Origin of the sequence: Methylobacterium sp. yr668 (genome assembly GCF_900116245.1) — a bacterium.
Lineage (GTDB): Bacteria > Pseudomonadota > Alphaproteobacteria > Rhizobiales > Beijerinckiaceae > Methylobacterium.
This window is the reverse complement of sequence record NZ_FOZY01000029.1, coordinates 1-56737: the sequence shown is the minus strand read 5'-3', so window position 1 is coordinate 56737 and position 56737 is coordinate 1. Positions and strand designations below refer to the sequence as shown.

Annotated in this window: 49 protein-coding genes (1 of these 49 cut by a window edge); 26 read left to right on the top strand and 23 right to left on the bottom strand. The window is 73.0% G+C overall.

What is annotated here, in order from left to right; translation table 11 throughout:
* Together BM419_RS25595 and BM419_RS25590 are read right to left on the bottom strand one after the other, a co-directional pair.
* Nucleotides 1-191, bottom strand: the 5' portion of a protein-coding gene (locus BM419_RS25595; protein ID WP_091928083.1) for a GNAT family N-acetyltransferase. It extends 361 nt beyond the left edge of the window; only the first 191 of its 552 coding nucleotides appear in the window; it begins with the start codon at nt 189-191; the stop codon falls past the left edge of the window.
* A gap of 253 nt (nt 192-444) precedes the next feature.
* Nucleotides 445-1611 (bottom strand): type III PLP-dependent enzyme, encoded by a 1167-nt coding sequence (locus tag BM419_RS25590; protein ID WP_091928082.1) that lies wholly within the window; start codon nt 1609-1611, stop codon nt 445-447.
* 758 nt (nt 1612-2369) lie between these two features.
* Between BM419_RS25590 and BM419_RS25585 the strand changes: the two genes are divergently transcribed.
* From BM419_RS25585 to BM419_RS25555, 7 genes are all read left to right on the top strand, one after another.
* Nucleotides 2370-2876, top strand: coding sequence for a GNAT family N-acetyltransferase (locus BM419_RS25585; RefSeq protein ID WP_091928081.1), 507 nt, complete (start codon nt 2370-2372; stop codon nt 2874-2876).
* A 427-nt stretch (nt 2877-3303) separates the two neighbouring features.
* Nucleotides 3304-5403, top strand: coding sequence for a methyl-accepting chemotaxis protein (locus BM419_RS25580; RefSeq protein ID WP_091928080.1), 2100 nt, complete (start codon nt 3304-3306; stop codon nt 5401-5403).
* Between the two features lie 126 nt (nt 5404-5529).
* Nucleotides 5530-6972 carry a polysaccharide biosynthesis C-terminal domain-containing protein gene (locus tag BM419_RS25575; protein ID WP_091928079.1) on the top strand — a complete coding sequence of 481 codons (1443 nt, stop codon included), beginning with the start codon at nt 5530-5532 and terminating at the stop codon, nt 6970-6972.
* A gap of 129 nt (nt 6973-7101) precedes the next feature.
* Nucleotides 7102-8289 carry an FAD-binding protein gene (locus tag BM419_RS25570; RefSeq protein ID WP_091928078.1) on the top strand — a complete coding sequence of 396 codons (1188 nt, stop codon included), beginning with the start codon at nt 7102-7104 and terminating at the stop codon, nt 8287-8289.
* Between the two features lie 58 nt (nt 8290-8347).
* On the top strand, nt 8348-9688 hold the full coding sequence (glcF, locus tag BM419_RS25565; RefSeq protein WP_020091151.1) for a glycolate oxidase subunit GlcF: 1341 nt from the start codon (nt 8348-8350) through the stop codon (nt 9686-9688).
* Between the two features lie 592 nt (nt 9689-10280).
* Nucleotides 10281-13433: an Rne/Rng family ribonuclease gene (locus BM419_RS25560; RefSeq protein WP_091928077.1), complete on the top strand. Its 3153-nt coding sequence runs from the start codon at nt 10281-10283 to the stop codon at nt 13431-13433.
* 170 nt (nt 13434-13603) lie between these two features.
* Nucleotides 13604-14848, top strand: a complete 1245-nt coding sequence (locus tag BM419_RS25555) for a methyl-accepting chemotaxis protein (protein ID WP_091928076.1) — start codon at nt 13604-13606, stop codon at nt 14846-14848.
* A gap of 61 nt (nt 14849-14909) precedes the next feature.
* Here BM419_RS25555 and BM419_RS33395 read toward each other — a convergent pair whose 3' ends face one another.
* The 3 genes from BM419_RS33395 to BM419_RS25540 all read right to left on the bottom strand — a co-directional run bounded on the left by BM419_RS33395 (nt 14910) and on the right by BM419_RS25540 (nt 16559).
* On the bottom strand, nt 14910-15209 hold the full coding sequence (locus tag BM419_RS33395) for a DUF2934 domain-containing protein (protein ID WP_091928075.1): 300 nt from the start codon (nt 15207-15209) through the stop codon (nt 14910-14912).
* 52 nt (nt 15210-15261) lie between these two features.
* On the bottom strand, nt 15262-15432 hold the full coding sequence (locus BM419_RS25545; RefSeq protein ID WP_020091155.1) for a DUF3606 domain-containing protein: 171 nt from the start codon (nt 15430-15432) through the stop codon (nt 15262-15264).
* A gap of 122 nt (nt 15433-15554) precedes the next feature.
* Complete coding sequence (locus BM419_RS25540; protein WP_091928074.1) at nt 15555-16559, bottom strand: 2-keto-3-deoxygluconate permease; 1005 nt, start codon at nt 16557-16559, stop codon at nt 15555-15557.
* Nucleotides 16560-16940: 381 nt separating this feature from the next.
* On the opposite strand from BM419_RS25540, the gene BM419_RS25535 reads away from it, so the two are divergent.
* Nucleotides 16941-18044: a four-carbon acid sugar kinase family protein gene (locus tag BM419_RS25535; RefSeq protein ID WP_091928073.1), complete on the top strand. Its 1104-nt coding sequence runs from the start codon at nt 16941-16943 to the stop codon at nt 18042-18044.
* Nucleotides 18041-19069 (top strand): 4-hydroxythreonine-4-phosphate dehydrogenase PdxA, encoded by a 1029-nt coding sequence (gene pdxA, locus BM419_RS25530; protein WP_170855060.1) that lies wholly within the window; start codon nt 18041-18043, stop codon nt 19067-19069. Before BM419_RS25535 ends, pdxA begins: the two co-directional genes overlap by 4 nt.
* Nucleotides 19070-19165: 96 nt before the next feature.
* On the opposite strand, the gene yidD is transcribed toward pdxA, so the two are convergent.
* Both yidD and BM419_RS25520 read right to left on the bottom strand, forming a co-directional pair.
* Nucleotides 19166-19498 (bottom strand): membrane protein insertion efficiency factor YidD, encoded by a 333-nt coding sequence (gene yidD, locus BM419_RS25525; RefSeq protein ID WP_091928072.1) that lies wholly within the window; start codon nt 19496-19498, stop codon nt 19166-19168.
* Nucleotides 19499-19502: 4 nt separating this feature from the next.
* On the bottom strand, nt 19503-19946 hold the full coding sequence (locus BM419_RS25520) for an iron-sulfur cluster assembly scaffold protein (RefSeq protein ID WP_020091160.1): 444 nt from the start codon (nt 19944-19946) through the stop codon (nt 19503-19505).
* 240 nt (nt 19947-20186) lie between these two features.
* Between BM419_RS25520 and folE the strand changes: the two genes are divergently transcribed.
* The 4 genes from folE to BM419_RS25500 all read left to right on the top strand — a co-directional run bounded on the left by folE (nt 20187) and on the right by BM419_RS25500 (nt 24093).
* The gene (folE, locus tag BM419_RS25515; protein WP_020091161.1) at nt 20187-21005 is read left to right on the top strand and encodes a GTP cyclohydrolase I FolE; all 819 of its coding nucleotides are present in this window, start codon (nt 20187-20189) and stop codon (nt 21003-21005) included.
* Nucleotides 21006-21025: 20 nt separating this feature from the next.
* Entirely contained in the window at nt 21026-21448 is a 423-nt protein-coding gene (gene hisI, locus BM419_RS25510) for a phosphoribosyl-AMP cyclohydrolase (RefSeq protein ID WP_020091162.1), read from the top strand.
* Entirely contained in the window at nt 21445-22431 is a 987-nt protein-coding gene (locus BM419_RS25505; protein ID WP_091928071.1) for a patatin-like phospholipase family protein, read from the top strand. The genes hisI and BM419_RS25505 overlap by 4 nt, the downstream gene beginning before the upstream one ends.
* 90 nt (nt 22432-22521) lie before the next feature.
* A complete protein-coding gene (locus BM419_RS25500) occupies nt 22522-24093 on the top strand; it encodes an alkaline phosphatase D family protein (RefSeq protein ID WP_091928070.1) in 1572 nt (523 codons plus the stop codon).
* A gap of 171 nt (nt 24094-24264) precedes the next feature.
* On the opposite strand, the gene BM419_RS25495 is transcribed toward BM419_RS25500, so the two are convergent.
* Entirely contained in the window at nt 24265-24696 is a 432-nt protein-coding gene (locus BM419_RS25495; RefSeq protein ID WP_020091165.1) for a CBS domain-containing protein, read from the bottom strand.
* A 151-nt stretch (nt 24697-24847) separates the two neighbouring features.
* Nucleotides 24848-25669, bottom strand: a complete 822-nt coding sequence (locus BM419_RS25490; RefSeq protein ID WP_056526486.1) for a rhomboid family intramembrane serine protease — start codon at nt 25667-25669, stop codon at nt 24848-24850.
* Between the two features lie 348 nt (nt 25670-26017).
* On the opposite strand from BM419_RS25490, the gene BM419_RS25485 reads away from it, so the two are divergent.
* Entirely contained in the window at nt 26018-26617 is a 600-nt protein-coding gene (locus tag BM419_RS25485; RefSeq protein ID WP_020091168.1) for a PAS domain-containing protein, read from the top strand.
* A gap of 229 nt (nt 26618-26846) precedes the next feature.
* Nucleotides 26847-27488: a PilZ domain-containing protein gene (locus BM419_RS25480; RefSeq protein WP_091928069.1), complete on the top strand. Its 642-nt coding sequence runs from the start codon at nt 26847-26849 to the stop codon at nt 27486-27488.
* A gap of 27 nt (nt 27489-27515) precedes the next feature.
* Here BM419_RS25480 and BM419_RS25475 read toward each other — a convergent pair whose 3' ends face one another.
* Nucleotides 27516-28097, bottom strand: a complete 582-nt coding sequence (locus BM419_RS25475; protein WP_020091170.1) for an SCO family protein — start codon at nt 28095-28097, stop codon at nt 27516-27518.
* A gap of 108 nt (nt 28098-28205) precedes the next feature.
* The gene (locus tag BM419_RS25470; RefSeq protein WP_020091171.1) at nt 28206-28724 is read right to left on the bottom strand and encodes a PRC-barrel domain-containing protein; all 519 of its coding nucleotides are present in this window, start codon (nt 28722-28724) and stop codon (nt 28206-28208) included.
* Between the two features lie 180 nt (nt 28725-28904).
* Between BM419_RS25470 and BM419_RS25465 the strand changes: the two genes are divergently transcribed.
* The 4 genes from BM419_RS25465 to BM419_RS25450 all read left to right on the top strand — a co-directional run bounded on the left by BM419_RS25465 (nt 28905) and on the right by BM419_RS25450 (nt 31963).
* Nucleotides 28905-29375 carry a tRNA (cytidine(34)-2'-O)-methyltransferase gene (locus tag BM419_RS25465; protein WP_091928068.1) on the top strand — a complete coding sequence of 157 codons (471 nt, stop codon included), beginning with the start codon at nt 28905-28907 and terminating at the stop codon, nt 29373-29375.
* Between the two features lie 193 nt (nt 29376-29568).
* Nucleotides 29569-30996, top strand: a complete 1428-nt coding sequence (locus BM419_RS25460) for a protein adenylyltransferase SelO (protein ID WP_091928067.1) — start codon at nt 29569-29571, stop codon at nt 30994-30996.
* A gap of 364 nt (nt 30997-31360) precedes the next feature.
* Complete coding sequence (locus BM419_RS25455) at nt 31361-31588, top strand: hypothetical protein (RefSeq protein ID WP_020091174.1); 228 nt, start codon at nt 31361-31363, stop codon at nt 31586-31588.
* A gap of 18 nt (nt 31589-31606) precedes the next feature.
* The gene (locus BM419_RS25450) at nt 31607-31963 is read left to right on the top strand and encodes a hypothetical protein (protein ID WP_056526493.1); all 357 of its coding nucleotides are present in this window, start codon (nt 31607-31609) and stop codon (nt 31961-31963) included.
* Here BM419_RS25450 and BM419_RS25445 read toward each other — a convergent pair.
* The 4 genes from BM419_RS25445 to BM419_RS25430 form a co-directional block, all read right to left on the bottom strand.
* The gene (locus BM419_RS25445) at nt 31899-33152 is read right to left on the bottom strand and encodes a GNAT family N-acetyltransferase (protein WP_091928066.1); all 1254 of its coding nucleotides are present in this window, start codon (nt 33150-33152) and stop codon (nt 31899-31901) included. The genes BM419_RS25450 and BM419_RS25445 overlap by 65 nt on opposite strands.
* A gap of 10 nt (nt 33153-33162) precedes the next feature.
* Nucleotides 33163-34578, bottom strand: coding sequence for a lipopolysaccharide biosynthesis protein (locus tag BM419_RS25440; RefSeq protein WP_091675739.1), 1416 nt, complete (start codon nt 34576-34578; stop codon nt 33163-33165).
* A gap of 132 nt (nt 34579-34710) precedes the next feature.
* Nucleotides 34711-36222: a 2,3-bisphosphoglycerate-independent phosphoglycerate mutase gene (gene gpmI / locus BM419_RS25435; RefSeq protein WP_020091178.1), complete on the bottom strand. Its 1512-nt coding sequence runs from the start codon at nt 36220-36222 to the stop codon at nt 34711-34713.
* 270 nt (nt 36223-36492) lie between these two features.
* Nucleotides 36493-37560, bottom strand: coding sequence for a glycosyltransferase family 2 protein (locus tag BM419_RS25430; RefSeq protein WP_020091179.1), 1068 nt, complete (start codon nt 37558-37560; stop codon nt 36493-36495).
* A gap of 305 nt (nt 37561-37865) precedes the next feature.
* Between BM419_RS25430 and BM419_RS25425 the strand changes: the two genes are divergently transcribed.
* Genes BM419_RS25425 through BM419_RS25415 form a run of 3 tightly spaced genes read left to right on the top strand, consistent with a single transcriptional unit; the run spans nt 37866 to nt 41698 of the window.
* Nucleotides 37866-38759 (top strand): ABC transporter permease, encoded by an 894-nt coding sequence (locus tag BM419_RS25425; protein ID WP_244534881.1) that lies wholly within the window; start codon nt 37866-37868, stop codon nt 38757-38759.
* A complete protein-coding gene (locus BM419_RS25420; RefSeq protein WP_091675731.1) occupies nt 38759-39994 on the top strand; it encodes an ABC transporter ATP-binding protein in 1236 nt (411 codons plus the stop codon). The genes BM419_RS25425 and BM419_RS25420 overlap by 1 nt, the downstream gene beginning before the upstream one ends.
* Before the next feature lie 15 nt (nt 39995-40009).
* Nucleotides 40010-41698, top strand: a complete 1689-nt coding sequence (locus BM419_RS25415; protein WP_091928064.1) for a glycosyltransferase — start codon at nt 40010-40012, stop codon at nt 41696-41698.
* A gap of 285 nt (nt 41699-41983) precedes the next feature.
* Here the strand turns inward: BM419_RS25415 and BM419_RS25410 are convergent, their stop codons facing one another.
* Genes BM419_RS25410 through BM419_RS25380 form a run of 7 tightly spaced genes read right to left on the bottom strand, consistent with a single transcriptional unit; the run spans nt 41984 to nt 48596 of the window.
* Nucleotides 41984-42952 carry a glycosyltransferase family 2 protein gene (locus BM419_RS25410; protein ID WP_091928063.1) on the bottom strand — a complete coding sequence of 323 codons (969 nt, stop codon included), beginning with the start codon at nt 42950-42952 and terminating at the stop codon, nt 41984-41986.
* Nucleotides 42949-43749 (bottom strand): polysaccharide deacetylase family protein, encoded by an 801-nt coding sequence (locus BM419_RS25405; protein WP_091928062.1) that lies wholly within the window; start codon nt 43747-43749, stop codon nt 42949-42951. The genes BM419_RS25410 and BM419_RS25405 overlap by 4 nt, the downstream gene beginning before the upstream one ends.
* Nucleotides 43746-44882 (bottom strand): DegT/DnrJ/EryC1/StrS family aminotransferase, encoded by a 1137-nt coding sequence (locus BM419_RS25400; RefSeq protein ID WP_020091185.1) that lies wholly within the window; start codon nt 44880-44882, stop codon nt 43746-43748. Before BM419_RS25400 ends, BM419_RS25405 begins: the two co-directional genes overlap by 4 nt.
* Nucleotides 44879-45910, bottom strand: a complete 1032-nt coding sequence (locus tag BM419_RS25395) for an NAD-dependent epimerase/dehydratase family protein (RefSeq protein WP_056524962.1) — start codon at nt 45908-45910, stop codon at nt 44879-44881. The genes BM419_RS25400 and BM419_RS25395 overlap by 4 nt, the downstream gene beginning before the upstream one ends.
* Nucleotides 45894-47009: a DegT/DnrJ/EryC1/StrS family aminotransferase gene (locus BM419_RS25390; RefSeq protein WP_091928061.1), complete on the bottom strand. Its 1116-nt coding sequence runs from the start codon at nt 47007-47009 to the stop codon at nt 45894-45896. The genes BM419_RS25395 and BM419_RS25390 overlap by 17 nt, the downstream gene beginning before the upstream one ends.
* On the bottom strand, nt 47006-48034 hold the full coding sequence (locus BM419_RS25385; RefSeq protein ID WP_020091188.1) for a Gfo/Idh/MocA family protein: 1029 nt from the start codon (nt 48032-48034) through the stop codon (nt 47006-47008). Before BM419_RS25385 ends, BM419_RS25390 begins: the two co-directional genes overlap by 4 nt.
* Nucleotides 48035-48047: 13 nt before the next feature.
* Nucleotides 48048-48596 (bottom strand): acyltransferase, encoded by a 549-nt coding sequence (locus BM419_RS25380; protein WP_026604627.1) that lies wholly within the window; start codon nt 48594-48596, stop codon nt 48048-48050.
* 354 nt (nt 48597-48950) lie between these two features.
* On the opposite strand from BM419_RS25380, the gene BM419_RS25375 reads away from it, so the two are divergent.
* From BM419_RS25375 to BM419_RS25360, 4 genes are all read left to right on the top strand, one after another.
* On the top strand, nt 48951-50240 hold the full coding sequence (locus tag BM419_RS25375; protein ID WP_091928060.1) for a polysaccharide biosynthesis/export family protein: 1290 nt from the start codon (nt 48951-48953) through the stop codon (nt 50238-50240).
* Nucleotides 50241-50338: 98 nt separating this feature from the next.
* Nucleotides 50339-52711, top strand: coding sequence for a GumC family protein (locus BM419_RS25370; RefSeq protein ID WP_091928059.1), 2373 nt, complete (start codon nt 50339-50341; stop codon nt 52709-52711).
* Nucleotides 52708-53946 carry a glycosyltransferase gene (locus BM419_RS25365; RefSeq protein WP_091928058.1) on the top strand — a complete coding sequence of 413 codons (1239 nt, stop codon included), beginning with the start codon at nt 52708-52710 and terminating at the stop codon, nt 53944-53946. The genes BM419_RS25370 and BM419_RS25365 overlap by 4 nt, the downstream gene beginning before the upstream one ends.
* Before the next feature lie 785 nt (nt 53947-54731).
* The gene (locus tag BM419_RS25360) at nt 54732-55559 is read left to right on the top strand and encodes a LuxR C-terminal-related transcriptional regulator (protein ID WP_020091193.1); all 828 of its coding nucleotides are present in this window, start codon (nt 54732-54734) and stop codon (nt 55557-55559) included.
* 389 nt (nt 55560-55948) lie between these two features.
* Here the strand turns inward: BM419_RS25360 and BM419_RS25355 are convergent.
* On the bottom strand, nt 55949-56737 hold a 789-nt coding region (locus BM419_RS25355), incomplete at its 5' end, for a UDP-glucose dehydrogenase family protein (RefSeq protein WP_139257111.1).

Here is a 56737-nt window from a genome sequence, read left to right as displayed (position 1 = left end):
ACGTGCCACAGCCGCAGGGTGCCGACGAGCCGTCCCGCCCGGGTCGCCGCGAAGGCGAGGCCGCGGGCCGGCAGGCGGCCCTCGCGCAGGCGCTCCGAGGTCTTGGCGCGTCGATTGCCGGGAAAGCACGCGTCGAGCAGGCGCTCGCGCGCCGGGACGTCGTGGAGATGCTCCGCGCGGATCTCGATCATGGCTGTGCCCTCCCCGGGCCGACGAGCGGGAGAAGCGATTGTCTGTGACCGAGGGCCGGACGCCCTCGGTCGACGCGGTGGTGGACGTCAGCGTCCGGCCGGGTCGCCCTCCCCGTCATCACGAGCGAAGCGACGTGACCCAGGGCAGCGAAACGTCGGAAGGCGTCGCGCGTCCCTGGATCGCGTCGCTCCGCTCGCGAGCACGGAGGAGCCTGCGTCCCTGAGCCGGAACCCGTCCTGATCCTGGGAAGGATCAGATGACGATCTGCTGAAGGGGCGGGAAGCCGTTGAAGGCCACCGCCGCGTAGGTCGTGGTGTAGGCGCCCGCCCCCTCGATCAGCACCTTGTCGCCGATCGAGAGCGAGACCGGCAGCGGGTAGAGCTGCCGCTCGTAGAGCACGTCCACCGAGTCGCAGGTCGGGCCGGCGATGACGCAGGGCTCGGTCGCCTCCCCGTCCCGCGCAGTGCGGATCGGGTAGCGGATCGCCTCGTCCATGGTCTCGGCGAGCCCCCCGAACTTGCCGATGTCGAGGTAGACCCATCGGACCTCGTCGGCCTCGGCGGACTTCTTCGACACGAGCACGACCTCGGCCTCGATCAGGCCGGCATTGCCGACCATGCCGCGGCCCGGCTCGATGATCGTCTCGGGGATCTGGTTGCCGAAATGCTTGGTCAGGCCCCGGAAGATCGCCTCGCCGTAGCTCTCCACGCCCGGCACCGCCTTGAGGTACTTGGTCGGGAAGCCGCCGCCGAGATTGACCATCGACAAGCCGATGCCGCGCTCCGCGCACTCGCGGAAGATCGCCGCCGCGGAGCCGAGCGCCCCGTCCCAGGCCTCGGTGTTGCCCTGCTGCGAGCCGACGTGGAACGAGATGCCGTAGGCCTCGAGCCCCTGGCGGTGGGCGTGCTCCAGCACGTCCGCGGCCATCTCGGGCACGCAGCCGAACTTGCGGGAGAGCGGCCAGTCGGCGCCCGCGCCGTCGCACAGGATGCGGCAGAACACCCGCACCTCGCCCGCCGGCACGCCCAGCGCGTCGGTGGCCCGGGCGATCTTCTCGACCTCGGCCTGGCAATCGACCGCGAACAGGCGGATGCCGAGCTTGAGGGCGCGGCCGATGCAGCGCTCCTTCTTGATGGTGTTGCCGAAGGAGATCCGGTCGGCGGTGGCGCCGGCGGCCAGCACCATCTCCATCTCGGCGACGGAGGCGGTGTCGAAGCAGGAGCCCATCTCGGCGAGCAGGCGCAGCACCTCGGGGGCCGGGTTCGCCTTCACGGCGTAGAACACGCGGGTGTCCGGCAGGGAGCGCGCGAAGGCGGTGTAGTTGTCGCGCACGACGTCGAGGTCGAGGACCATCACGGGGCCCTCGTCCTGACCGAGGTCGCGGCGCACGCGCAGGTAGTCACGGATGCGGTCGGTCATGGTCGTCTCCCGGCACGGGTTCGCGAGCGCCCTACGCGGGGCGCGCTGTCGAAGATGACGGCCCGAACGGGCCGCCGGCGTCAGGGGGCGATGCGTCGCGCGGACCCACGCGCTTTGGAGACGCGTGCGTCGGAGCGGGCGCAGAGCACCCGGAAGCTGCCGTGGATTGGAAGGGAGGACCCCCACCGCACGCCGGGCAAAGAGAAACAAGCCTCTTCGGTGCCGGCCTGTGGAGGGCCGACGAGACCAAAAAAGCCCGTTCGTCGTTGCTTTAAGCTGCGTCCCCCGTGGAGAGCGGGGTTCGCCGGTTTCGCCTCCGGCTGCCGGTTGTTGTCGGGGTCCGGTGTTGCCACCTGGATGCCGGCCGTAGGGATCCACCCTTGCGACCATCGATCCTTTAAGACCCCTGGCGGCTGTCCGGCAGTTGACCGGATGCCCACCAACCGACACGCGGCCACAGGCACGTGCGAAATTGGGCACGGCGCATATACGGAGACGGGACCCGCGCGACAAGGGGAAACCGCCCCGGAACGCCCGCTTTTCCGCCCGCAATCCACACCCCGCGCGCTCCGTTGCAAAAACGACGCATCGACGACGCGTCCCGACCGCGTCGACGGGGCCGTGCGGGCTTCCCAAGCGGGGCGGAAGCGGGCATCTGACCGGACGGGGCAGAGTACTCAGGCGAGCGAGCGATGGCCGGGCCGACCAGATTCACCGCGACGGCGCGGGCGTGAGCGCCTTCCTGTGAGCGCCCGGTCATGAGCGCCCCCTTGCGCAGCCCGGTCGGCGACGGGCTCCCCGAGCCGACGATTCGCACCGCCACGCTCGCCGATCTCGACGCCCTCGTCGCCCTGGAGCACGCCGCCTTCGCCACCGACCGGGCCGAGCGCCGGGCGATCCGCCACGCGATCCGCTCGCCCTCCATGGACGTGCTGGCGGCCCTGATCGACCCGCCGGACCGGGATCCCGTTCCGGTGCTCGTCGGCGCCGCGGTGCTGGAGCGGCGGCGCGGCAGCCGGATCGCCCGGCTGGCCTCGATCGCGGTGGCGCCGAATCGCGGCGGCCTCGGCCTCGGCGGCCGTCTCCTCGACGCCGCGGAGGCCCGCGCCCGCGCCGAGGGCTGCGACCGGCTCCGGCTGGAGGTGCGCGCCGACAACGGCGCCGGCATCCGCCTCTACGAGCGCCGGGGCTACACCCGCTTCGCCGTGCGGCCGGACTATTACGAGGACGGGATGGAGGCGTGGCGCTACGAGCGCGCGCTGTAGGCGCCGCGCGGACTGCCGCGCGGACCACCGCCCAGCCGCCGGCTGGCCCGCACACCGTCCCGGCGATAGCGAGATCCGGCCAGGCGCGTCCTCGCGCCACACTCCGTCATCGCGGGGGCACCGGCAGGCCGACAGCGCTGAACCTGCGGCTCTTCGGGAGTGCGCCCGCAGGATACCTAGTCCCTCCCGCCGCGCCACGGACCGGCACAAGCCCGCCGCGCGGCCGGCGACCGCGCCGATATCGTCACCCGAGAATGCGGTCCAATTCCCGACAATCCTCGCCAATTCCGGTATTTGTCTCATATTACTTCACAATTCGGTCGATCATAGACCTATAAATCCGTATTTCTGTCGAAGAATTTCGGTCGATTGCCTGACAAAACTCTACGTTCTAAGACAGAGCATCGCGGGACATGAGATCTCACCGATGACTCGCTGGCTGGGACGCTTCTCGATCCGGACTTTGCTGTGCCTGGTGATCGTCATCATGGCCTGCATGGCGCTGGGCAACGCGGTGCGGACACTCGTCGACGCGCGGGCGCGGGCGGCGGGCGCCGCGAGAGCCCTGACCCTGACGCAGGCGAGCCAGGGCCTCCTCCGGACGATCCTGCCGCTGCGGCTCGAGCGCGGATCGACGCTCGCCCTCGGGGGTGAGGCGCCGGCGGACGCGAAGACCCTGTCGACCATCGCGGGGAGCCGGCAGGCGCTGACCGAGCATTACGGCCGGTCCCGGCGCAGCCTGGGCGATCTGGCAGAGCCGGCGGTCAGCGCGACGCTCGAGCGCCTGAGCACCGCGCAGGCGGCGATGGCGGACCTGCGTCCCCGCATCGACGCGGCCCTCGGGCTGCCGCTGGCCCGGCGTGACCCGGCGCTGCGGGACGCCGCGATGGCCGCCTTCCAGGACCTGCTCGAGGCGCTGACGGCCACGCTGAAGGCGGTCGACGCGGCCATTCCCCGGTCCGATCCGGTGCTGCAGCGCTATCTCGCCCTCAAGCAGGCGGCCTGGGAGACGCGCGTCGCCAGCGGCAACGTTGCGGTCCGGGTACAGGCCTCGCTGGTCGCCGGCGCGGCGTGGTCCCTGCCCGAGACGGTCGCGGCGGCGGCGGAGCGGACCGAGCTTCTGTCCGCGTGGCGCCGCACCACCGAGGCCGCGGTCGACGTCTCGGAGACGGTGCGGGCCGCGTACGAACGGGCGAAGGCCGCCAATTTCGAGGGCGACACCGAGGCCATCGCGCGGGCGGTCTTCGACGCGCTCAGCACGCACGCGCCCCCGCGCCACACCTTCGCGGAGCTGCGCGACCGCAACACCGCGAACCAGCGCTCCCTCGTCGCCCTCTGCGACGCGGCCCTCGACGCGATGGTGGCGCGCGCCGAGGCCCTCGCCGAGGACGCGCGGGGCGACGTCGCGCGCAGCGGGGCGGCGCTGCTGGCGGTGATCCTGCTGGTGGCCCTCGGCCTGTGGACCCTGTTCGGCGGCGTGCTGCGCCCGCTCCGGGTGCTGACCGCCACGATGGGGGCGCTGGCCGACGGGGACACCTCCGTCACGGTCCCGGCGCGCACCTACCGCAACGAGATCGGCGCCATGGCGCGGGCCGTCCAGGTGTTCAAGGACAACCTCATCCGCGGCCGCCAGCTCGAATCCGAGGCCGCCGAGGCGCGTCAGGCGGCGGAGGCACGGCGCCGGTCCGACCTGCGGGCGATGGCCGAGCGCTTCGAGCGGACGGTCGGCGGCGTCATCGCCCAGGTCTCGGACGCGGCCACCGCGCTCCAGGGCACGGCCCAGACCATGACGGCCACCGCGACCGAGACCGCCAGCCAGTCCAGTACCGTGGCGGCCGCCGCCGAGGAGGCCGCCACCAACGTCGGCACCGTGGCGGCTGCGGCCGAGGAGCTCGGCGCCTCCGTGGAGGAGATCGGCCGGCAGGTCGAGGGATCGACCCGGCTCGCCCAGGGGGCCGTCGCGGAAGCGGGGCAGACCGGCGCGATGGTCCGGGACCTGAGCGACGCGGTCGCGCGGATCGGCGACGTGATCGGGCTGATCGCGGCGATCGCCGGGCAGACCAACTTGCTGGCGCTGAACGCCACGATCGAGGCCGCCCGGGCCGGCGAGGCGGGTCATGGCTTCGCGGTCGTCGCCGGCGAGGTGAAGGCCCTGGCCGCGCAGACCGCCCGGGCGACCGAGGAGATCGCGGGCCAGATCGCCGGCATCCAGGGCGTGACCGGCGGGGCCGTCGCGGCGATCGGCGCGATCACGGGGCGGATCCAGGAGATCAGCGGCGTGGCGAGCGCGATCGCGGCGGCGGTGGAGGAGCAGGGATCCGCCACCCGGGAGATCGTCCGCAACATCGGGGAGGCGGCCGTCGGCACCGGCGCGGTGACCCGCACGATCCTCGGCGTCGCCGGGGCCGCCGAGGAGACCGGCCGGGCGGCCAACGCGGTGCTCGCGGCGGCGTCCGCGCTGTCGCGCCAGTCCGAGACGCTCGCGGCCGAGGTCGCGCGCTTCCTCGACACCGTCCGGGCCGCGTGACCGGACGGTGCCGGGAGCCGCGCGGGTCTCCGCCCCGATCTCGCCCGTTTAGGGGAGTCTTACGGCTCGCGCGCTACAGCGTACGCAACGGGCTGGGGCAATCCCGCCGCGCATGAGTCGCCGTCCATGGCCGTGATCGTCGCCTTCGTCATTAATGCGGGGCTCAACTTCGTCCTCGGCCTGCTGATCGCCAAGCTGCTGGGGCCGGCGGATTTCGGCCGGTTCGCCCTCGCGACCACCGGCGCCATCGTGCTGAACACGGTGCTGTTCGAGTGGCTGCGCCTGTCGGCGACGCGGTTCTACTCGGGGCGCGTGCGCGTCGACGAGCCGTGGATCCGCCACGGGCTCGACCGGGCCTACCTGCGCATCGGCGCGCTGCTCCTGGCCGCCGCGGCCCTGTGCGGGGCCTTCGGCTTCGCCGGCGGCGCCGACGGGCGCGAGGCGGTCCTGTGCGGCACCGGCCTCGCGGCCCTGGGCATCGGCGTGTTCGACTACCACGCGGCCCTCGCCCGGGCGCGGTTCGACGGCAAGCTCTATCTCGGCCTCGTGGCGGTGAAGAACGTCCTGTCCTTCGCCATGATGGCCGCGGCGGCGTGGTGGCTGCCCCAGCCGGCCTGGGTGCTGGCGGCGGCGGGGCTCAGCCAGCTCCTCGCGGTGGCGGTGCTGCGCCACCCCCTGCGCGACCCGCGCACGCCCCTCGAGCGGCCGCGCCTGTCGACGACCTGGCGGGTCTTCGCGCGCTACGGCCTGCCGCTGATCGCCGCCAACACCGCCTACCAGTGCCTCGCCTTCGTCAATCGCGGCGCCATCGCGGGCCATGCCGGCTTCGCCGAGGCCGGCTACTTCGCCCTGGCGGCCGACGTCACCTCGCGCTCGCTGATGACGCTGGGCACCGCCCTCGACCTGCTGCTGTTCCAGTTCGCCGTGCAGGCCGAGGAGCAGAGCGGCCGCGCCGCCGCAGAGGCGCAGGTCGCCGCCAATGCCGGCACCGTGTTCGCCCTGCTGGCGCCCTGCGCGGTCGGCTTCTGGGCGGTGCTGCCGGCCCTCCAGGGCCTGGTGGTGCCGGACGCCTATCGCGGACCGTTCGAGACCTACAGCACCGTGCTGATGCCGGGCCTGTTCTGCCTCGCGATGATGTTCTACGCCCTCAACCCGGTCTTCCAGATCCGCCGCAAGACCCTGCCGGTGGTCGCCGCCGCCCTGGTCGGCCTCGCGGTGAACGGCGCCGGCCTGCTGGTCCTCCCGGACCGGATGGGCGGGCTCGGCGTCGCGGTGGCGCAGACCGCGGGCCTCGCCGCCGCCGGAACGTGGCTCGGCTGGCGCGCCCTCACCGGCCCGGGGCGCATCGCGCTGCCCTGGGGCGAGATCGGCGTCGCCGCGCTCGCCTGCGCGGCGATGGGGCTCGCCCTCGCCCCCTTCCGGCAGCTGCCGCCCGCCACCGCCCTGGCCGTGCTGGTCCCGTCCGGGATGGTTCTCTACGGCGCCCTGGTCTGGATCTTCGACATCGCGGGCCTGCGCCGCCAGGTCCTGGCGCGCCTGCGCCCGGCGCCGCCCGTGGCGGCGGGGTAGGGTCGCGCGGCGCCGCCGCAGTGGAAATCCCGCCGCTGAAACCCCGCGACTCCGCCTGCGCTTGAATCCGCCGCCGGATCCGGCGACACCCGTCCTGGAATGGATACAAACAGGACCGGGACGGGAACGATGGGCGTCTACGAGCCCGGCACCGAGGCGGAGGCCGGGGAGATCGTGCGGGCGGCCGCCGGGCGCGGCGAGGGCCTGCGCCTCGCCGGCGGCGGCACCGCCGCGGGGCTCGGCCGGCCCGCGCAGGACAGCGCGACGCTCTCCGCGCAGGCGCTCATCGGCGTCACGCTCTACGAGCCCGCCGAGATGGTGGTGGCGGCCCGGGCCGGGACGCCGCTCGCCGAGGTCGAGGCGCTGCTCGCCTCCCGCGGCCAGATGCTGCCCTTCGAGCCGATGGACCTGCGCGGCCTGTACGGCACCGCCGGCGAGCCGACCCTCGGGGCCGTGGCAGCGATCAACAATGCCGGCCCCCGGCGGATCAATGCCGGCGCCGCCCGGGACAGCCTGATCGGCGTGCGCTTCGTCAACGGGCGCGGCGAGGCGATCAAGTCGGGCGGCCGGGTGATGAAGAACGTCACCGGCCTCGACCTCGTGAAGCTGATGGCCGGCGCCCACGGCACGCTGGGCCTGCTCACCGAGGTCACCTTCAAGGTGCTGCCCGCCTGCGAGCGGGTGGCGACCCTGGTCTTCTCCGGCCTGGACGACACGCGGGCGGTGACCGCCCTGTCGGAGGCGCTGGGCTCGCCCTTCGAGCTCACGGGCGCCGCGCACCTCCCGGCCGGGATCGGCGCCCCGGAGGCGCGGACCCTGATGCGCCTCGAGGGTTTCTCCGACTCCATCGACTACCGCACGGGCGAGCTGCGGCGCCTGCTGAAGCGCTACGGCCAGCCCGAGATCATCGACGGCGAGGCCGGCGCCGCCCTGTGGCGGACGGTGCGCGACGCGGCGCCGCTCGCCGAGCCGCGGGAGGCCGCCCTGTGGCGGATCTCCACCGCGCCGACCCGCGGGCCGGCCCTGGCGGCGGCGGTCGCGGCCGAGCGCGACGCGCGCTGGTTCTTCGACTGGGGCGGCGGCCTGACCTGGCTCGCCACCGGCGCGGCGGGCGATGCCGGCGCCGCGACGGTGCGCCGGGCGGTGCGGGCTCAGGGCGGCCACGCCACGCTGGTGCGGGCCCCCGACGCCGTGCGCGCCGCCGTGCCGGTGTTCGAGCCGCTGGCCGAGCCGCTGATGCGGCTCACCGCCGGCATCAAGGCGGCGCACGACCCCGCCGGGGTGCTCAACCCCGGCCGGATGTACGCCGGACTCTGAAGCTTCAGATCCCGCCCCTCCCCGAGCGTGGGGAGCCGTGGCGCCGAGGACGCGACCCGTGCAGACCAACTTCGCCCCCGCCCAGCTCGCCGATCCCGCCATGGCGGCGTCGGAGAAGATCCTGCGGACCTGCGTGCATTGCGGCTTCTGCACGGCGACCTGCCCGACCTACCTGCTGCTCGGCGACGAGCTCGATTCCCCGCGCGGGCGGATCTACCTGATCAAGGACATGCTGGAGGGCGGCAAGCCGGCCTCGCAGGAGGTGGTCAAGCACGTCGACCGTTGCCTCTCGTGCCTGTCCTGCATGACCACCTGCCCGTCGGGGGTGCACTACATGCACCTCGTCGACCACGCCCGGGCCCATATCGAGGAGACCTACGCGCGCCCCGCCGGCGACCGGTTCCTGCGGGCGCTCCTCGCCCAGGTCCTGCCCTATCCGGGCCGCTTCCGCCTCGCGCTCACCGCCGCCAAGCTCGGCGCGCCGTTCCGGGGGCTGGTGGCCCGGCTGCCGCGGGTCGGCAACCGCCTCGCGGCCATGCTCGACCTCGCGCCGGCCGGGGCGCCGCCCCGCGAGCCGACGAACCGGCCCGGCCGGTTCCCGCCGGCGGGCGGTCAGGCGGCCGGGACGCCCGCCCGGCGCGTCGCCCTCCTCCGCGGCTGCGCCCAGAGCGTCCTGCGGCCGGACTTCAACGCCGCCGCGATCCGGCTGCTCAACCGGCACGGGATCGAGGTGGTGCACGCGAACGAGGGCTGCTGCGGGGCGCTGACCCACCACATGGGCAAGGAGGAATCGGCCCACGCCCATGCCAGGCAGGCGATCGACGCCTGGGACGCCGAGATCGCCCAGGGCCTCGACGCGATCCTGGTCACGGCCTCGGGCTGCGGCACGACCATCAAGGATTACGGCTTCATGTTCCGCGACGACCCGGCCTACGCCGAGAAGGCGCTGCGGGTCTCGAGCCTGGCCAAGGACGTGACCGAGTACCTCGCCCTGCTCGACCTGGCCCCCGTGGCCGAGACCGACCTCGTCGTGGCCTATCACTCGGCCTGCTCGATGCAGCACGGCCAGGGCATCCGCCTCGAGCCCAAGACGCTGCTGAAGCGCGCGGGCTTCACCGTGAAGGACGTGCCCGAGGGCCATATCTGCTGCGGCTCGGCGGGGACCTACAACATCCTGCAGCCGGAGCTCGCCGCGAAGCTGCGCGCCCGGAAGGTCGCCAACATCGAGCGCGTGCGCCCCGACGTGATCGCCACCGGCAACATCGGCTGCGCCACGCAGATCGGGAAGGGCACCGGCATCCCAATCGTCCACACGGTCGAGCTGCTCGACTGGGCGACCGGCGGCCCGAAGCCCGCGGCGCTCGCCGGGGTGACGCCGCGGCTCGAAGCGGCGGAGTAGGCACACGCCTGTCGCGTGGCGCCCCGCGCGCGCCGTGACAGGCCCGTGACATCTATTCACGTTGACCCTTGCCAAATCCGCGCAGCGGTCTGTAATGATGTCGACCCCTCTCCGGTCCCGCCGGTCGCCGCAACGGCCCGCGGACGTGACCGAATTCCTCGCGAAAGCGGTCGCGGTGTCGCGGCGGGCCCTGTCGGTCCGCTTGGCGGCGGCATGTGCCGCCCGCGATCGGGCAGGTGTCGCACGACGCGGCGGAGATCCTCCGCCGCACCCAGGAATTCACGGCCGGTCCCCCGCCGGCCGAGATTGTTTCGCGAGGTCGGGACCACGATGGACGGACGCACGGCCCAGCATAAGGCTGCGCGTGCCCCGGAGGCGCAAACGGTGCGTCACGCCGGTCCGTCCGTCCGTCCGGCCTGTTTCAACCCCAGGCGCCCAGGGCGCCGAACGGCGGTTGACGGCAATTTCCCCTCGAACCCATCCGCCTCGGCGACGAGGCCGGCATCCCGCCCGACAGCATTGACGTCGGGCGAGGCGCCGCCGGGACCACGGGCACGGAGAACGACGTCGGCCGCCATGCCGAGAGTCCGACATGGCCAACAAAATGCTGATCGACGCGATGCACCCGGAGGAGACCCGGGTCGTCACGGTCCACGGGTCTAGGGTCGAGGAGTTCGACTTCGAAGCCGCCAACCGGCGCCAGCTGCGCGGCAACATCTACCTCGCCAAGGTCACCCGGGTGGAGCCGTCGCTCCAGGCGGCGTTCGTCGAGTACGGCGGGAACCGCCACGGCTTCCTGGCCTTCAACGAGATCCATCCCGACTACTACCAGATCCCGCTGGCCGACCGGCAGGCACTCCTCGAGGAGGAGGCCCGCGACGCCGAGGAGCACCGCGAGCGCGAGGAGCGCCGTCGCCGGTCGTCGTCGCGCCGGTCCCGCGGCCGCCGTGCCGAGGCCCGCGCCCGCGGCGCCGACGAGACCGTGAGCGCCGAGGACACGCACGCGGCGTCCGAGAGCGAGGATCAGGCCGAGATCCGGAACGAGTCGGGGATCGACCCGGCCGTCCAGCCCGACACGCTGTCCGAGAACCCCGAGGCCGTGCAGGAGGCCCTCGCCTCCGAGGCCGCCGCCGGCGACCTCCCGGAGGGTGAGCCGGCGCAGGCCGCCGAGCCCCAGACCGCGCCGGTCGAGGCGCAGGCGGCCCCCGCCGCGTCGGAGCCGGTCGCCGCCGACTCCGCCCCGTCCGAGGACGCCCCCTCCGAGCCGGAGGCCCGCATCGCCGTGGCGGAGGCGCTGACCGTGTCCGACGCGCCGGACGAGACCGCCGCGCACGCGATCGTGACGGAGGAGAGCGAGGCTGGGGCGAGCGAGGCCGAGGAGACCGCGCCGACCGCCGCCGACCCGTCGGCCGAAGCGTCGGACGAGGCCTCCGAGGACGACGACGAGGAATCCGACGACGACGAGGATGAGGACGAGTCGGAGGACGACGAGGACGAGTCCGACGAGGATGACGACTCGGACGAGGAGTCCGATGAGGAGTCCGACGATCCCGACGCCGAGCCCAAGATCGCCCAGGTCGGCGGCAACGGCGACGCGCTGGCCGAGATCCCCGAGCGTCCGCGCCACTACCGCCGCCAGTACAAGATCCAGGAGGTGATCAAGCGCCGCCAGATCATCCTGGTGCAGGTGGTCAAGGAGGAGCGCGGCACGAAGGGCGCGGCGCTCACGACCTATCTGTCGCTCGCCGGCCGCTACTCGGTGCTGATGCCCAACACCGGCCGGGGCGGCGGCATCTCCCGCAAGATCACCTCGGCGGCCGACCGCAAGCGCCTGAAGGAGGTCGTGCAGGACCTGGAGGTGCCCGAGGGGATGGGCGTCATCCTGCGCACCGCCGGCGCCTCGCGGTCCAAGCCCGAGATCGCCCGCGACTTCGAGTACCTGATGCGCCTGTGGGAGTCGGTCCGCGAGCTGACCCTGACGTCGATGGCGCCGGCCCTCGTCTACGAGGAGGGCTCGCTGATCAAGCGCGCCATCCGCGACCTCTACAACAAGGATCTGGACGAGGTTCTGGTCGCCGGCGAGGACGCCTACCGCGAGGCCAAGGACTTCATGCGGATGCTGATGCCCGGCCAGTCCAAGGTCGTGAAGCCCTACCGCGACTCGACGCCGATCTTCGCCCGCTTCGGCGTCGAGCAGCAGCTCGACGCGATGTTCTCCACGCACGTCTCGCTGAAGTCCGGCGGCTACCTCGTGATCAACCCGACCGAGGCCCTGGTCTCGATCGACGTGAACTCCGGCCGCGCCACCCGCGAGCACGACATCGAGGACACCGCCCTCAAGACGAACCTGGAGGCCGCCGAGGAGGTCGCCCGCCAGCTCCGGCTCCGCGACCTCGCGGGCCTGATCGTCATCGACTTCATCGACATGGAGGAGAAGCGGAACAACCGCGCCGTCGAGAAGAAGCTCAACGAGTGCCTGAAGAACGACCGCGCCCGCATCCAGGTCGGCCGGATCTCGCCCTTCGGCCTCCTGGAGATGAGCCGCCAGCGGATCCGCACCGGCGTGCTCGAATCCTCCTCGATCCCCTGCGCCCATTGCGGCGGCTCGGGCTTCGTGCGCGCCACCGCGTCGGTGGCGCTGCACATCCTGCGCTCGATCGAGGAGGTGCTGCTCAAGTCGGCCTCCCACAACCTCGTCCTGCGCACCCGCACCGAGATCGCGCTCTACATCCTCAACCAGAAGCGCGGACACCTGCGCGAGCTCGAGGTGCGCTTCGGCGTGACGATCACGATCGCGGCCGACGAGCGGCTGGCGGCGACCACACCGTTCCAGCTCGACCGCGGTGAGCCGGCCCAGCGGGCGGAGGGCCCGGTCACGGGCGTGCGCGCCCAGGCGATCTCGCCCGCGATGGAGTTCGACGACGAGGACGAGGAGGCCGACGAGGCCGAGATTGAGACCGAGACCGACGCCGAGGGCGAGGCCGACGAGGGCCGCGCCGAGGCCCGCGAGGACGGGTCGCGCGAGGAGGGCGAGGGCCGCCGCCGCCGCCGTCGCCGCCGCCGGCGCGGCGGTCGCCAGGAGGGCCGCGGCGAGGACGGGCGCGCCGAGGACGATCGCGGCGACGACGATCAGGACGACCAGCAGGACGACCAGCAGGACGACGGCCGCGACGACGCCCGTTCGGACGCGGAACGGAGCGATGGGGACTGGGACGGCGCGCAGCCGGCCGGGACCGAGGCTCCCGCTGCGGCCGTCGCCGCGGAGGCCGGCGAGGCCGACGAGGCCGTCGCAGGTTCGGACGAGGCGGCGCGGTCCGAGGACGAGGGCGGCCGTCGCCGCCGCCGCGGGCGCCGGGGCGGCCGCGGTCGCAGCGAGGGCCGCACCCGCGAGGCGTCCGAGACGGACGACGCGCCGGAAGCCGCGGGCGATGTCGTCGCCCTGTCGGCGGAGGAGCCGGTGAGCGCCCAGGCTGTGGCCGAGGCGATCGAGGCGGCGCCGGCCGCGGCCGCCGAGGACCGGACCGAGACCGCGGTGGACCTGCCGGTGGCCCCGGTCGAGTCCGCGGCGCCGGCGGCCGATCGGGCGACCGTCGGCGCGCAGGCCGAGGCCGGCTCGCCCGAGGCCGCTCCCGCCGAGCCGGCGCCCGAGCCCGTGGCGATCGTGCTGACGCCGCCGTCCGATCCGGACCGGCCGAAGCGCGCCGGCTGGTGGTCGCGCACCAAGGCGGCCCTGACCGGCGAATGAAGCATTGCGCCCCCTGATAGAGCGCTATCAGGGGGCGCAACTTCTCGAAGTAGACGTGTTGCGCTGCACCGATGCCCCGCAACGCTTGTCGAGAGACTGGTCTATCCTTCACCATTGGTTGAAGGTTCTGTGTGACCATGCGCCCCGATTAGAGTGTCGGAGAGGCCCGCATGTTCAGTTTGCGCCGGCAGCGTCAGATCCCTGACGCGCTAGCAACCCCGGTGACGACGACCGCCCCGGTCGAGACGGCGGCGGTCTTGCCAGTCGAGACGGCCCCGACGCCCGTCGCGGAGCCGGCCGTCGATCGGGAATGGCTGACTCTCCTGGCGCGCCTGTCCGCCTCCGCGTCCGACGCCGGCACCTCGATCGGCTGGATGACCCACGACGCCTCCGGCACCGCCGAGCAGGCCCGGCTCATCGCGGCCGCCAGCGAGGAGCTCGCCGCGACCACGGGTGAGATCGCCGCCCGCTCCTCGTCGGCGGCCGAGATGGCCGAGACGGCCCGGGCCGGCATCGCCACCTGCGTGGGCGACCTGCATCGCGCCACCGACGGCATGCGCGGGATCGAGGAAGGCACCGAGGAGATCGGCAGCCGGCTCGACAGCTTCTCCACCGCGGCGCTGCGGATCGAGGAGATGGCCGGCACGATCGCGGCGATCTCGGCCCAGACCAACCTGCTGGCGCTCAACGCCACGATCGAGGCGGCGCGGGCCGGCGAGGCCGGCCGCGGCTTCGCGGTGGTCGCCGCCGAAGTGAAGACGCTCTCGGCGCAGACCGCGAAGGCGACGGACGAGATCCGGGCGCGGGTCAGCGGCCTGCGCGAGGAGATGGCGGCGATGCAGGCCGCCGTGACGCGCAGCCGCAACGCCGTCGAGGCCGGCGCGTCCGCGATGGTTCGGGCCAATGCCCGCGTCGAGGCCGAGAGCGGCGCCGTCGCGAACGTCGCGGCGCAGATGCGTGAGGCCTCCGAGATCCTCGGCCAGCAGATGCAGGCCACCGGCGACATCGCCCAGAACGTCGGCCGCATCGCGGAAGGGACTGACAAGGCCCGCCGCGAGATCGGCGACGCCCTCGCGCAGCTCGGACGGATCGAGGATCTCGGCCGCACCCTGCTCGACCGGCAGACCGGCACCGCCGCGGATCAGCGGGTGATCCGCCTGTCGGCGGACTGCGCCGCGTGGCGGCGCGCCATCGCGGCGACCCTGGTCGGCATGCGCTCGACCGACACGCCGCCGGAGGGCATCCCCGCCGACGCGACGCGGCCGGCCGCCATCGAGAAGCCCCTGGCGCAGGCCCGCGAGCAGGCGGCCGCCCTGGTCCGCCACGTGCGCAGCCAGACCTGGGACTCGGCGACCACGGCGTTCGTCGCCTTCGAGGCGGCGGTGAAGGAAGCCCGGGCGGCGATCGAGGCCTGAAGGTCATCCGATCCCGGGTCCGCCGTGACCCGGGATCGTCTCGGATGAAGGTCGGAGACCGTCAGGCCGGCGGCGGATCGGAGCGCGGCGCTGCCGGCGCCGCGTCGGCCTTTCGGCGATCGCGCTCCTTGCGCAGTTCCCGCTCGGCCAGCAGCCAGAACTCGATCTCGAAGCCCTCGGGCCTGTGGTTGCGCTCCCAGAGCTCGTAGGCCCGCTCGCGGATCTGCTCGAACGTGATCGTGTCGGACGACCGCGCCGAAGGGTGCGGTGCCGCCGCGTCGGTCCCGGACGCGGTTCCCGGCGCGGGCTCGGACCCGGACTCGGACCCGAGTGCGGATCCGTGCGCCAGTGTCCCCGCCATCGGATGATCCGGAGGCGGACGGAAATCGGGGGGCACTTCCATGGCGCCGGTCTCAGGCGGCCGGCTTGTCGAGATAGGCGGCGACGCTGGTGATCCGGCTGCCGACCATGGTCACCGCCTTGCGCAGCCTCTCCTCGCTGACGCCGAAACGCTGCGCCCACTCCTCGCGGGTGGCGCGGTCGTAGATGTCGATATGCGTCTTGCCTCTGGATTCGGTCGACATGCAGTGCCCGCTCCGGTTCGCCGTGAGACGCGGCCGTGCCGCGCTTCCTGGAGGGACAACCGGACTCGGAGACTTCGGTTGCCGCCAGTCGCGCGGGACGCGCAGCTAGACCGCGCGAGACGTCAGGGTGCGGTCGGAGCGGGGCTGGGGACCGGCGCCGGATCCTCCTCGGCCGCGTCCGGGCGGACCCGCCCCGCCACGAAGGCGGTCAGCAGCGGCACGAGCAGCGCCGTGACCACCACGCTCGCCGCCACCAGCACGGTGGCGGGGCCGGCGGCCTCCTTGTAGGCCGGATTGGCGGCGGCGATGATCGCCGGCACGGCGGCGGCGTTGCCGGCCGTCGAGGCGGCGGCGACGCCCGCCACGCCGTTGCCGCCGGTGAGGCGGTCGGCGACGAACAGGGCGGCCCCGGTGATCGCCACCACCGCCGCGCCGAGGCCGATGCCGAGGAGGCCCGCCTGCCAGATCTTGGCGAGGTCGAGCCCGAAGCCGAGGGCGAAGGCGAAGAACGGGATCATCACCGGCGCCGCCCCCGACAGGAAGGCGCGCATGTCGCGGTCGAGGTTGCCGAGGATCATCCCGATCAGCAGCGGCAGGATGCTGCCCACCAGGGTCGGCCACGGGAAGGCCGACAGGCCCGCCAGACCGAGCGTCACCATGGTGAGGAACGGCCCGGATTCGAGGCTCATGATCGCGTAGGCGCCCGCATCCTTCGGGCGGCCGAACTGGCCCATCAGGGCGAGGTAGAGCCCGCCGTTGGTGTCGTTCATGGCGGCGACGATCGCCAGCGTCGACAGCCCCGCGAAGGCGCCCCCGACCACCGGCGCCTCGCCGAGGATCTGGCCGAACACCACGCCCATGATCGCCGCGATGCCGACCTTGGCGGCCAGCAGGACGCCGCCCTTGCGGGCGATCGCCGGGGCGGCGCGGAAGTCGATGCCCGCGCCCATGCAGACGAAGAAGACCGCCAGGATCGGCAGGGCGCCGTTGAACAGCGCGCCGGTGAACGAGCCGAAGAAGGTCGCGGTGTCCGGGAAGAGCGTGTGGAGGATCGCGCCGAGGAACAGCGGCACCACCATCAGGCCGCCGGGCACGCGCTCCAGGGAACGCTTGATGGGAATCTGCATGGGTCGCCCTTCCGGTGCCGGCCCGTTCCGGATCCTGGCACCCGCCTTCCCCCCGGGCGGGCTGCTACAACCTTTCGATGAGTCCGCGCAACGCGCGGCCGGACCGGTGCATATGGTGACAACTGCGCGGGCCCATCCCTGCCTGGGCGCGGCCCGGCACGATCTGCGGCGGCCCGGATATTGTCAGCGACGTCCCCGTCCCTGTCCGGCTCCCTGGACCCGGCGGCCTCCCCCGGGCGGCGGTCGATCCGAGGCGCGGGGCTACCCGCTTGACCGCCGCGCCGGCCGGTCGGTATGCCGCGCGACAACCTGACAACGAGCACGCGAGCCGCGCTCGGCCGGGGGCGCGGCCGGCGAGGCTCCCGCCATGATCCGCCCGACATGACCCGCCTGCGCCTCATCGCCGACGATCTCACCGGCACCCTCGACACGGCCGCGGGCTTCACCGGCCTGTGCGGGGCGATCCCGGTGGCGTGGCCGGAGCTCCTGGCGGGGGATGGATCCGGCTGCCTCGCGATCGATTCCGGTACCCGGGAAATCTCGGCCGCGGAGGCCGACCGGATCGTCGGCGCCCTCGCGCCCCGGCTGGACGGGGCCGACATCGCCTTCAAGAAGGTCGACAGCCTGCTGCGCGGCCCCTGGGCGGCCGAACTCGCGGCCGTGCTTCGCACAGGGACCTGGGGGCGCTGCGTGGTGGCGCCGGCCTTCCCGTATCAGGGACGCCGCACGGAGGGCGGGCGGCAGCTCGCCCGGCGCGGCGCGGGCTTCGAGCCGGTCTCGGGCGACATCGCCGAGGCCCTGCGGGCGGTCGGGCTGCCGGCGCGCCGGGCCGACGTGTCCGACGGGCCGGTGGCGGGCGTCGCCGTCTACGACGCGGCGAGCGACGCCGACCTCGCCCGGGTCGCGGATCTCGGCGGCGACGGACCGGTGCTCTGGTGCGGCAGCGGCGGCCTCGCGGCGGCCCTGGCGCGCGGCGTGGCGGCGCCGGGCGACGACCGGCTCGCCGGCCCGGTCCTCGGGCTGTTCGGCTCGGACCGGCCCGAGACCGCGGCGCAGCTCGCGGCCTGCGGCCGCCACCACCTCGTCCTGTCGGCGCGCCACCCGGACCATGCCGGCGCGGCGGCCGCGCGCCTCGACCGGGACGGCGTCGTCCTGGCGAGCCTCGCGCTGCCCGAGGGCACCGCCCGGGAGGACGCCGCGGCGCGGATCGCCCAGACCTTCGCGGGGGTGATCGACCGCATCCCGCGGCCCGGCACGCTGCTGGTGGCCGGCGGCGAGACCCTGAAGGCGCTGTGCCTCGCGCTCTCCGTCGCGCGCCTCGACGTCACCGGGCAGATCACCCCGGGCCTGCCCCGCTCGACCCTGCGGGGCGGACGCTGGGACGGGCTCGCGGTCGTGTCCAAATCCGGCGCCTTCGGAACAGAGGGCGTCTGGCGCGATCTACTTCACGGCAACGGCTTTCCGCGCAGCAGGAGCGACGCGTGACCTCACATCTCGCCATCACCATGGGCGATCCGGCCGGCATCGGCCCGGAGATCATCGTCAAGGCCGCCGCCCGGCTGAAGCACCGGATCGACGCGGGCGACCTCAAGCTCGTCGTCATCGGCAGCGCCCCCTCCCTGCGCCGCGCGGAGCGGGCGCTCGGCCTCCTGCCCGATCCCGTTCCCGAAGTCGCCGAGGACGGCGACTGGCCGGCGCTGTGCTGCCTCCAGGCCGACGCGGAAGGCGCGCCGATCGAGCCGGGCCGGCTCTCGGCCGACGGCGGCCGTTTCGCCTACAAGGCGATCGAGGCCGGCGTTCGCCTCGCCCTGGCCGGCCGGATCGGCGGCATCGTCACCGCGCCCCTCAACAAGGAGGCGCTCAACAGGGCCGGCTACCACTATGCCGGCCACACCGAGATGCTGGCGGAGCTGACCGGCGTGCGCGGCTCGGTGATGATGCTGGCCCACGGCAACATGCGGGTCTCCCACGTCACGACCCACGTCGCCCTGGAGGACGTGCCCAAGCGCCTGACCCCGGAGCGCCTGCGCCTCGTCATCGACCTCACCGACAGGGCGCTGAAGGGGCTGGGTCTCGCCCGGCCGAAGATCGCGGTCGCCGCGCTCAACCCCCACGCCGGCGAGGGCGGCCTGTTCGGGCGCCAGGACATCGACGTCAGCGCGCCGGTGATCGAGACCGCCAACGCCGACGGGCTCGACGTGCACGGCCCGGTGCCGGGCGACACGGTGTTCGTGAAGCTGCGCGCGGGCCAGTACGACGCGGTGGTGGCGATGTACCACGACCAGGGGCACATCCCGGTCAAGCTCCTGGGCTTCGAGATCGACCCGGCCACGGGCAAGTGGATGGACCTGTCGGGGGTGAACATCACCCTGGGGCTGCCGATCATCCGCACCTCGGTCGATCACGGCACCGCCTTCGACATCGCCGGCACCGGCGTCGCCAACGAGCGCAGCCTCATCGAGGCGATCGAGTTCGCCGAGAAGCTGGCGGCGAACCGGCAGGCCGGTTGAGCGCGGGGCGGGCGCACGGGATCTCCGAAACGCGGTCTCCGATCCGCCAGCCCGACCGCCTTACGTGTTTCACGTGAAACAAAGCAGGAACGAAATCTACCGCGCGTCGGCCTCCTGCCCCACGGCCTCGCAGGCGAAGGGCGACGGCGGCGCCTCGACGCCGCGCCAGCGGCCGTAGGCCCAGGGGCGGTACCACGCCGCCCGCGCCGGCACGCGCTCGGGGACGAGGTCGATGCCGTGGGTGCCGAACGGCCCGCAGCGGCAGATCCGGGCGAAGCCCATCCAGCCGCCGGGCCAGAGGCCGTGCCGGGCGATGGCCGTGTCGGTGTACTCGGAGCAGCTCGGCCAGTGGCGGCACTGGCGCCCGATCAGGCCCGACAGCGTGAGCTGGTAGCCGCGGATCGCCCAGTGGGCGGCGCGCCGGACCATCCCGTCAGGCGGCCTGCCGCTTGGCGGCGATCTGGTCGAGGGCGTCCACCACCGCGTCGAAGGTCAGGAGCGTCGAGGCGTGGCGCGCCTTGAAGTCCCGCACCGGCTCGAGCACCGCGAGGTCCGACCACGCGCCGCCGGGCGCCGGGCCGTTCTCCTTGAGCATCGACCGCATGGCCGCGCGGACGCCGCGCAGCTCGTCCGCGCTGGCGCCGACCACGTGCCGGCCCATCAGCGACGAGGAGGCCTGTCCCAGGGCGCAGGCCCGGACCTCCTGGGCGAAATCCGCGACCCGGCCGTCCTCGCCCAGGACGAGGTCGACCGTCACGGTCGAGCCGCACAGGCGCGAATGGGCCGTGGCACTCGCGTCCGGGTTCTCGAGCCGGCCGAGCCGGGGGATGTCGGCGGCGAGTTCCAGGATACGGCGGTTGTAGATGTCGTCGAGCATCGGGTCCTCGGCCGGAGGCACACTTCCCATCGGGACTCTGCCGCGTGCATCGCGCATTGCGCGTTACCCCGCGAACGATGATATAGGCGCCATACGGCCGCTTCGCGAGGAGGCGGGCCGTCGACCAGGGTCGCGCCAACGGCCACGGTGGTTCCCACGGCCTTTCGTCCATCCCGGGGCGCCGGCTTGAAACCTTTTCGAGCCCGGGATCTTCCCTCGAACGCCCGACGCGATCCGACGATGTACGCCAAGCCCGACAGCACCCCGATGAAATCCCGCATCGCGCGGGCCGGAGATGCCATGGATGCCGCGCTCAAATCCTTGTCCTACCAGGGTGACGGCCAGGGTTTCGACCGGAACGGGGGCGACGGGCAAGGGCTGAACGGCATGCGCAATGACAATCGGCCGGTGGATGAGGGCCGTCCCGTCGAGGTGGCGCCCGAGCCGGCCTCCGCGACCCGCGTCCCGGACGGGATCGAGACCGGCCGCCCGAGCCGCGCCGAGGCCGAGGCCGCCGTGCGCACCCTCCTGCGCTGGGCCGGCGACGACCCGACCCGCGAGGGCCTGCTCGACACCCCGGCCCGGGTCACCAAGGCCTACGAGCAGCTGTTCGGCGGCTACGCGGTCGACGCCGAGAAGCTGCTGGAGCGCGTGTTCGAGGAGGTCGAGGGCTACTCGGACATCGTGCTGGTGCGCGACATCCCGTTCCACTCCCACTGCGAGCACCACATGGTGCCGTTCATGGGCCTTGCCCACATCGCCTATTACCCGACCCGGGGCGTGGTCGGCCTGTCGAAGCTCGCCCGCGTGGTCGACACCTTCGCCCGCCGCCTGCAGACGCAGGAGACCATGACCGCCCAGATCGCCGACGTGATCGAGAGCATCCTCAAGCCCCGCGGCGTCGCCGTGATGGTCGAGGCCGAGCATCTCTGCATGGCGATGCGCGGCGTCCAGAAGGCCGGCGTCTCGACCATCACCAGCCAGTTCCGCGGCGTCTTCAAGGACAACGCCAACGAGCAGGTCCGCTTCCTGACCCTGGTGCGCGGCGGCGCCAAGTAGCCCCGGGCGACGCCTCGACCATGACCGCGCGCGACACCGCCTTCGCTCCCCCCGGCACCCGGGCCGAGATCGAGGAGGGCACGGCCCTCACGCCCCGGTTCGACCGCGACGGCCTCGTCGCCTGCATCGCGGTGGACGCGCGGGACGGGCAGGTGCTGATGCTCGCCCACATGAACGCCGAGTCGCTGGCCCGCACCCTCGAGACCGGCGAGGCGTGGTACTGGTCGCGCTCGCGCCGGGAGCTCTGGCACAAGGGCGCGACCAGCGGCCAGATCCAGCGCGTCGTCGAGATGCGGGTCGACTGCGACCAGGACGCCCTGCTGATCCGCGTCGAGGTCGGCGGCGACGGCGGCTGCTGCCACACCGGCCGGCGCGACTGCTTCTACCGCAGCGTCGTCCGGGAGGCGGACGGCCGGGTCGTCCTGAAAGCCGCCGGGCGATGAACCGCCCTCTTGCCACGCGGTGGCAAGACGAGCCCGCCGACCCGCATTTCCCGCCCGGAACCGTCGAGCCGGTCCGGCCGCCGCCGAGCCCCGGCCCGCAGGTCGGGCTCGCCCTCGGGGGCGGCTCGGCACGGGGCTGGGCGCATATCGGGGTGATCCGCGCCCTGGAGGAAGGCGGCATCACGCCGACCGTGGTGGCCGGCTGCTCCATCGGCGCGGTGGTCGGCGCCTGCTACGCGGCCGGGCGCCTCGACCGGCTCGAGGCCTTCGCCCGGGCGCTGACCCGGCGTCGGGTGGTGGGGCTCATCGACCCCCGCCTGCCGGGCTCAGGCCTGATCGCCGGCAACCGCCTGCGCCAGCGCCTCGCCGCGGATCTCGGCGAGCGCCGCATCGAGACGCTGCCGATCCGCTTCGGCTGCGTCGCCACCGAGTACGGGACCGGCCACGAGGTCAGCCTGACCGAGGGCCCGGCGGTGGACGCGGTGCGCGCCTCCTACGCGATCCCCGGCCTGTTCCCGCCGGTGGCCCATGACGGCCGCGTGCTGATGGACGGGACCCTGGTCAACCCGGTGCCGGTGGCGCTCGCCCGGGCGCTCGGGGCCGACCTCGTCATCTGCGTGAACCTCAACGGCGACACCGGCGGACCGGTGGTGCGCGAGGCGCCGCACCCGGCCCCGCCGCGCCGGGGCTTCCTGCAGGTCGTGCGCGGGCGCCTGCCGGGCTTCGACCGACCCGAGCCCGAGATCGCCGTGCCGGGCATCGCGCGGGTGGTGCTCGACGCGTTCAACACCACCCAGGACCGGATCTCGCGGGCCCGGCTGGAGCGCGACCCGCCGGACGTGGCCATCGGCCCGGATCTCGGGGCCTTCGGGCTGTTCGACTTCCACCGGGCCGCGGAGGGCATCGCCCTCGGGCACCGCGCCGCCCGCGCCGCCCTGCCCCGGATCCGGGCCGTGCTGGAGGGCGCGGCCGCGCGGGCCTGAGGGATCCGGGCGCGCTCCGTCGGGAGGGGGCCGTCATCCGGCTGTCGTGGCCGCCTGCGATGGGCGCCCGTGCATGCTGGAGGACCTCCAATGTATACGAGTCGCCGTCAGATCCTGCTGTCCGGAGGCGCCGGCCTCGTCGGGCTGGCCACGGGCCTCGGACGGCCCGGCCTGAGCCGCGCCGCCGACCGGCCGCTCCTGACCCACGGCCTCCAGTCGGGCGACGTCGGCACCGACTCGGCGGTGGTCTGGGCCCGGTCCGACCGGCTGGCCCGGGCGATCGTCGAGTGGGCGACCACCGAGAGCTTCGCCGACATCCGCGGCGGCGTCTTCGCCGACGCCCTGCCGGAGACCGACGGCACCGTGAAGGTGGCGCTGACCGGGCTGCCGGCCGGCCAGGACGTGTTCTACCGGGTCCGCCTGGAGGACGTCGCCGCGCCGACCATCGTCGGGCCGGCCCAGGTCGGGCGGTTCCGGACCGCGCCGGCGGACCGGCGCTCGGTGTCGTTCTGCTGGTCGGGCGACACGGCGGGCCAGGGCTGGGGCATCGACGAGGCCCGCGGCGGCATGACGATCTATTCCGCCATCCTGAAGAACCGGCCGGACTTCTTCATCCATTCCGGCGACACGATCTACGCCGACGGGCCGATCCAGTCCGAGGTGAAGCTCCCCGACGGCAGCCTGTGGCGCAATCGGGTGACCGAGGAGGTGGCCAAGCCGGCCGAGACGCTCGCGGAGTTCCGGGGCCGGCACAAGTACAACCTCACCGACCGGAACGTCCTGGCGATGAACGCCGCCGTGCCGATCCTGGCCCAGTGGGACGACCACGAGGTCACCAACAACTGGTGGCCGGGGGAGCCGCTGACCCGGGCCGAGCACCTGAAGAAGAAGTACGCCGACCCGAACGTGCTGGCGCTGCAGCTACGGGCGGCGAAGGCCTTCCACGAGTACATGCCGATGCGCTTCGAGCCGTCGGAGCCCGGCCGGGTCTACCGCAAGATCGGCTACGGCCCGCTGGTCGACGTGTTCATGCTCGACATGCGCTCCTACCGGGGCCCGAACGGCGAGAACCGGCAGACGGCGTACGGGCCCGAATCCTACTTCCTTGGGCCGCAGCAGATCGCGTGGCTGAAGCGGGCGCTGCTCGAGTCCCGCGCGACCTGGAAGGTGATCGCCGCCGACATGCCGCTCGGCCTCGTGGTGACCTACGACACCGACCGCAACTTCGGCTCGGAGGCGGTGGCGCAGGGCGACGGACCGCCGCTGGGGCGCGAGCTGGAGATCGCCGACCTGCTGCGCTTCATCAAGAGCGCGGGGATCCGCAACACGGTCTGGCTCACGGCCGACGTGCATTACACGGCCGCCCACTACTACGACCCCGACAAGGCGCAGTTCCAGGATTTCGAGCCGTTCTGGGAGTTCGTCTCCGGGCCGCTGCACGCCGGCACCTTCGGGCCGAACGCGCTGGACAACACCTTCGGGCCGCAGCTGCGCTACGTGAAGGCGCCCGACAAGGGCCAGGTGAACCTGTCGCCGGCCGCCGGCTACCAGTTCTTCGGCCACGTGGCGGTGGACGGCGCCACCGAGCAGATGACGGTGACCCTCAAGGACGCGGCCGACACCGACCTCTGGCACGTCACGCTCGATCCCGTGAAGGCGTGAGGCGGACCGCGGGCGGCACGGGCTCGCGATGTCGGCCTGCTCGCCCGTCGACGAAGGGGCGCGGGTCCCCTCTCCCGCACGGGAGAGGGAGCGCGTCGCGCCGCGGCGGCCTGCCCTGAACCGGCGAGGCCCGGGGGCGGAGGGCGAGAGAAACGCGCGGTGCCGGCGTCCCTACGCCATCGTGATGTAGTCGCGCAGGGCCTGGTGCTCGGCCTCGACGGTGGCGATCTTGCGCGCCACCACGTCGCCGATCGAGACCAGGCCGATCAGCCGCCCGTCCTCGCAGACCGGCACGTGGCGGAACCGCCCGTCGGTCATGAGGGTCATGACCTCCTCGATCGTGGTGGTCCGGCCGCAGGTGGTGACCGCGGTGGTCATGTGGGCCGAGACCGGCGCGTCGAAGGCCGAGCCCCCGTGCCGGGCGAGCGCCCGCATGATGTCCCGCTCGGAGATGATGCCCGCCACCGTCCCGTCGGCCTGGGCGACCACGAGGGCGCCGATCCGCTTGTCGGCGAGGATCTGGATCACCTCATCGAGGGTCTTGTCGGGGCCCACGGTGACGACGGAGCTGCCCTTCTCGGCGAGGATGCGTGCGACGGTCATGGCTCTCTCCCTGTGTGACGCGGCCGGTGCGCCGTCAGCCCGCGGCGCCCTGATGGCGTTCTCGGCCGGGTTGGCCCGGCTCGTTCACATTGTGGCGAGTGTGTGATCGATCCGGCCGGATGGCAAGGTGCCGGGCGTCGATGGCAGGGACTCAGTGCCGGCGCGGCTCCCGGGGATCCACCAGGGGGAACAGGAAGAAGCCCGCGATGAAGCCGCCGAGATGGGCGTCCCAGGCGATGGCGGCGTTCTCGCCGACGAGCGGCACGCTGACGAGGCCGAAGAGCAGGTTGGTCAGCAGCCAGATCACCAGGAACGACACCGCGGTCCGGTTGCGCAGCAGTTCCGGGATCGTCTCGGCGGGACGGGGCGGCGGCACCTGCCAGGCCGGCGCGCCGTAGCCCGAGACCGGCGGCTGGAACACGAACCGGGCGGCGGCGGCCATCAGGGCCGAGATCCCCGCCGAGGCGCCGACCAGCGGCCCCGCGCTCAGCGGGTCGATCAGGATGTGGAGAAGTCCGCCGGCCGCCGTGCCGGCCAGCGCGAGCACGCACCAGCGCAGGGCGCCGCAGCGGCGCGCCACCGGCGCGCCGAAGGCCGCGAGCCAGACGCTGTTGAAGATCACGTGCATCCACGAGCCGTGCAGCAGCCCGTAGGTGACGAGCGTCCAGGGCTGGAGCGCGTGCTCGCCCACGATGTAGCGGGCGAAGGCCTCGCGGGCCGCCTCCAGGCCGGGATCGCCCGGATCGGCGGCGGCGCGGATCACCTCGGAGGCCCGGCCGGGATCGAACCAGAGGGTCCAGCGCGCCGGGACCAGCGCGAGGTCGAGGACGAGGCGGATGTCCCAGGTGTCCGGCAGCAGGAACTCGCGCACCGCCTGGATCGCCAGGAGCAGCCCGATCGACGCGGTGACGATGCCCGGCATGTTGAACACGGGCACGCGGCTCTGCCGCGGGAAATCGGGGGAGGCGTCCATCGGCGCACCATGTCGGGGCGCGGCGCGATCGGGCAAGCCCCGGCGACGTATTGAAGCTCGCAAATACCGGTCGGATCGCGGTCCGTATCGCGCACCGCCCCGTCTTCAGTCCGGATCCGTCCCGGACGGCCGCGGCGCGCCCGGCGGGGTGCGACGATTGTGTCGCCGGCCACGACGCGCTACCCCCCGCCCCGCGCGGCGCCGGCGGGACCGGCGGCGCGCGGGTGCGGGAGCCGGCACGGCCCGTGCGCCCGGACGCGGTGAACGCCCGGATCGGCCGGTCACACCCCCGCGGATGTGCCAGAATGATCCGGGGATGAACCACAGGCGTTGAGAATCGGGACACCGATGAAGCATCCCACCAGCCGCATGCTCCACGCCTACTGGGAGCGCCTGCGCGGAGAACGGGCCGCGCCGGAACGCGCCGAGATCGAGCCGGGCGAGATCCGGCACCTCCTCGCCGACAGCCTGATCCTGGAACTCGACATGCCGAGCCGCTCCGCGAGCATCCGGCTCGCGGGGACCCGGGTCTGCGCCCTGTACGGCCGCGAGCTGAAGGGCGAGCCCTTCGCCAAGCTGTGGGGCTCCCGGGCGACGGATCCCTGGCGGATCGTCGAGATCGTGGCCAGCGACACGCTGGGCGTCGTCGCGGGCCTGCGCGGCACCAACGCGGCCGGCGAGGCGGCGGATCTCGAACTCCTGCTCCTGCCCCTGCGCCACCGCGGCCGGACGCAGGTCCGCGCCCTCGGCACCCTGAGCCTCGACGGCGCGCCGCACTGGCTCGGCCTGCGCCCGCTGGTGGAGGCGGAGACCACCTCCCTGCGCATCCTGCCCAGCCGCCGGACCGAGCCGGTCCCGCCCGCCCGCACCGCCGTGCGCACGAGCGCGGGCTACCCCGGGCCGGTGCGCCACGGCCACCTCCTCGTCCACGCCGGCGGGCGCGCCTGAGAACCGTATTCGTCCAAGGTTACGCCCGGTCCGGGACGGCCAGTTCGATCGAATCGGCGCGTGCACCCGAGGAAAGCTTCGGCGCACAAGTCGATCGCGCACGACGCGGCAGGGCTCGACAATGGATGTTTCTACAAGGCCGATCGATCCCGGAGCAGGAAAAAAGGGTTTCGTAACTGTCCGTGCCTAGTCTGCACCGGCCATTCTCCGGCGCAGGACCAATCTCGGAATGATCGCGGTCGAGGCCACCGCTGGAACTGATCTGCGCGGCCTCGCCGCCGAGCCGGCGCGCGGTGCCGCCGACCAGCGCCGCCACCAGCGCGTGCGGGTCGCCGTGCTCGGCCGCTACATGCTGGCCGATCGCCGGGAATATCCCTGCCAGACCGTGGACATGTCGCCGGGCGGCGTTCGGCTGACCTGCGCGGTCAAGGGCGCGGTCGGCGAGCGCGTGGTGCTCTACCTGGAGCATGTCGGCCGCATCGAGGGCGTCGTCGCGCGCACCTGCCCGGACGGGTTCGCGGTCCAGCTCAACGCCACGTCGCGCAAGCGGGACAAGCTCGCCTCCCAGCTCACCTGGCTGGCGAACCGGGAGATGCTGGGACTGCCGGAGGGGCGCTCGCACGAGCGCCTCGTGCCGACCAACACGGCGGTGGTCCTGCGCGTCGAGGGCGGTCGCGAGATCCGGGCGCGCCTCATCGACATCTCGATGTCGGGCGTGGCGATCTCCTGCCCGGTGCCGCTGCCCCTCGGCGCCGCCGTCACGGTGGGCAGCACGCCGGGCCGGCTGGTGCGCTACTTCGAGGGCGGCTTCGGCGTGCAGTTCCTGCTGCCGCTCTCCCCCGACCGCTTCCACGCCGGGATGACGCTCTGACGGGCGTGCGGCCGGACCGGCCGGCGGTCAGATCTTCTTGGCGAGCTGCGCGGCGACCTCGTCGGCCGGCCGGGTCAGGTCGAGGGCGCCGAGGAAGCGGTTCTGCGCGTCCATGATGTACACCAGGGCGGTGTGCTCCATCGTGTAGTCGCCGTCCTTGGCGGGCACCTTGCGGGCATAGGCCCGGTACGCCTTCTCGGTGGCGGTGACCTGCTCGGGCGTGCCGGTGAGGCCGGTGATGCGCGGGTCGAAGCTCGACAGGTAGGTCTTGAGGCTCGCCGGATCGTCCCGCTCGGGATCCACCGTGACGAAGGCGACCCGCATCGTCTTGCCCTTCGACCCCAGGGCAGCGAGCACGTCGGAGATCTGCTGCAGGGTGGTCGGGCAGACGTCCGGGCAGTGGGTGAAGCCGAAGAACACGAGGTGCGTCGCGCCGGCGAAGTCGCGCTCGGTGACGGTGCGCCCGTCCTGGTTCACCAGCGTGAACGGGCCGCCGACGCTCGGCACGCCCACCGGTGCCTTGTCGGGCAGGAACGCGAACACCGCCGCCCCGGTCAGGCCGATGAGGCCGAGGCAGAAGGCGAGGAGCGGGACGAGGGCGCGGCGCATGGGACGGGTTCCGACCTCCGGGGAGGCCGGCACAGCACACAACGGCGCGCGGAGGCAAGCCGGCGCGGTGCCGCCGGCCGACCGATCGGCGCCGCGCCGGCGCGACCGCTACGGCTTCGAGGCCGGCTCCCCCGCGGGGCTCGCCGGGGCGGCGCCCTTCGGCGGCTCCTTGCCGAGATAGACGTATTCCGGCGCCGCCCGGAGCTGGTCCTTGGTCGTGTCGATCCGCGCCTGGAGGGTCTTGCCGTCGGTGCGGTCGAGCTTGAGCACGGACGGGTCGACCGCGACGTATTTCGAGCCGATCCCCAGGAAGCCGCCGACCCCGATGATCCAGGCCTTCACGGCCCCCTTCTGGTCGAGGACGAAGTCGGCGATCTGCCCGATCGTCTCGTTGGCGCCGTTGACGACGCTGGAGCCGATCAGCTTGCTGGCGACCATGTCGTCGGGGGCCTGGGCCACGAAGGTCGGGCGCAGGCTGTCGGCCATGGTGGCGGGCTGGCCGGGGACCGGGGTCGCGGCGGCGCCGCCGTCCGGCTTGGCGCCGTCCGATCTGGCGCCGTCGGTCTGCGCCGAAGCGGTGGCGAGGCCGGCCAGCAGGAGGGCCGAGGCGAGGAGCGGGGTGCGCATCGGAGCAGGTCTTTCAGACGGGGGCCGCACAGGGGGGTCGCGCCGCCTCAAGGTTCTGGCGAGGCTTAAGTTCCGCGCGGTCTCGGCCCCGGCGGGGGCCGGCCCGGCGGTTTGCCGGCTGCGCGTCGGCGCCGGGGGCCTTTGACGGCGGGGCCTTCCGCCCCGCACAAGGCCGGCGCCATGCTCCGCCTCGCCCTCTACCAGCCCGATATCCCGCAGAACACCGGCACGATGCTGCGCATGGCCGCCTGCCTCGGGCTGGCGGTGGAGATCGTGGAGCCCGCGGGCTTCGACGTCTCGGACCGCCACCTGCGCCGCTCGGGCCTGGACTACCTCGACCACGTGGCGATCACCCGGCACCGCGCCTTCGCGGCCTTCGCCGCGTGGCGGGCCGAGGCCGGGATCCGGCTCGTCCTCGCCACCACGGCGGGCGCCGTGCCCTACACGGACTTCGCCTTCCGCCCGGACGATTGCCTGATGGTCGGGCGCGAATCCGCCGGCGTGCCGGAGGCGGTGCACGCGGCCGCCGACGCCCGGATCGTGGTGCCGATCCGGGCGGGCCTGCGCTCGCTCAACGTCGCGATCGCGGCCGCGATGATCGCCGGCGAGGCCCTGCGGCAGGTGTCCGGGACGGCCCGACCAGATCTCTAGGATCGTGACGCCTCTCGGGTCGGCCGCCGTCTTCGGGAGCGGAGCGAAGCGATCCAGGCGGCGCCACGCTCGGCCGATGTCCAGCTGCACTGGGTTGCTTCGCCGCGCCCGCGAGGACGGGATCGGCAACGGATCGCGTCCGGCTCGCTTGGTACAACGGGACTCATCCTCACCCCGGGAGACGCGCCGCCGCATGGACGACACCGCCTTCACGCCCTCCCGGCGCCACGCCGATCTGGGCCCCGCCTTCTTCGATCCGGTGACGCCGGCCCGGTTCCCGCGGACGATCCTGCGCTACCGCAACCAGACTTGGGCGAAGCGGGTCGGACTGGGCGGCCTGTCCGAGGCGGCGTGGATCGCCCATTTCGGCCGGTTCGAGCCCCTGCCGGGCAGCTTCGAGACGCCGCTGGCCCTGCGCTACCACGGCCATCAGTTCCGCGCCTACAATCCGGACCTCGGCGACGGGCGCGGCTTCCTCTTCGCGCAGCTGCACGACCGCCTGGACGGGCGCCTCCTCGACCTCGGCACCAAGGGGAGCGGCACGACGCCCTGGTCGCGCGGCGCCGACGGGCGGCTCACCCTCAAGGGCGGCGTGCGCGAGGTGTTGGCCACCGCCCTCCTGGAGGCGCAGGGCGTCTACACCTCGAAGAGCTTCAGCCTGATCGAGACCGGCGAGGACCTCGTGCGCGGCGACGAGCCCTCGCCGGCACGCGCCTCGGTGCTGGTGCGCCTGTCCCACGGCCACATCCGCATCGGCAGCTTCCAGCGCTTCCTGGCGCTCGGCGAGCCGGACAACATCGCCCGGCTCCTCGACCACACGGTCGCGACCCACCGGCCGGAGCTCTGGCGCGACGGCGTCGAGGATCGCGCCGTCGCCTTCCTGGAGGACGTGGTCGCCCGGGCCGCCCGGATGGGCGCGCAGTGGGCGGCGGCCGGCTTCGTCCACGGGGTCCTCAACAGCGACAACATCAACGTCACCGGTGAGAGCTTCGATTACGGGCCCTGGCGCTTCCTACCGCATTACGATCCGGACTTCACGGCCGCCTACTTCGACGAGACCGGGCTCTACAGCTTCGGCCGCCAGCCGGAGGCGCTGTTCTGGAACCTCGCCCGGCTCGCCGACTGCCTGCTGGTGCTGGCCCCCCAGGCGCGCCTGGAAGCGGCGCTCTCCGGGTTCGGGCCGGCCCTGCAGGAGGCGTTCGCCGAGGCCCTGTTCCGCCGGCTCGGCCTCGCCCCGGCGCCGCGGCCGGAGACCGACCGGCTGGTCTCGGCGGTCTGGCGGTTCCTCGCGGAGACGCGGGCGCCCTTCGAGCGGTTCTTCTTCGACTGGTACGGCGGCCTCGCGAGCGCGACCCGCGCGCAGGCCGGGCCGTCCGCCGGCCACTACGCTCGCGAGGCCTTCGCGCCGGTGCGGGCCGCGCTGGAGCCGCTCGCGCCCGCCCCGGGCGCGCGGCTCGACCATCCCTATTTCGCGGAGGCGCCCTGCACGCTCCTGATCGACGAGGTGGAGGCGTTGTGGGCGCCGATCGCCGCGGCGGATGACTGGTCCCTGTTCGAGGCCAAGCTCGCGGGAGTGGCCCGGATGGCCGAGGCCTGCGGGACGGCGCCCGCCTCGGCCTGAGCGGCCTCCTCCTCGGCGAGCCGTCGGCGCTCCTCGGCGTAGCCCCCCGCGATGGCGAGATCGACCAGGCGCCGGGTCAGCCGGAAGGCCAGCCAGAACAGGGCGAGGCAGAGAAGCGTCGCGGCGGCGGCCTTGAGCGGGTCCACGGGGTTCCTCCGGTGATGTCTCCTCGGGCGGAGCGGCCCTCTTAGTGCCGAGGCGGGCCGCGGGGCAACTGGACTTCGTGCCGAGATCGAGCCCGCGGCGCGTCGTCCCGGGCTCGCCGCGCGGCGCCGGACCGGATACCCGGCCGGAACATGCTATGGCGGCCGGCAGCCGGATCCCGATATCCGGCGCTGAAGATCCCTCGATCAGGCGGATACCCGTGCGCGAGACCTTCCACATCGAAGTCCTCGGACCGGAGCCGGACGAGATCCAGACGCGGATCTCCGTGCGGGTCGGCAGCCTGGAGAGCGCGCAGGAGCGGGCCCTGCGGCTGTTCGCCCGCGCCCGGGTGCCGCAGCGCTCGGGCGAGCCGGCCGAGGCGGTCCGGGTGATCGACGGCGCCGGCCGCGAGGTGTTCTATCGGACGCGCTTCGACGCGGGGGATTGAGGCGCGAGGACACCGCCGATGCGCACAGCCCTGATCCTGCCGGTCCTCGTCCTCGCGGCCGGCGCGCTGTTCCTGCGCAGCTACACCCTGCCGCCGGCCCCGGACCGCCGGGGCGGGACCACGCTCCTGCTGACCTGGCCGAACCGCCCGGCCTTCGGCAGCCCCCGGGCCGACTGCCTCGCCGGGCCGCCCGACGAGCCGGTCCTGCCCTGCCTCATCGCCTCCGTCGCCCGGGCGCGGGACGACGGGTACACGCTGCTGCAGCTGCCGTTCTGCGCGACCTGCTACGACCTGTCCGGGCGGATCGCCGTCACGGGCCGCGACGCGGCGGCGACGCGGGCGCGGCTGGAGCAGATCGCCCGCTTCGGATGGTGACACGCGCCCGGGCAACGCGCTCCCGGGCCCGCTCCAGGGTCCGGGCCACCGGGAACAGCGGATCGCGGCCCGCCTCCACCAGCAGATGGGCGATCGGCCGGCGCGCGGTCCAGAAGGTGGTGCCGAGGGCGAAGTCCGGCGGCGCGCAGGAATCAATCCGGTCGATCGGCCAGTCGCCCGCGGCCACCGCCTCGGTCAGCCGGTGGACGAGCTGGACGCCCGGCGCGGTCTCCGGCCGCGTCTCGTCGTTGGCGATCTTCAGCACCCAGGCCTCCCGGCCGGTGACCGGCAGGATCAGGGAGGCCAGGAGCCGGTCGCCCCGGCGCAGGCGCGCGATCCGCACGCCGTCCGCGGCCCCGCGATCGGCCCCGCGATCGGCCCCGAGATCGGCACTGAGATCGGCCAGGGCGGCGCGCAGGAAGGCGATCTCCGCCGGCCGCTGCGCCAGGCTCGTGCCGGCCTGACCCTTCCAGCCGGCGGCCTCCAGGGCGACGTGGGCGTCGAGGGCGGGGCCGAGGTATTTGGGCGCGGCGAGGATCTCGAAGGTCACGGGCCCCCCCGCCTCGAGGCGCGCGCGGGCGCGGCGGAGCTTGCGGCGGCGCTGCCCGGAGAGGTGCCCGAGATAGGAGGCCCGCGCCTCCGGCCCGAGGCCGGTCAGGTCGAGCAGGCCGCGGTCGTGCGGCCAGTACGCGGCGCGGCGCCCGCCACACGCCGTCAGGAGTTCAGGCAGGGGGCCGTCGGTCGGAGCGTTCGGCAGGAGGAGGCGCGGCGGCAGGCCGAGGGCGCCCGGCGCGGCGAGCAGCCCCGCCAGGGCGGCCTCCGGGGCGGCGCCGTCGAGGAGCGGCGCCCCGAACGGGGCGTAGCCGTGGGTCCAGCCCACGAGCAGCGGCAGCGGCACGCCCCAGCGGCGGCGCGACGGCCGGAACGGCCAGGCGGCGAGGAGCCGGGCCCCAGGCGCCTCGGGGGGCCGGTCGGCGACGAGGAGGAGCCGGACGCCCGCCCCGAAGGCGTCGCGGGCCGCCAGGGCGTAGCCCGCCTCGTAGAACGGGTTGCGCACCAGGCTCGCCCGACCCAGGGCCCGCCAGGCCGGGACCCAGGGCGCCGCCCCGTCGAGGGGCCGGACCGCCGCCACGAGCCCGCCGGGAAGCGCGGCCGTGTCCGATGGGGTGTCCGACGCGGGGCCTGCCATCGCGGGACCGTCAGGCCGCGAGACGGTGACGGATCGCGCCGGCGAAGCCGAGCACGTCGTAGCGCCACGCCGTCACCCCGGCGGCGGCGGTGAGCAGGACGAGGCGCAGGGCCTGTCCCGGCGGCAACAGGCCGCCGGGGACCAGGGCGATGCCGGCATTCACCGCGCCGCAGGCCAGCGCGATCCCGGCGATGCCGGCCATGTCGGCGAGCGGCAGCGGCATCGTCGTGCCGGTCCGGCGGGCGCCGAGCACCAGCACGAGGCAGGCCGCGCTCTGGCCGCCCGCGAAGGCGAGGGCCGCCCCGGCGGCGCCGAAGCGCGGGATCAGCAGGAGCGACAGCGCGGCGACGGTGGCGAGGGTCGCGAAGGCGGCGGCCGCCTCCAGGCCACTGGAGCGGGCGAAGTAGATCACCTGCCCGAAATAGTAGGCGCGGAACATCATCAGGATGCTCGCCAGGATCAGCACCGGGGCGAGCTCCCGCGCCTCGGCCCGGTAGTCGGGCCCGAGCAGCACCGCCACGACCAGATCGTCGAAGCACAGGAAGAACACGGCCCCGAAGGCCGCGATCAGCGTCATGGCCCGTGCGGCGTCGCGCAGCACCCCGGAGGCCGCCGCCATCCCGCCCACCCGCGCCTCGCGCTTGGCGATCGAGATCAGCGACAGGGCGATCGCCTCGCCGAACACGATGAAGCTCTGCTTCAGGAAGTCGGCCAGGGCCCCGTAGGCGCCGAGCCCCGCCGGCCCCACCGTCTTGGCGATGATCAGCCGGTCGAGGCTCTGGGCGAGCGCCGCAGTCCCGAAGGACAGCACCAGCGGCCAGCCGTAGGCGAACAGGCGCAGCGCCTCCGCGCGGCTGCCGCGGCCGGGCATCATCGGGGCGATCGTGGCCGCGGCCGGCAGGGAGGCCAGGGCGTTCGCGGCCGCCACCGCGAAGGCGAGGTGCAGGGGATCCTGCGAGAGGTGCAGCGCCAGGCTGCCGAGGGCCAGGATCAGGACGGCGCGGCTCATCACCGAGGCCGCCACCGCCCCGGCCCGCAGGCGGGTGCGGGCGATCTCGGTGGAGCCCTCGAACAGGGTGGTCCCGAAGGCCAGCGCCAGGATCGCGGCCGCCATCCGCGCCGGCATAAGCCCGAGGGCGGCGGCGAGCGCGCTGCCGAGCCCGGCGAGGAGCAGCGTGCCGCCCAGGATCCGCACCACGGTGCCGACCTGCGCGGGCTCGCGCGCCTCGTCGTAGAGGGCGAAGAACGCGAATTTCGGCCACTGGCAGGTCGCCCCGTAGAGCACCAGCGCCCAGGACAGGACGTACAGGTAGGTGCCGTAGCTCTCCACCGGCGCGAGCCGCGTGAACACCGCCACGGAGGCCATGTTCAGGGCGGCCGCGAAGCCCCGCGAGCCGACATAGATCAGGCTGTGCCGGGCGATCATGTCCTAGAACCGGTCAGACGCACCACGACCTCGCACCACGCTGGGACAGACCGGCCCGTGGCGGGAGGTAACGCAGGGACGGCGCGCATGACAGCCCGGGCTCTGCAGGCGGCGTGCCGCCGGCCCCGGCCCTCAGCCCTCGCCCCGCGGGCGGATCAGCGACGTGCCGGTCATCTCGGCCGGCTGGTCCAGTCCCATCAGGTCGAGGAGCGTCGGCGCCACGTCGGCCAGCCGTCCGTCGGCCAGGGTCACGCCGTCGACGCCGACGAGCGCGGCGGGCACCGGGTTGAGGGTGTGAGCGGTGTGCGGCTCGCCGGTCTCGGGATCGCGCATCATCTCGCAATTGCCGTGGTCGGCGGTCACCAGCAGCGCCCCGCCCTGGGCCGTCACCGCCTCGACGACGCGGCCGAGGCAGGTGTCGACGGTCTCCACCGCCTTCACGGCGGCCGCGAGGCTGCCGGTGTGGCCGACCATGTCGGGGTTGGCGAAGTTCAGGATGATGAGGTCGTAGCGCCCGGAGCCGATCGCCTCCACGGCGCGGTCGGTGAGTTCGGGCGCCGACATCTCCGGCTGCAGGTCGTAGGTCGCAACCTTCGGCGAGGGCACGAGGATCGCGTCCTGCCCCGCGAAGGGCTCCTCGCGGCCGCCGTTCATGAAGTAGGTGACGTGCGGGTACTTCTCGGTCTCGGCCATGCGCAGCTGCGCGCGTCCGGCCCGGGCCACGGTCTCGCCGAGGCCGTTGGGCAGGTCGAGGGCCCCGAACAGGGTCTCGGCGAAGGCGTCGATCTCGACGCTGTACTGGACGATCCCCAGGGCGGCGGCGAACCGGACCGTGCGCGCGCGCTCGAAGCCCGCGAAGGCCGGGTCGAGCAGCGCCTCCAGGATCTGCCGGGTCCGGTCGGCGCGGAAGTTGAAGCTCAGGATGCCGTCGCCGTCCCGCATGCCGGCGTAGTCGCCGATGATCGCGGGCCGCATGAACTCGTCGGACACGTCCTGCGCGTAGGACGCGGCGACCGCCTGCCCGGCCCGCTCGAACCGGGTCCCGCGCGCCTCCGTGAGGGCGTCGTAGGCCGTCTGGACCCGCTCCCAGCGCCGGTCGCGGTCCATGCCGAAGTAGCGGCCGCACAGCGTCGCGATGCGGGCGCCCTTCGGGAGGGCGGCCGCGACGTCGGCGATGCAGGTGGCGGCCGAGCGGGGCGGCATGTCGCGCCCGTCGGTGAAGCCGTGGAGCCGGACCGGGATGCCGGCCGTCGTCAGCGCGCGCGCCAGCGCGACGGCGTGGTCCTGGTGCGCGTGGACGCCGCCGGGCGAGAGCAGGCCGACGAGGTGGCAGGTCCCCCCCGACGCGCGCAGCGCCTCGATGAACCGGACCAGGGCCGGGTTCCGGGCGAGGGAGCCGTCGGCGACCGCCGCGTCGATCCGCGGCAGGTCCTGCAGGACGACGCGGCCCGCGCCGATGTTGAGGTGGCCGACCTCGGAATTGCCCATCTGCCCCTTGGGCAGGCCGACATCGGCGCCGAAGGTCGTCAGCCGCGACCGGGGGCGCTCCCGCATCAGACCGTCGAAGACCGGCGTCCTGGCCTGGTGGACGGCGTTGTCGGCCACCGCGTCCCGCAGACCCCAGCCGTCGAGGATCACGAGCATCACGGGACGCGGGGTACTGTCGGGCACGGTCACAACTCTCCTGGGCTGCCGCGCGCGGCGCGCGGCCGGTCTCCGGGCCCTGACGCGGCCGGATCGTTGCGCGTGTCGATAATCGCCTTGGTCGCGCGAGACCACCGCCCCGAAGGGCCAAAGGGCGACGGATGCGAGAGAGCGTCGGGCTTCTGACATGCCCCGGCCGCGCTCCGCACATGGCGGGGCGCGGCTGGCGGGACGCGGCCGGCGGGGCGCGGCCGACGGGGACTCAGGCGGTCAGTTGACGCGCGCCGCGTCGGATCCCGGCGGGAGGCCGAGCAGGCGGCGCTTCCTTCGCAGGGCGGCCCGGAGCAGCGTCCGCCGGTAGCCCGGATAGGACAGGAACCCCGCCGCCCAGGACAGGTGCATGGTCACGGCCGCCGGGCCGCTCATGACCAGGACGGGTTCCCGCGCCTTCAGCGCCAGGGCGAGGCCGCTCAGGACGCAGCCCCCGGCATAGAGCAGCAGCGGGATCAGCAGGGCGGGCATCAGGGCCGCCAGCGGCAGGGCCGCGACGGCGTAGAGCAGGACCAGGGCCGGAAGGATCTGGCGGGCGCGCGGCAGGCTGGCGTGCTTCTCGAGGGTCCGCGCGCAGCCGCGCCCGTAGTGGAGGTACTGCCGGGCGAGGCTGCGGAGGCAGGCGCGCGGGAAGTACGTGATGGCGAGCTCGGCGGCGAGGTAGATCCGCCCGCCCGCCGCGCAGAGCCGCCGGTCGAGTTCGGCATCCTCGTTGTGGGTGAAGGTCTCGTCGTAGCCGCCGACCCGCAGGAACTCGCGCCGGTCGAAGGCCGCGTGGTGGCCGTGGGCGACGTAGCCCGAGATGCCGCCCTGCCGGTGGGCCGAGCCGCCGTTGCCGAGGCGGCTGTTCTGCGCCGCCGCGATCGCCCTCTGCAGCGGCGTGACCCCGACGGTCCGCAGCGGCACGACCACAGAGACGGCCTGGCGCAGGCGCATCGTGCCGACGAGGTTCTGCACGAATCCCTTCGGATAGACGGCGTGGCAATCGGCGCGGACGAGGTAGGCGGAGGCGGGATGCGCCAGCCGCGCGGCGAGGTTGATCGCCGCCGCCTGGATGCGGCGCTCGTTGTGGACGAGCCGGATGCGGGGGTCGCGGGCGCTCAGGGCGGCGACGATCGCGCAGGTGTCGTCGCGACTGCCGCCGTCCAGCACCAGCAGCTCGCAGGCGATGGCGTCCCGGTCGGGCAGCACCGACGCGATGGCGTCGGCGATGTGCGCGGCCTCGTTCAGGGCCGGCATGGCGATCGTCACGAGCGGAGCGCCGGCGGCGCTCACGGGGTCCTGCATGGCGGTTCTCCCGAAACCTGGTCCCGGTCGCCGGCCGATCAGAGCCGGTCGTCCCGGACGGGGACCGACGCCGCGTGCGGCGCGCCCCCGAGGTCTCATTTGTCGTGATTGGCTACGATTACGGTCGTTGATCACAACCACCACTTCAGTCGGCCGGACCGATACGACGAAAGGTGTAATTCGGACCGCCGCACCGCGATGATAGCCCGTTCCGGTGGGACGACCGGGCGGCACGACTTCCGATTCGCACCGGGTCCCCGAGCTCGACCACGGGCTCAGAGCGTCATGCGGGACCGCCTCGAATGATGAAATCTTTGGATGCGCTTGCCCTCGGCACGTCGGAACGCGGGCCGACCGAACAGCGGACCGACCCGTCGACGCTGCGGGTGACCGAGATCGCGCCCGACGACCGGATCGTCGCCTTCGACGCGGTCGGCCTCTGGCAGTATCGCGACCTGCTGCGTGTCCTGATCCTGCGGGACCTGAAGGTGCTCTACCGGCAGACCGCCATGGGCGCCTCCTGGGCGATCGCGCAGCCGCTCTTCACCGTCCTGATCTTCACGGTGATCTTCGGCCACTTCGCCAAGATCCCCACCGACGGCGCCCCCTACGCACTCTTCGCCGGCAGCGCGGTCGTCCTGTGGACGTACTTCTCCGAGGCGGTGCGGCGCAGCGCCAACGGCCTCGTGGCGGAGGCCGAGCTGATCCGGAAGATCTACTTCCCGCGGCTGGTCATCCCGCTGGCGACGGTGGTGTCGCCGATGGTCGACTTCGCCATCGCGCTCGGCGTGCTGCTGGCCCTGATGGCCTGGTACGGGGCGGTGCCGGACTGGCACCTCGTGCTGGCCGTCCCGACCCTGATCGTGACGGCGATGCTCGCCCTCGGGGTGAGCCTCTGGCTCGGGCCGATCAACGTCCGCTTCCGGGACATCAAGCACACGCTGCCGTTCGTGATCCAGATCTGGATGTACGCCTCGCCGATCGTCTACGCGTCGAGCATCGTGCCCGCCTCGGTGCGCTGGATCTACGCGCTCAACCCGATGGTCGGCCTGATCGAGGCGTTCCGGTTCGCCATCCTGGGCGGCACGCCGCCCGACGCCTTCGCGGTCGCCGTCTCGGTCACGGCCGCCTTCGCCCTGCTCATCAGCGGACTGATCTTCTTCCAGCGCATGGAGCGCTCCTTCGCGGATGTAATCTGATGTCGATGGCAATCAGCGTTCAGGATATCGGCAAGCAGTACTGGCGCGCCCCCCGCGCCGCGCACCAGAACTCGCTGCGCGACGCGCTCAGCGAGGGCGTCCGCGGCCTGGTGACCCGCCGCGCGGCGGCGCGCCCGTCGCAGGAGAGCTTCTGGGCGCTGAAGGAGGTCAGCTTCGGCATCCGGCACGGCGAGAATGTCGGCATCATCGGCCTCAACGGCGCCGGCAAGAGCACGCTCCTCAAGCTCCTGTCGCGGATCGCCGCGCCGACCACCGGCCGGATCCGCCTCGAGGGCCGGGTCGGGGCCCTGCTCGAGGTCGGCACCGGTTTCCACCGGGAGCTGACCGGCCGCGAGAACATCTTCCTCTACGGCTCGATCCTCGGGATGGACCGTCGGGAGATCGCCGCGAAGTTCGACGCGATCGTCGCCTTCTCGGAGATCGGCGACTTCATCGACATGCCGGTGAAGCGCTACTCCAGCGGCATGTATGTCCGGCTGGCCTTCTCGGTCGCCGCGCATCTCGAGCCCGACATCCTGCTCCTCGACGAGGTGCTGGCGGTGGGCGACTACACCTTCCAGCGCAAGTGCATGGACTTCGCCCGGCGCCTCCAGGGCAAGGGTTCGACGATCCTGCTGGTCTCGCACAACATGTTCAGCATCAAGACCATGTGCGAGCGGGTGATCTACATCAAGGGCGGCCGCGTCGCCTATGACGGCCCCACCGACGAGGGCCTGACCCACTACGAGCGGGACAGCTACCTCGCCGACACCGCGTGGTTCCGCCCCGACACCGGCGACCTGCCGGTCCGGATCAGCGACGTGACGATCGCCGACGAATCCGGCGCGCCGCGGACGCTGTTCCGCCACGGCGAGCGGATGCGGATCCGGGCCCGCTACAGCGCCGCCGAGCCGATCGCCGACCCGCACGTCCTGTTCTCGATCACCCGGTCCGACGAGCTGCTCTGCTGCAATTTCAGCACCCAGGCGGACGGCACCGGCCTGACCGCCCTCGCGGGCGAGGGCGAGGTGGAGCTGCTGACGCCGCCGCTGACCCTGACCGCCGACACCTACACGGTCTCGATGGTGGTCCGGCAGCGCGGCTTCGAGCGGCTCCTCGCGGCCAAGATCGGCGGCCGCTTCCATATCGAGCACCCCGTCTTCGCGCCGGACGTCTTCGGCGTGTTCCACGAGGCGGGGACCTGGACAACGAACGGCGCCGCGTCGCAGCGCTGAGGCCCGGAGGGCGTGATGGTCAAAGGCGCGTTTGAACCCGTCCGTGACAGCGACGGCGAAACCGCGGGCGGAACGGCGTCCCGCGCCGGGCGGATCCGGTCGAACTTCGCGGCCTTCGATGCCCGGGTGCGGCACGCGGGCCGTCTCGCGGCGGCCGGCAACCATGCCGGCGCGGCCGTGGAGACCGCCATCGCGGCGACCCTGGCGGCGCACCGGCACTGCGGCGTGTTCGCGAGCCCGCGCCTCGAACGGTTGATGACCGGGATCGGCCGGACCCTCGACGGCGGCGGCCCGGACCGCGCGCGGGCCGACGGGGCTCCGTACCGGCGCGTCCTCCACGTCTGCACGCAGCTCGCCCCGGTGGGCGGCCTCACCAAGATGCTCGCGCTCTGGATCGGCGCCGACCGCAACCGGGTCAACGGCGTCGCCCTGACCCAGCATCGCGGCCCGGTCGACGGGCGGATCACCGCCGCGGTGCGCGAGAGCGGCGGCGGGATCCACCACCTGAACCACCACAAGGGCGACAAGCTCGCCTGGGCGCGGGAGCTGCGCCAGATCGCGCGCGGCTACGACGTCGTCGTCCTGCACATCCACTGCGAGGACGTGGTCCCGCTGATCGCCTTCGCGGATCCGGCGAAGAGCCCGCCGGTCCTGCTCCTCAACCACGCCGACCACCTGTTCTGGATCGGGACGCGGATCAGCCACGCGGTGATCAACCTGCGCGAGGCCGCGCGCCGGCTCGCCGTCACGCGGCGCGGCGTCGATCCGGCCCGCAGCCTCCTGCTGCCGACCCTGATCACCCTGCCCGAGCGCCAGCGCGCTCGCAGCGCGGCCAAGCAGGCCCTGGGCGTCCCGGAGGACAGCGTCCTCCTGGTCTCGGTGGCCCGGGGGGCCAAGTACCGCAACGTCGGGCCGGTCACCTACGCGGATCGCCACGTCGACCTGCTCGCGGCACATCCGCAGGCCCGGCTCATCGTGGTCGGCCCCGGCGAGCGGGCCGACTGGGAACGGGCCCGGGCCGCCACCGGCGGGCGCATCACGGCCCATCCCGAGCTGTCGGACCCGCGGGTCTTCTTCGAGGCGGCCGACATCTACGTCGATTCCTACCCGTTCGTGTCGTCGACCTCGATGCTGGAGGCCGCCGCCTACGGGCTGCCGCTGGTCACGCGGTTCGAGGCGCCCGCGGCGGCGGAGATCGTGGCGATCAACCATCCGGGGCTCGACGTCACGGCCCGGGTCGCCCACGACCAGGCCGCCTACGAGGCCCACCTCACGGCGCTCATCACCGACGCCGCGGCGCGGGACGCCGCGGGCGCCGAGAGCGCCGCCGCGGTCGCGGGCCTCTACGCGCCGGCCGCCTGGCTGGCGGGACTCGACGCGATCTACGCGCAGGCGCTGGCCCTGCCCCGCCTGCTCCCGGAGGCCGGCGCGCCCGGCCCGGCCGAGGCGCCCCATCTCGGCGAGCCCGACCTGCGCCACCAGGACATGTTCGGCTCGGACTTCCCCGTGTCGGAGATGACCAAGAACTACATCGGCATGCTGCCGCTGCGCCAGCGCGTCGCCTCCTGGCTGGCCCTGCGTCGCGCCGGCGACTTCTCCGGCCTCTGGGAGCCGGTGCGGCTTCTCCTCCCGGAATGGCTGGTCCGCAACGTGAAGGACCGGTTCGGCCCGATGCGGCTCCGGGCGCAGATCCCCGGCGCCTGAGGCCGCCCCCGGGCCCGGGTGGCCGCGGATCGGTCACGCCGGACGGCGCGCGCGTCGCGGGAGGCCCGGTTCGCCCGCCCGCGCCTCCACAGCCCTCACCGGTCTGCGTGACGCAGGCCCGCGCGCCGCCGCAGGGGCGGCGGAGCCGCCAGGACCGCGCGGAATTCTGGGCGGCCCGCCGAACACCACAGGGACAGCGCGAGCGCGCTCCGCGGCGCGGGCCCCGGGAGGGTCCGCGCCGCGGAGCGACAGCCTTGTCGGGCTCAGCGCGTCCTCGTCCTCGGCTCAGCGCGTCTTCGGGTCGGCGGTCAGCGGCCGCGCGGCCGCCCCGGCGGCCAGCGCCAGCAGGGCCGCGCGCACGCGCGTCGGCCGGAAGGCCTGCCGGATCGCCCGGTGCGGCATCAGGCGGACAGCCGTGAGGAACGCCCCCGCGGCGGCGCGGCGATCGCCGCGGGCCATGTGGGCCTCGGTGGCGTCCAGCAGGGCGTCGTAGTAGCCCTGCACAGTCCCGAAATAGAGCCGCAGGGCCGCGAGACGCGAGACGCCGAGCGCCGGCGCGTGGCGTCGGAAGACGAGGCGGGTGAAGTGGATCCGGCGGGCGATCAGGCGGTCGAAGGTCCCGGCCGGACGCTGCCGGAAATGCACGCAGGGCGCGGCGACGAAGCCGACGCCGTGGCCGCGGACGGCGCGCAGCTGCCAGTCCCAGTCCTGATCGCCGAGCAGGGCCTCGTCGAACAGGCCGATCGCGTCCACGACGGTCCGGCGCACCACCGTCGCCCCGATCTGCGGGAAGTAGCCGCTCAGCATGCGGCGCAGCAGCGCGCCCTTGTCGGTCGGAAGTTCCGGCGGCCAGGGGCCGTAGGTCGGCACGAGGTCGTGGTCGGCGGTGACGATCTGCCCGAACACGACCCCGAGCTCCGGATCGGCCTCGAACAGGCGCAGATGCTCCCGGATATGCGCCGGCTGCCAGACGTCGTCGTCGTCGAGGAACGCCACGTAGGGCGCGCTCGCCCGGGTCAGGCCGGCATTGCGGGCCGCGCCGGCGCCGGGCCGGTCGACGGGGACGTGGATCGCGCCGAACGCGGCGGCGACCTCGGCGGCGGGGCCCGCCGCGCCGTTGTCGCCGACGATGATCTCGAAGGCGAGGTCGGGGCCTTCCAGGGCGCGGATGCTCGCCAGGGCCTCGCGCAGGAAGGCGGGCCGGTTGCAGGTGGGCACCACGACGGAGACGCGGCGCTGCGCGGGTCGATTCATACCCACTCCTCCCAGGCGTCGTAGGCGCCCCGGAGCAGGGCACCGAAGACCAGATCGTTGTCGAACTGCGTGACGAAGCTGCGCGCCACGGTTCCGGCGGGACGGGTCTCCACCGCCTGCGCGTAGACGATCCGGTAGCCCGCCTCCCGGGCCGCGTGGGCGGCCGCCCGCGTCCAGTTCGCCGACTGCCCCAGGGGGATCGCGAAGGAGTCGGGCAGGAGGCCGAGGCGGGCCCCGATGGCGCGCCGGGATTCCTCCAGCTCCTCGGCCGCCTCTTCCGCGCTGAGGCGCCCGAAATTCGGGTGGGTGACGGAATGGCTGCCGATCTCGACCCCGTTGGCGGCCAGCGCCTCGATGGCGCCCCAGCCGAGGACACCCGGCGGCGCGCTCTCGGGCCGGTCGAGCCAGCCCGACACGATGAACAGGGTCCAGGGGATCCCGAGATCGCTGAGGACCGGCGCCGCCCCGCTGAGGACGCTGCGCCAGCCGTCGTCGAAGGTGATGGCGAGATCCCGCGCGCCGCCGCGCCCGTCGGCGATCGTGGCCGCCGGCACGAAGCGGTAGCCGAGACCGAGCGCGCGCTCGAGCTGGTGGCGGAAGCGCGCGGGAGAGACGTCGTTGACGCCGCATTCCGCCTGGCCCACCGAGTGGTAGCAGAGGATGCGGCCGCCCGGCGCCGGGCGCCGGATCCGGGCGAGGGCGAGCGTCGTGCGCTCGCAGGCCATCCGGGCGGCGGCGACGCGCGGGCGCGTCAGGCCGACCGTCCGGGCGAGGCTCTTGACCGGTGCGGGGATCATCGCAGGGCGTCGCGCAGGCCGTCGACGACCTGGTCCTGCTCCGCCTCCGTCATCGCCGCGTAGAGCGGCAGCAGGATCGCGTGGTCGCGCGCCCGCTCGGATTCGGGCAGGGCGAACCGCCGCGGCGCCTCGGCGTAGGGCGGCTCCAGATGCGCGCACATGATGCCCCGGCGGGTGGCGATGCCGCGGTCGAGCATCGCCTGCATGACCGCCTGCTGGTCCGCGTCGTCCGGGAGGCGGACGCAGTAGCTCTGCCAGTTGCTGCGCAGCCCCATCGGCTCGGGCGGCGGCGTCACCCCGGGGAGGTCGGCCAGCCGCGCGCGGTAGCCGTCGGCGAGGGCGCGGCGCCGGGCGATCAGGTCGGGCAGTCGCTTCAGCTGCTCCCGGCCGATGGCCGCCTGCACGTCCGTCATCCGGTAGTTGAAGCCCGCGATGGAGTACGCCTCGACCACCACCTTGGCGCTGCCGTGGCGGGCGATGTCGGAGACGCTCATCCCGTGCTGGCGCAGCAGCCGGAAGGTCCGGTCCCACGCGGCGTTGGCGGTGGTGATCATGCCGCCGTCGCCGGTGGTCAGCACCTTGCGCGGGTGGAACGAGAAGCAGGCGATGTCGCCCGCCGGGCTGCCGATCGGCCGCCAGACGTCGCCCTGGAGCCGCTCGGAGCCGATGGCGCAGGCGGCGTCCTCGATCACCGGGATGCCGGAGCGGCGCCCGATCGCGGCGATCGCCTCCAGGTCGCAGGGCATGCCCATCTGGTGGACGCAGACGATCGCCTTCGTCTTCTCGGTGATCGCCGCCGCGGCGGCGTCCGGGGCCATGTTGTAGGTCGCCGGGTCGATGTCGACGAAGATCGGCGTCGCCCCGCACTGGGCGATGGCGTTGGCGGTGGCGATGAAGCTGTGGCTCACCGTCACCACCTCGTCGCCGGGGCCGACCCCGACGGCGAGCAGGGCGAGATGCAGCGCGGTGGTGCAGTTCGAGACCGCGCAGGCGTGGGGCGCGCCGACGATCGCGGCGAACTCCGTCTCGAAGGCCGCGACCTGCGGCCCCTGGGTCAGCCATCCGGAGCGGACGACGGCGGCGGCGGCCTCGGCCTCGGGGGCGCCGACTTCGGGCTTGGCGATCGGGATCATGCGAGCGCCCGCCGCAGGTGATCCGAGCGGGACTCGTCCTGCCACCAGGCGACGAGGTCGGCGAGGCCCTCGGCCGCCCCGATCTTCGCCTCGAAGCCGATCAGCTCCTTGGCGAGGCTCGTGTCGCAGAGGCGCCGGGGCACCGGGTTCACGGCCCGCTCGGCCTCGTGGACCAGCGGCGTGCCGTCCCGGCCCATGATCCGGGTGAGGTGGCCGGCGAGGTCGACCAGCGAGGTCTCGACGCCGGTGCCGACGTTGAGCACCACGTCGGTGGCGGGCGAGATCGCCGACAGGATGTTGGCCCGGGCGATGTCGCGGACATGGACGAGGTCCATGGTCTGCAGGCCGTCGCCGAACACGATCGGCGACTGGCCCTCGGCCAGGCGCTGCATCCAGCGGACCATGACCTCGGTGTAGCGGCCGGTCAGGTCCATCCGCGGGCCGTAGGCGTTGAAGTACCGGAGCGCCACGTAGTCGAGCCCGTGCATGTCGTTGAACGAGCGCAGGAGGCCCTCGCCGAAGGACTTGGCGGCGCCGTACAGGGTCCGGTTGTCGTAGGGGTGGTGCTTCTCGGTCGTCGGGAAGACCTCCGCCATCCCGTAGACCGAGGCCGAGGAGGCCATCACGACCTTGGCGACGCCGGCCTCGACGCAGCTCTCCAGCAGGTTGAAGGTCGCGGCGGCCATCACCTCGAAGGCGTGGCGGGGCTCCGCGGCGCACTGCGTGATCCGGAGGGCCGCCTGGTGGAACACCACGTCGGTGCCCTTGACCAGCGTGTCCATCAGGGCGCGGTCGCGGATGTCGCCCTGGACGAGGCGGACGCGGCCGGAGCCGAGGGCGTCCCCGAGATTCTCGGGGCGGCCGCGGATCATGTTGTCGATGGCCACGATCTCGTCGCAGCCGGCTTCGACCAGCAGGTCGATGATGTGGGAGCCGATGAAGCCCGATCCGCCCGTGACCAGGATCCGGGTCCCGCGCAGGTCGCCGCTGAACCGGCTTCCCTTGGTGACCTCACGCAGCTTGGGCATCGGCGACCTCGCAGTAGCTGGCGACGGCCCGGCAGACGGTGTCGATCTGCGCGGACGTCATCTCGGGGAACATCGGGAGGGACAGGGTCCGGGCGGCCTGCCGCTCGGTGACCGGCAGGCGGCCGGCGCCGTCGTCGAGGTGGCTGTAGGCGGGCTGCCGGTGGACCGGGACGGGGTAGTGGATGCCGGTGGCGATGCCGGCCGCGTTGAGGTACTGGCGCAGGCCCTCGCGGTCCGCCGTCGACACGGCGTAGACGTGGAACACGTGGTCGAGGCCGGCGGGGGCCGGAAGCTCCAGGCCGAGGCCCGCGAGCCGCGCCCCGTACTCCGCCGCCACCGCCTGGCGGGCGCGGGTCCAGCCCTCCAAGTGCGGGAGCTTGACCCCCAGCACCGCGCCCTGGACGCCGTCCATGCGCAGGTTGAAGCCGTGGCGGACGTGGTTGTACTTGCCCTGCTGGCCCCAGTCGCGCAGGCAGCGGGCCGCCTCGGCGAGGTCGTCCCGGTCCGTGACGATGGCGCCGCCCTCGCCGTAGGCCCCGAGATTCTTGCCGGGATAGAAGCTGAAGCAGCCGAGATCCCCGATCGTGCCGGCCTTGCGGCCGCCGCGCTCGGCGAGATGCGCCTGGGCGGCGTCCTCGACGAGGGCGATCCCGTGGCGCCGGGCGATGGCGCCGAGCGCGTCGAGATCGGCCATCCGGCCGTGGAGGTGCACCGGCAGGATCGCCTTGGTGCGGGGCGTGATCGCCGCCTCGACCAGGGCCGGGTCCATGGTCCAGTCGACCGGGTCGATGTCGACGAGGACCGGAGTGGCGCCGGCGTACAGCACCGCCGCGACCGTCGCCACGAAGGTCGACGAGACCGTGATCACCTCGTCGCCCGGACCGATGTCGAGGGCGAGGAGGGCGAGGTGCAAGGCCGCGGTGCCGCTGCTGACGGCGACCGCGTGGCGGGCGCCGCAGGCTTCGGCGAAGGCCGCCTCGAAGGCGCTGACCGCCGGGCCGAGGACGAAGTCGCCGCTGCGCAGGACGTTGAGGACCGCGGTCTCGACGTCGCCGCCGATCGCCGCGTACTGCGCCTTGAGGTCGAGGAAGGGGATCACGAGGCCCTCGCAAGTGGCATGAGGTCGATGGGGGTGCCGTTCTGGCGCAGGGAGCGCATGGCGGCTTCGAGCATCTCGACGACGCGCAGGCCGCTGTGGCCGTCGGTCATGGGCGCGGTGCCGTTCTCGATGGAGTCGGCGAAGTGCTCGATCTCGACGATCAGCGCCTCGCGGAAGGACAGGTGCGGCGACCACATGTCGCCGGTCCGGTAGGAGACCATCAGCTCGGTGATGTCGTCCGAGCCGCCGCCGACCGTGACGCCGCGGTCGTAGACCTTGACCTTCTCGATCGGGTCGAGGTCGTTGTAGACGATCATCTTCTTGCTGCCGCCGATCAGCGTCTGCCGCACCTTCACGGGCGCGAGCCAGTTGACGTTGATCTGCGCGACGACGCCGCGCGGGTAGAAGACGGTCAGGTGGGCCATGTTCTCGGGGCGGCCGCTGAAATGGCCGGTGCCGCTCGCCGAGATCGCCACCGGGGCGAGGTCCAGGATGTGGTCGAGGATGGCGAGGTCGTGGACCGCCAGGTCCCAGATCACGTTCACGTCGCGCTGGAACAGGCCGAGGTTCACCCGGGTCGAGTCGTAGTAGAACACGTCGCCGATGGCGTCGGTCGTGATGAGTTCGTGGATCTTCTCGACCGCGCCCGTGTAGACGAAGGTGTGGTCCACCATCAGCCGCAGGTTGCGCTTGGCCGCCTCCTCGATCAGCAGCCGGGCCTCGAAGGCCGAGGGCGTGATCGGCTTCTCGATGAAGACGTGCTTGCCGGCCCGCAGCGCGTTGATGGCGATCTCGAAGTGCGAGCTCACCGGCGTCGCCACCATGACGGCGTCGATCGCGGGATCGGCCACGAGGTCGCGCCAGTCCTGATGGAGCTGGACGGCGGGGTAGCGCTTGCCGGCCCGGCCAAGCGCGGCGGGCGACTGGTCGGCGATGGCCACCAGCTGGCAGCGCTCGCTCTCCGAGGTGCACCGGGCGAGGTTCGGCCCCCAGTAGCCGTATCCGACGATACCGATCGAGATCATGACTGCATTCCCCTCAAGCAACCTGCAGAGGCTCGGCCGGCTCGGGCCGCGGCGACTGGACGGAACGGGCGCGCGCGGCGCTCTCGGCGCGCTTGGTGCGGGTGTCGCCGACGACCCGCGCGGGGCATCCGGCGACGATGGCGAAGGCCGGGACGTCCCGGGTGACGACGGCACCGGCGCCGACCAGGGCGCCCTCGCCGATGGTGATCCCCGCCACGATGGTGGCGTTGGAGCCGATGGAGGCGCGGGCCTCGACCACGGTCTCGACGAGCTCCCACTCGCCGTCCCGCTTCAGGCTCCCGTCCGCGTTGGTGGCTTCCGGGTAGAGCTCGTTGGTGAAGACCACGCCGTGGCCGACGAACACCTCGGCCCCGATCGAGACGCCCGCGCAGATGAAGCTGTGCGAGGAGATCTTGCAGCGCGGGCCGATCCGGCTGCCGCGCTGGATCTCCACGAAGGGGCCGATGCGCGAACCGCTTTCGATTCGGCATCCATAAATATTGACTAGATCCGGGTAGAAGATCCCCACATCCGCCCCAATATCTGCATCGGTAATCGGCATACCCGCCGCTCCTTCCGCCGAACTTCTGTGCGTCAAAACTGCACAGAGCTGCGGACGGCCGGGAACCCAGGCTTTCGATGCGGTTCGTCCGTCGAAAGGCGAACGGCGCCCATCCGGGGTGGCCCCTCCCGGCCCCGGCGCGCCCTTCGGGTCACGGGGCCTACGCCGAAAGGCGAAGCCCCCGCCCCGGCAAGGATGCCCGCGCCCGCCATTTGGAGGAGTCCCGGCTGGCTCGGCCGTTACGCATCATGCCGTCTCAGCCCTCATGAGCCCGTGAGGCCGGCGCGGTCCTGCCGCTCGACCGCCGCGCCCGGGTTCCGAGGGCGAGCCTTAAGGGGACGATGCGTGTCGAAGATGTCGACGAAGACCGCGGCAACCCGCGCCACCGCCCGCGCCGGCCGCGCCGGTCTCGCGGCGTGCCTGCTCGCCGTGTCGGCGCTGCCGGCGGCCGCGGAGTACCGCATCGGGCCCGGCGACACGATCGAGGTCACGGCCCTCAGCATCCCGACCTTCAAGCAGGAGGCGACGGTCTCTACCGACGGCACCGTCATGGTCCCGCTGCTCGGGGACGTCCCGGCCGCCGGGCTCACCGTCGCGGAGCTGCGCCAGAGCCTGCAGAAGTCGCTGCCCGCCAAAGCGGTGCGGCAGCGCAACTCCGAGGGCAAGGAATCGATCGCCGTGCTCGAGCCCGACGAGATCGGGGTGCGGATCTCGAAGTACCAGCCGGTCTACCTGAGCGGCGACGTGACCAAGCAGGGCGAGCACCCGTTCCATCCGGGCATGACCGTGCGGCAGGCCATCGCCCTGGCGGGCGGCTACAACCTCCTGCGGTTCAGGATGGAGAACCCCGTCGTCGAGACGGCGAACCTGCGCGCCGAGTACGACAGCACCTGGGCGAGCATCCAGCGGGAAGCCGCCACGATCTGGCGCCTGAAGGCGGTCGTCGCCGCGTCGCGGGGCGACAAGTCCCCGCCGCCGGCGGACGTCGCCCCGGGCAGCCGCGTGACCCCGGCGCAGAAGCTCGCCGAGCAGCAGCTCCGGGTGCAGATGACCGACATCGCCAAGGAGAAGGACCACCTGCAGCGCTCCCTCAGCCGGACGCAGACGCAGTTCACCAGCCTCAGCGATCAGCAGGTCAAGGAGAAGGAGGGCGTCACCGCCGACGCCGAGGATTACGACACCGTGCGGGCGCTCTTCCAGCGCGGCGCCGTGGTCACGACCCGGCTGACCGACGCGCGGCGCGCCGTCCTGCTCTCCTCGACCCGCGCGCTGCAGACGACGGTCCAGCTCACCCAGCTCGAGCGCGACAAGAGCGACGTCGCCCGCAAGCTCGAGCGGGTCGACGACGTGCAGGCCATGGACGCCCTGGAGAAGCTCCAGGTCGCGGAGAACAATCTGGCGACGTACCGGTCGCGCCTGAACAGCATCAACGACAAGCTGGTCTATACCGGCGCCCTCCGGGCGCAGCTCCTGTCCGGAAGCCGCGCGCAGGCGGCGATCGCGGTCTTCCGGCAGAGCGGACCGGCCAAGACGCAGATCGACGCCGCCGAGGACACGGAGCTCCTGCCGGGCGACGTCGTGGAGATCGCGCTCAAGCCGGATCCCGCCATGCGGGGCGTCGGCGACGGGGCCGGCCAGAACTGACCCACCCGCCCCGGCTCGACGCGCCCATCGGGCCGAGCCGGCGTCCCCTTTGACGGATAGCGCCCCGAGGCGGTGACCGCCGCGGTGAGGAGAGATCCATGAACCGACACTCGACCAGCGCGTCCTTCCTGCCGATCGGTGCGACCCGCCCCGGTGGGACCGGAGCCTGGCGCGGCCAGCCCTTCTCGCCCGAGACGGAGTCCCAGGTCTCGATCCTGACCATCGCGCGGCAGAACTGGCGGTCGATCCTGGCCTTCGCGGCCGTCGGGCTGGTCTGCGCCGGGATCTACGTCGCGACGGCGCCGGCCATCTTCACGGCCCGGGCCCGCGTCTACATTGAGAGCCGCTCCAGCCCGGTGACGGCCCGCGACACGCCCAATGCCGGGACGCCGCTCGAGATCGCCGAGGTCGAGAGCCAGGTCGAGTACATCCGCTCGGAGAAGATCGCGCTCGCCGCCGTGCACCGGCTCGACGAGTCGGCTCTGAAGGATCTGGCGGCGCCGACGCACCCGCTCGTCGCGAAGGTCCGGGAGTTCGTGAAGGCCGCCAAGAGGGTGCCCCTCCGGCTGATCGGGGCCGAGCGGCCGGTCCAGGAACCCGCCCCCGTCAGCCCGGACCTGCGCCAGGCGCGGACGCTGCGCGAGAACGTCGAGGCCAGCCGCATCGGCGCCGCCTACGTGATCGAGGTCGGCTACAGCGCGGACAATCCCGCCACGGCGGCCGCCGTCGCGAACGCGGTGGCCGGGGCCTATGTCAGCACCGAGCTGGAGAACCGGGCCCAGGTCTGGAAGGTCGCCGGCGAGTGGATGCTGCCGCGCCTGAAGGAACTCCAGCAGCGCGCCAGCCAGGCCTCGCGCGAGGCCCAGACCTACAAGGCCGAGCACACCATCATCGACCTGGGCAAGCGCGGCCTCGTGGGCGAGCAGCAGGTCGAGGAGCTCAACACCGCGGTGGCCGCAGCCCGGTCCAAGACCGTCGACGCCCGCGCGGTGCGCGACCAGATCCGCGGGCTCCTCGATTCCGACATCGCCGATCCCGGGATCACCGAGGCCTTCAAGGACAGCGTCATCATCCAGCTGCGCCGGCAGTACGTCGACCTCGTGCAGCGTGCCGACGACCTGAAGCGCCGCCTCGGCCCCGACCACGAGGCGGTCCAGGCGATCCAGCGGGACATCCTGGCGGCCAAGCAGTCGCTGCGCACCGAGCTCGAGCGCCTCGCCGTGTCCCTCGACCACGATTTCGAGGTCGCCAAGGCCCGCGAGGACAGCATGACGGCCGCCTTCGACGCGCTGATCTCGAAGACGCTGATCATGAGCAACGCCCGGGTCAAGGCGCGGGAGCTCGACCGCACCGCCGAGACCTACGACCAGATCTACACCAACCTGCTCCAGCGCTACATCGACGCCGTCAACCAGCAATCCTATCCGCAGCCCTCCGCCCACGTGATCACGCCCGCGACCGTGCCGGAATCCCCGAGCGCGCCCCGCGGCAGCCTGATCATGCTGCTCGGCCTCCTGGTCGGCACCGGGTTCGGCGTGAGCGGCGCCTTCGCGCGGCACTGGTTCGACCGGACGATCCGCACGCCCCGGCAGCTGACCGGCCACGGCCTGACCTGCCTCGCCGCCCTCCCCGAGCTGCGGCGCGAGCCCGGCTTCCGGGCGGCGCTCGCCCTGGCGCAGGCCCACGCCAACGAGGCGCAGCGTCCGGCCAGCATCGAGGCGTTCCGGGCGAGCGCCGTGCGGTTCATGCCGCAATCGGTGTTCGTCGAGCGCCTGCACAGCCTCAAGGCCCACGTCCTGGGCAGCGACCGCCGCGGCCCGGTCTTCGCGATCGGCGTCACGTCCGTGGGGGCCGGCGCGGGCAAGACCCTGTTCGCGAGCAATCTCGGCCAGCTCCTCGCCCGCGCCCGCTCGAGCTCCGGGCGGGTGCTGATGATCGACGCCGACGTCCGGCAGGGGACGCTCTCGCGGCTCAGCCAGGCCACCGAGCAGCGCGGCCTCCTCGACGTGCTCGCCGGCCGCTGCGGCGCCACCGAGGCGGTCCGCCCCCAGCCCGGCGAGGTCCGCCTGCTCGCCTGCGGCAACCGCCACCCGAACGATCCCCATTTCAGCGATCTGATGACACCGGAGGGCGTCGCCGCGGTGCTGGGGGACGGACGCCCCGCCCTCGACCGCCCCGCCCTCGACCGCGTCGTCGTCGACCTGCCCCCGGTGGACGAGCTCCCCACGCTCCGGCCGCTCCTCGACACGCTCGACGGCCTGATCATCGTGGTGGAGGCGGGCCGGACCAGCATCGACGACGTCGCCGCCGCCGTGCACGATCTCGAGTCGAGCGGCAGCACCGTCCTGGGCGTCGTGCTCAACAAGACCAACGACGGCCAGACGGTCCGGCGCGGCGGCCTCCGCGGCGCGCTGAGCCGCTGGACCGCGGCCCGGCGCAGCGCCCGCGGCGCGACCCAGGCAGCCTCGTGACCGGCCCGCGCGCCGAAGGTCTCGACCGGGTGGCGGCCTTCGTGCCGGCCCGGGCCGCCCCGACCCCGGCCTTCGCGGTTTCCGCGACCCCGCGCGGCCGCCGCGTCGCCTTCTTCGGGCACGACCGGGCCGAGCCCACGGTCCGGAAGCGGGTCGACGCCATCCGGGACGCCGGGTGGTCGGTCATCGTGTACGCCTTCGAGCGGGACCGCCCCGGCGCGGTGCCGGCCGAGGCCCCGGTGGCCGACGACATCGTCCCCCTCGGCCTGACCGTCGACCGTAACTACGCCCGCCGCCTGCCGCGCCTCGCCGTCGGCATCGCCCGGGCGCTGCGCCGCCGGCGCGACCTGCGCGCGGCGGACGTGATCTACGTGCGCAACCTCGACATGGCCCTCGTGGCCTGGACCGCCGCGCGCCTCGCCGGGAGCCGCGCGCGCCTCGTCTACGAGGTGCTCGACATCCAGCGTCTGATGGTGCGGCCGGACGCGCCGGGACGGATCGCCCGCGCGGTCGAGCGCTGGATCCTCGGCCGCAGCGACCTCCTCGTCGTGAGCGCCCCGGACTTCATCGACCGGTACTTCCGGCCGGTCCAGGGCTTCGCCGGCGCGTGGCACCTCCTCGAGAACAAGGTCATGGGCCACCGCCTCGGCGAGGTGACGACCCGGCTCGACCGCACCCGGACGGCGGAACCGCCCTGGGTGATCGGCTGGTTCGGGACGCTGCGCTGCCGCCGGAGCCTGACGATCCTCGCCGCCATCGCGGACGCCCTCGGCGACTCGGTGCGGATCGTCCTGGCCGGGCGCCTCTCCGAGGAGGACATCGCCCCGCGCACCCTGGCGGACACGCTGGACGGCCGGCCGAACATGTCGTTCCGCGGCCCCTACGCCAATCCCCGCGACCTTCCGGAGATCTACAGCGGGATCCACTTCAGTTGGGCCGTCGATTACCTCGATGATGGACTGAATTCGGACTGGCTACTGCCGAACCGGCTCTACGAGGGCGGCCTGTGCGGCGCCCTGACGCTGGCGCGCGCCGCGACGGCGACCGGACGCTACGCGGTGTCGGAGCGCCTGGGCTGGGCGTTTCCCGAGCCGCTCGCCGATTCGGTGACGGCGTTCCTGCGGACGCTCACGCCGGAGGCCTACGCGGAGCGACATGCCGGCCTGCTCGGCCGCGACCTCAGCACGTTCGTCGATGTCGGCGGCATGCGCGATCTCCTGGTCCGGCTGGACTAGAGCCGTGCCCGATCGCGTTGCAATCGGGCACGGCTCTAATCCTTTGTCTCGACGCGCTCTCTCACGCCGAACCGGTATCCACTTCGGCGGAGAGCGCTCTCGATCGCCGCCGCGGCGATTCCGGATCCCGGCAGGGATCCGCCAGTGATTCGCCCGTCGCGTCGGACGGCGCGCGGGGCGGCCTCTCCTCCCGCGGAGCGTGCCGTTTGGTACAGCGCCGCACCGATGAAATCAGTACTCGGACCCCAACAGGGTAAACAACCGAGCACGCATGTTGCCTTTTAGCCTCAGTCAGGTACAGCGGGCCCTCATCCCTCGAATACTCCCGTCACGAATACCTACATCGCACCGAGATCATTGAATTGCCCTCGAAGTCCCACCGATACGACCACGCAACAAGTAGTTCCGAATAAGACAAAGTTTCGATATTCTTAGAACCGACATCTGAGCGACTACATTCGAAAAGATCTTGAATCGGGCCACCACAGACGGCGAATGATCTTGCGAATGCATCTCTCCACCAGCACCGTCGTGCGCAATCAAACAAATCACTATGTACGTACGTAGTGCGCGATGATTGTATTTAGCCCTGCAATTTAAGGGTTAAGATTCAAATAGGGTATTTACAGACGATTTTACGAAAGCTAGCATTGTATCCGTGGTCATCGGCAATCGCCCCAAGGCGACCGGCGCCACCGCGTATCTCAGTGTCACGCCGTCGGCGAGCGCATTGGGTATCCCGTCATCGCTGACATTCGGCTTCCTTCGAAAGGAGGTAATTTTCTATGGCCAGTCTTGGTACTCGAGACGCGCTCACCCTCGTTGAGCGGGACACGGCCGAAAGCCGCCGCGGCTTTTCGGGTGCACATGCCGGTGACAACCCGGTCGTCGTCGAGCAACGGGACCAGTCCCGGGGCCGCGCCAGCCGCATCGTCATCATCGATCGACGCCAGCTCGTCGGCCGATGCCTCGCCGCCTCGCTCAGCGAGGCCGACCGGCAGACGTCGTTCGAAGTCTTCGCGGACATCGAATCGTGGAAGCGGCAGACGCCGTTCGTCGCCGCGAGCGTGGTCGTTCTCTGCCGGCCCGACGGCAACCTGACCGAGACCGAATGGACCGAGATCACGCGGGAACTGGCGTTCCTGCAGGGCGAGGCCGGTGCTCCGCCGGTGGCCGTCATCTCGGACGGCGAGAACCTCGACCAGATCGTGCGGATCATCAAGCTCGGCGTCAAAGGCTACATCCCGACGACGACCTCCGTGGACATCGCCCTGCAGGCGCTCCAGCTCGTGCAGGCCGGCGGCGTCTACATCCCGGCCGAATGCCTCCTCCCCCTGCTGGCCAACATCAAGGTGGACGAGCCGGTCGAGGCCGGGGACGATGACATCTTCTCGCCGCGGCAGCTCTGCGTGGCGCGGGCGCTCCGGAAGGGGACGCCGAACAAGATCATCGCGTACGAACTCAACATGTGCGAGAGCACCGTGAAGGTTCACGTCCGCAACATCATGAAGAAGCTCAAGGCCAAGAACCGGACCGAGGTCGCCTACCTGACCAACAAGTACTTCCTCCGGGAAGATTCCAGCCTGGCGAGCGTGAAGGCCCCGGCGGCCTGATCGCTCGGGCGCCGGCCCCGCCGCGGCGGGGCTGCCCTGGCAGAAATTCGGTCCGGCGCGGCCGGACGGAGCTTCGGGGTCTCCTCGTGGATCGCCTGCCCGGGCGGCCCGCGAGGGGACCCGTTTCGCGTCCGACCGTCCCGCCAAGCGGTCGGCGGATCGGCGCGGCGCCACCGGCCCGGTCCCGACGCCGCGGATCGGCCTCCCCGTCCTCTCGCCCCGCGCGCCGGCGCGGTCACCGCGGCCGGAGCGGCCGCGCGCCGGGTCGCTCGTACGGGGGATCGTCCAGCGGATCGGCGGGGCTTCCGTCCGCCGCCCTCATCGGCGCCGGGCGACGACGGGCGACGACGGGCGACGACAGGCCCGCGTTCCGCGGGCCCGGCCCCGCCTCACGCGGTCCCGGCGACGGCGTCGGCGGGGGGCAGAGCCGGCGGGATCTCGGACTCGTCGCCGGGCTGGTCACCGGGTTCGTCAGGCCGGCCCACGCTGCTGTAGGCGAAGCCGTGCGCCCGGACGTCGGCGGCCCGGTAGACGTTGCGGAGATCCACGAGGACCGGTCGCTGCATCGCCGCCCGCAGCCGGTCGAGGTCGAGGGCCCGGAACGCGTCCCACTCGGTGACGAGGACCAGCGCGTCGGCGCCCTCGGCACAGTGGTAGGCATCCTCCGCGAAGGCGACGCCGGGCAGGAGCGGGCGCGCCTGCTCCATGCCCTCGGGATCGTAGGCGCGGATTACGGCGCCGGCGTCCTGCAGGCCCGCCACGATCGCCAGCGCGGGCGCGTCGCGCATGTCGTCGGTGTTCGGCTTGAAGGTCAGGCCGAGGAGGGCGATCGTCTTGCCCCGCACCGACCCGCCGCAGGCCTTGATCACCTTGCGCGCCATCGCGCGCTTGCGCTGGTCGTTGACCGCCACCACCGTCTCGACCAGCCGCAGCGGCGTGCCCGCGTCCTGCGCGGTCTTGACCAGGGCCAGCGTGTCCTTGGGGAAGCACGAGCCGCCGTAGCCCGGCCCGGCATGCAGGAACTTCGACCCGATCCGGTTGTCCAGGCCGATGCCGCGCGCCACCGCCTGCACGTCCGCGCCCACCGCCTCGCACAGGTCCGCCACCTCGTTGATGAACGTGATCTTCGCCGCGAGGAACGCGTTCGCCGCGTACTTGGTCAGCTCGGCCGTCCGGCG

Bases quoted from the DNA above. Each gene is read 5' to 3' on its own strand.
- BM419_RS25465 (WP_091928068.1), top strand. From the start codon at position 28,905: ATGCTCCGCCTCGCCCTCTACCAGCCCGATATCCCGCAGAACACCGGC.
- BM419_RS25570 (WP_091928078.1), top strand. From the start codon at position 7,102: ATGGGCGTCTACGAGCCCGGCACCGAGGCGGAGGCCGGGGAGATCGTG.
- BM419_RS25430 (WP_020091179.1), bottom strand. From the start codon at position 37,560: ATGCAGGACCCCGTGAGCGCCGCCGGCGCTCCGCTCGTGACGATCGCC.
- yidD (WP_091928072.1), bottom strand. From the start codon at position 19,498: ATGGTCCGGCGCGCCGCCCACTGGGCGATCCGCGGCTACCAGCTCACG.
- BM419_RS25395 (WP_056524962.1), bottom strand. From the start codon at position 45,910: ATGCCCAAGCTGCGTGAGGTCACCAAGGGAAGCCGGTTCAGCGGCGAC.
- BM419_RS25585 (WP_091928081.1), top strand. From the start codon at position 2,370: ATGAGCGCCCCCTTGCGCAGCCCGGTCGGCGACGGGCTCCCCGAGCCG.
- BM419_RS25575 (WP_091928079.1), top strand. From the start codon at position 5,530: ATGGCCGTGATCGTCGCCTTCGTCATTAATGCGGGGCTCAACTTCGTC.
- folE (WP_020091161.1), top strand. From the start codon at position 20,187: ATGTACGCCAAGCCCGACAGCACCCCGATGAAATCCCGCATCGCGCGG.
- BM419_RS25375 (WP_091928060.1), top strand. From the start codon at position 48,951: ATGTCGACGAAGACCGCGGCAACCCGCGCCACCGCCCGCGCCGGCCGC.
- BM419_RS25420 (WP_091675731.1), top strand. From the start codon at position 38,759: ATGTCGATGGCAATCAGCGTTCAGGATATCGGCAAGCAGTACTGGCGC.
- BM419_RS25540 (WP_091928074.1), bottom strand. From the start codon at position 16,559: ATGCAGATTCCCATCAAGCGTTCCCTGGAGCGCGTGCCCGGCGGCCTG.
- BM419_RS25505 (WP_091928071.1), top strand. From the start codon at position 21,445: ATGAACCGCCCTCTTGCCACGCGGTGGCAAGACGAGCCCGCCGACCCG.
- BM419_RS25560 (WP_091928077.1), top strand. From the start codon at position 10,281: ATGGCCAACAAAATGCTGATCGACGCGATGCACCCGGAGGAGACCCGG.
- BM419_RS25415 (WP_091928064.1), top strand. From the start codon at position 40,010: ATGGTCAAAGGCGCGTTTGAACCCGTCCGTGACAGCGACGGCGAAACC.
- BM419_RS25590 (WP_091928082.1), bottom strand. From the start codon at position 1,611: ATGACCGACCGCATCCGTGACTACCTGCGCGTGCGCCGCGACCTCGGT.
- BM419_RS25460 (WP_091928067.1), top strand. From the start codon at position 29,569: ATGGACGACACCGCCTTCACGCCCTCCCGGCGCCACGCCGATCTGGGC.
- BM419_RS25470 (WP_020091171.1), bottom strand. From the start codon at position 28,724: ATGCGCACCCCGCTCCTCGCCTCGGCCCTCCTGCTGGCCGGCCTCGCC.
- BM419_RS25360 (WP_020091193.1), top strand. From the start codon at position 54,732: ATGGCCAGTCTTGGTACTCGAGACGCGCTCACCCTCGTTGAGCGGGAC.
- BM419_RS25385 (WP_020091188.1), bottom strand. From the start codon at position 48,034: ATGATCTCGATCGGTATCGTCGGATACGGCTACTGGGGGCCGAACCTC.
- hisI (WP_020091162.1), top strand. From the start codon at position 21,026: ATGACCGCGCGCGACACCGCCTTCGCTCCCCCCGGCACCCGGGCCGAG.
- BM419_RS25410 (WP_091928063.1), bottom strand. From the start codon at position 42,952: ATGAATCGACCCGCGCAGCGCCGCGTCTCCGTCGTGGTGCCCACCTGC.
- BM419_RS25490 (WP_056526486.1), bottom strand. From the start codon at position 25,669: ATGGACGCCTCCCCCGATTTCCCGCGGCAGAGCCGCGTGCCCGTGTTC.
- BM419_RS25495 (WP_020091165.1), bottom strand. From the start codon at position 24,696: ATGACCGTCGCACGCATCCTCGCCGAGAAGGGCAGCTCCGTCGTCACC.
- BM419_RS25440 (WP_091675739.1), bottom strand. From the start codon at position 34,578: ATGATCGCCCGGCACAGCCTGATCTATGTCGGCTCGCGGGGCTTCGCG.
- BM419_RS25380 (WP_026604627.1), bottom strand. From the start codon at position 48,596: ATGCCGATTACCGATGCAGATATTGGGGCGGATGTGGGGATCTTCTAC.
- BM419_RS25580 (WP_091928080.1), top strand. From the start codon at position 3,304: ATGACTCGCTGGCTGGGACGCTTCTCGATCCGGACTTTGCTGTGCCTG.
- BM419_RS25400 (WP_020091185.1), bottom strand. From the start codon at position 44,882: ATGATCCCGATCGCCAAGCCCGAAGTCGGCGCCCCCGAGGCCGAGGCC.
- BM419_RS25370 (WP_091928059.1), top strand. From the start codon at position 50,339: ATGAACCGACACTCGACCAGCGCGTCCTTCCTGCCGATCGGTGCGACC.
- BM419_RS25535 (WP_091928073.1), top strand. From the start codon at position 16,941: ATGACCCGCCTGCGCCTCATCGCCGACGATCTCACCGGCACCCTCGAC.
- BM419_RS25520 (WP_020091160.1), bottom strand. From the start codon at position 19,946: ATGCTCGACGACATCTACAACCGCCGTATCCTGGAACTCGCCGCCGAC.
- BM419_RS25480 (WP_091928069.1), top strand. From the start codon at position 26,847: ATGATCGCGGTCGAGGCCACCGCTGGAACTGATCTGCGCGGCCTCGCC.
- BM419_RS25555 (WP_091928076.1), top strand. From the start codon at position 13,604: ATGTTCAGTTTGCGCCGGCAGCGTCAGATCCCTGACGCGCTAGCAACC.
- BM419_RS25405 (WP_091928062.1), bottom strand. From the start codon at position 43,749: ATGATCCCCGCACCGGTCAAGAGCCTCGCCCGGACGGTCGGCCTGACG.
- BM419_RS25445 (WP_091928066.1), bottom strand. From the start codon at position 33,152: ATGGCAGGCCCCGCGTCGGACACCCCATCGGACACGGCCGCGCTTCCC.
- BM419_RS25425 (WP_244534881.1), top strand. From the start codon at position 37,866: ATGAAATCTTTGGATGCGCTTGCCCTCGGCACGTCGGAACGCGGGCCG.
- BM419_RS25450 (WP_056526493.1), top strand. From the start codon at position 31,607: ATGCGCACAGCCCTGATCCTGCCGGTCCTCGTCCTCGCGGCCGGCGCG.
- BM419_RS33395 (WP_091928075.1), bottom strand. From the start codon at position 15,209: ATGGCGGGGACACTGGCGCACGGATCCGCACTCGGGTCCGAGTCCGGG.
- BM419_RS25500 (WP_091928070.1), top strand. From the start codon at position 22,522: ATGTATACGAGTCGCCGTCAGATCCTGCTGTCCGGAGGCGCCGGCCTC.
- BM419_RS25475 (WP_020091170.1), bottom strand. From the start codon at position 28,097: ATGCGCCGCGCCCTCGTCCCGCTCCTCGCCTTCTGCCTCGGCCTCATC.
- gpmI (WP_020091178.1), bottom strand. From the start codon at position 36,222: ATGCTCGTGATCCTCGACGGCTGGGGTCTGCGGGACGCGGTGGCCGAC.
- BM419_RS25545 (WP_020091155.1), bottom strand. From the start codon at position 15,432: ATGTCGACCGAATCCAGAGGCAAGACGCATATCGACATCTACGACCGC.
- BM419_RS25485 (WP_020091168.1), top strand. From the start codon at position 26,018: ATGAAGCATCCCACCAGCCGCATGCTCCACGCCTACTGGGAGCGCCTG.